The sequence below is a fragment of the Arthrobacter sp. UYCo732 genome, from assembly GCF_040547265.1.
GTDB lineage: Bacteria > Actinomycetota > Actinomycetes > Actinomycetales > Micrococcaceae > Arthrobacter.
Genome location: NZ_JBEPPJ010000007.1, coordinates 111,677 through 167,109 on the forward strand (window position 1 = coordinate 111,677; position 55,433 = coordinate 167,109).

54 protein-coding genes and 3 pseudogenes (2 of these 57 running past the window's edge) are annotated in these 55,433 nt (G+C 64.9%); 35 read left to right on the top strand and 22 right to left on the bottom strand.

Features of this window, described 5'->3' with window-relative positions:
• On the bottom strand, nt 1-368 hold the beginning of the coding sequence (locus ABIB45_RS11825) for a flavin-containing monooxygenase (protein WP_354216049.1). 895 nt of this gene lie to the left of the window's left edge; 368 of the gene's 1,263 nt are visible here — the first part of the coding sequence; it begins with the start codon at nt 366-368; the stop codon falls past the left edge of the window.
• 2 nt (nt 369-370) lie between these two features.
• Nucleotides 371-781, bottom strand: coding sequence for a TfoX/Sxy family protein (locus ABIB45_RS11830; RefSeq protein ID WP_354216050.1), 411 nt, complete (start codon nt 779-781; stop codon nt 371-373).
• Nucleotides 782-1,098: 317 nt separating this feature from the next.
• Between ABIB45_RS11830 and ABIB45_RS11835 the strand changes: the two are divergent.
• A pseudogene (locus tag ABIB45_RS11835) lies at nt 1,099-1,477 on the top strand (DUF808 family protein); the annotation flags it as partial.
• Here ABIB45_RS11835 and ABIB45_RS11840 read toward each other — a convergent pair.
• On the bottom strand, nt 1,439-1,594 hold the full coding sequence (locus ABIB45_RS11840; RefSeq protein WP_354216107.1) for a hypothetical protein: 156 nt from the start codon (nt 1,592-1,594) through the stop codon (nt 1,439-1,441). The pseudogene ABIB45_RS11835 and the gene ABIB45_RS11840 overlap by 39 nt on opposite strands.
• 185 nt (nt 1,595-1,779) lie before the next feature.
• Here ABIB45_RS11840 and ABIB45_RS11845 point away from each other — a divergent pair, with 185 nt between their 5' ends.
• Nucleotides 1,780-2,073 (top strand): hypothetical protein, encoded by a 294-nt coding sequence (locus ABIB45_RS11845; protein WP_354216051.1) that lies wholly within the window; start codon nt 1,780-1,782, stop codon nt 2,071-2,073.
• Here ABIB45_RS11845 and ABIB45_RS11850 read toward each other — a convergent pair.
• Nucleotides 2,040-2,177, bottom strand: a pseudogene (locus ABIB45_RS11850) (AraC family transcriptional regulator); the annotation flags it as partial. The gene ABIB45_RS11845 and the pseudogene ABIB45_RS11850 overlap by 34 nt on opposite strands.
• A 186-nt stretch (nt 2,178-2,363) precedes the next feature.
• On the opposite strand from ABIB45_RS11850, the gene ABIB45_RS11855 reads away from it, so the two are divergent.
• Nucleotides 2,364-3,827, top strand: coding sequence for a protein adenylyltransferase SelO (locus ABIB45_RS11855; RefSeq protein ID WP_354216052.1), 1,464 nt, complete (start codon nt 2,364-2,366; stop codon nt 3,825-3,827).
• A gap of 4 nt (nt 3,828-3,831) precedes the next feature.
• On the opposite strand, the gene ABIB45_RS11860 is transcribed toward ABIB45_RS11855, so the two are convergent.
• Nucleotides 3,832-4,158, bottom strand: a complete 327-nt coding sequence (locus ABIB45_RS11860) for a hypothetical protein (protein WP_354216053.1) — start codon at nt 4,156-4,158, stop codon at nt 3,832-3,834.
• Nucleotides 4,155-5,021, bottom strand: a complete 867-nt coding sequence (locus tag ABIB45_RS11865; protein WP_354216054.1) for a ribokinase — start codon at nt 5,019-5,021, stop codon at nt 4,155-4,157. The genes ABIB45_RS11860 and ABIB45_RS11865 overlap by 4 nt, the downstream gene beginning before the upstream one ends.
• 147 nt (nt 5,022-5,168) lie before the next feature.
• Between ABIB45_RS11865 and ABIB45_RS11870 the strand changes: the two genes are divergently transcribed.
• Nucleotides 5,169-6,611 (top strand): MFS transporter, encoded by a 1,443-nt coding sequence (locus tag ABIB45_RS11870; RefSeq protein WP_354216055.1) that lies wholly within the window; start codon nt 5,169-5,171, stop codon nt 6,609-6,611.
• Between the two features lie 44 nt (nt 6,612-6,655).
• The gene (locus ABIB45_RS11875) at nt 6,656-7,672 is read left to right on the top strand and encodes a nucleoside hydrolase (RefSeq protein WP_354216056.1); all 1,017 of its coding nucleotides are present in this window, start codon (nt 6,656-6,658) and stop codon (nt 7,670-7,672) included.
• Nucleotides 7,673-7,676: 4 nt separating this feature from the next.
• Here the strand turns inward: ABIB45_RS11875 and ABIB45_RS11880 are convergent, their stop codons facing one another.
• The 4 genes from ABIB45_RS11880 to ABIB45_RS11895 all read right to left on the bottom strand — a co-directional run bounded on the left by ABIB45_RS11880 (nt 7,677) and on the right by ABIB45_RS11895 (nt 10,229).
• Nucleotides 7,677-8,456, bottom strand: coding sequence for a GntR family transcriptional regulator (locus ABIB45_RS11880; RefSeq protein WP_354216057.1), 780 nt, complete (start codon nt 8,454-8,456; stop codon nt 7,677-7,679).
• 150 nt (nt 8,457-8,606) lie between these two features.
• On the bottom strand, nt 8,607-8,939 hold the full coding sequence (locus ABIB45_RS11885; RefSeq protein ID WP_354216058.1) for a CBU_0592 family membrane protein: 333 nt from the start codon (nt 8,937-8,939) through the stop codon (nt 8,607-8,609).
• Between the two features lie 40 nt (nt 8,940-8,979).
• Nucleotides 8,980-9,510, bottom strand: a complete 531-nt coding sequence (locus tag ABIB45_RS11890; RefSeq protein ID WP_354216059.1) for an NUDIX hydrolase — start codon at nt 9,508-9,510, stop codon at nt 8,980-8,982.
• 101 nt (nt 9,511-9,611) lie between these two features.
• On the bottom strand, nt 9,612-10,229 hold the full coding sequence (locus tag ABIB45_RS11895; protein ID WP_354216060.1) for a TetR/AcrR family transcriptional regulator: 618 nt from the start codon (nt 10,227-10,229) through the stop codon (nt 9,612-9,614).
• A 331-nt stretch (nt 10,230-10,560) separates the two neighbouring features.
• Here ABIB45_RS11895 and ABIB45_RS11900 point away from each other — a divergent pair, with 331 nt between their 5' ends.
• From ABIB45_RS11900 to ABIB45_RS11955, 12 genes are all read left to right on the top strand, one after another.
• A complete protein-coding gene (locus ABIB45_RS11900; RefSeq protein ID WP_354216061.1) occupies nt 10,561-12,093 on the top strand; it encodes an ABC transporter substrate-binding protein in 1,533 nt (510 codons plus the stop codon).
• On the top strand, nt 12,090-13,064 hold the full coding sequence (locus ABIB45_RS11905) for an ABC transporter permease (protein ID WP_354216062.1): 975 nt from the start codon (nt 12,090-12,092) through the stop codon (nt 13,062-13,064). The genes ABIB45_RS11900 and ABIB45_RS11905 overlap by 4 nt, the downstream gene beginning before the upstream one ends.
• A complete protein-coding gene (locus ABIB45_RS11910; protein ID WP_354216063.1) occupies nt 13,061-13,960 on the top strand; it encodes an ABC transporter permease in 900 nt (299 codons plus the stop codon). Before ABIB45_RS11905 ends, ABIB45_RS11910 begins: the two co-directional genes overlap by 4 nt.
• Nucleotides 13,957-15,741, top strand: coding sequence for an ABC transporter ATP-binding protein (locus ABIB45_RS11915; protein WP_354216064.1), 1,785 nt, complete (start codon nt 13,957-13,959; stop codon nt 15,739-15,741). Before ABIB45_RS11910 ends, ABIB45_RS11915 begins: the two co-directional genes overlap by 4 nt.
• Nucleotides 15,738-16,556, top strand: a complete 819-nt coding sequence (locus tag ABIB45_RS11920; RefSeq protein WP_354216065.1) for an SDR family NAD(P)-dependent oxidoreductase — start codon at nt 15,738-15,740, stop codon at nt 16,554-16,556. Before ABIB45_RS11915 ends, ABIB45_RS11920 begins: the two co-directional genes overlap by 4 nt.
• Nucleotides 16,553-18,634 (top strand): acetate--CoA ligase family protein, encoded by a 2,082-nt coding sequence (locus tag ABIB45_RS11925; protein WP_354216066.1) that lies wholly within the window; start codon nt 16,553-16,555, stop codon nt 18,632-18,634. The genes ABIB45_RS11920 and ABIB45_RS11925 overlap by 4 nt, the downstream gene beginning before the upstream one ends.
• 66 nt (nt 18,635-18,700) lie before the next feature.
• Entirely contained in the window at nt 18,701-19,861 is a 1,161-nt protein-coding gene (locus ABIB45_RS11930; RefSeq protein ID WP_354216067.1) for an acyl-CoA dehydrogenase family protein, read from the top strand.
• A complete protein-coding gene (locus tag ABIB45_RS11935; protein WP_354216068.1) occupies nt 19,858-20,652 on the top strand; it encodes an enoyl-CoA hydratase/isomerase family protein in 795 nt (264 codons plus the stop codon). The genes ABIB45_RS11930 and ABIB45_RS11935 overlap by 4 nt, the downstream gene beginning before the upstream one ends.
• Nucleotides 20,649-21,512 (top strand): 3-hydroxybutyryl-CoA dehydrogenase, encoded by an 864-nt coding sequence (locus ABIB45_RS11940; RefSeq protein ID WP_354216069.1) that lies wholly within the window; start codon nt 20,649-20,651, stop codon nt 21,510-21,512. Before ABIB45_RS11935 ends, ABIB45_RS11940 begins: the two co-directional genes overlap by 4 nt.
• 13 nt (nt 21,513-21,525) lie before the next feature.
• Complete coding sequence (locus tag ABIB45_RS11945; protein ID WP_354216070.1) at nt 21,526-22,551, top strand: alpha/beta fold hydrolase; 1,026 nt, start codon at nt 21,526-21,528, stop codon at nt 22,549-22,551.
• Nucleotides 22,552-22,884: 333 nt separating this feature from the next.
• Entirely contained in the window at nt 22,885-23,622 is a 738-nt protein-coding gene (locus ABIB45_RS11950) for a hypothetical protein (RefSeq protein ID WP_354216071.1), read from the top strand.
• Nucleotides 23,623-23,680: 58 nt separating this feature from the next.
• A complete protein-coding gene (locus ABIB45_RS11955) occupies nt 23,681-23,986 on the top strand; it encodes a hypothetical protein (RefSeq protein ID WP_354216109.1) in 306 nt (101 codons plus the stop codon).
• Between the two features lie 247 nt (nt 23,987-24,233).
• Here the strand turns inward: ABIB45_RS11955 and ABIB45_RS11960 are convergent.
• From ABIB45_RS11960 to ABIB45_RS11970, 3 genes and pseudogenes are all read right to left on the bottom strand, one after another.
• Nucleotides 24,234-24,443: pseudogene (locus tag ABIB45_RS11960) on the bottom strand (alkaline phosphatase D family protein); the annotation flags it as partial.
• 134 nt (nt 24,444-24,577) lie between these two features.
• Complete coding sequence (locus ABIB45_RS11965; protein ID WP_354216072.1) at nt 24,578-26,254, bottom strand: APC family permease; 1,677 nt, start codon at nt 26,252-26,254, stop codon at nt 24,578-24,580.
• Nucleotides 26,255-26,563: 309 nt separating this feature from the next.
• Complete coding sequence (locus ABIB45_RS11970) at nt 26,564-26,971, bottom strand: cupin domain-containing protein (RefSeq protein WP_354216073.1); 408 nt, start codon at nt 26,969-26,971, stop codon at nt 26,564-26,566.
• A 479-nt stretch (nt 26,972-27,450) separates the two neighbouring features.
• Between ABIB45_RS11970 and ABIB45_RS11975 the strand changes: the two genes are divergently transcribed.
• The 4 genes from ABIB45_RS11975 to ABIB45_RS11990 all read left to right on the top strand — a co-directional run bounded on the left by ABIB45_RS11975 (nt 27,451) and on the right by ABIB45_RS11990 (nt 30,856).
• Nucleotides 27,451-27,831 (top strand): cupin domain-containing protein, encoded by a 381-nt coding sequence (locus tag ABIB45_RS11975; RefSeq protein WP_354216074.1) that lies wholly within the window; start codon nt 27,451-27,453, stop codon nt 27,829-27,831.
• 72 nt (nt 27,832-27,903) lie between these two features.
• Nucleotides 27,904-29,304, top strand: coding sequence for a trimethylamine monooxygenase (locus ABIB45_RS11980; protein ID WP_354216075.1), 1,401 nt, complete (start codon nt 27,904-27,906; stop codon nt 29,302-29,304).
• A 251-nt stretch (nt 29,305-29,555) separates the two neighbouring features.
• The gene (locus ABIB45_RS11985; RefSeq protein ID WP_354216076.1) at nt 29,556-30,143 is read left to right on the top strand and encodes a TetR/AcrR family transcriptional regulator; all 588 of its coding nucleotides are present in this window, start codon (nt 29,556-29,558) and stop codon (nt 30,141-30,143) included.
• A gap of 350 nt (nt 30,144-30,493) precedes the next feature.
• Nucleotides 30,494-30,856, top strand: a complete 363-nt coding sequence (locus tag ABIB45_RS11990) for a cupin domain-containing protein (RefSeq protein ID WP_354216077.1) — start codon at nt 30,494-30,496, stop codon at nt 30,854-30,856.
• A 168-nt stretch (nt 30,857-31,024) separates the two neighbouring features.
• On the opposite strand, the gene ABIB45_RS11995 is transcribed toward ABIB45_RS11990, so the two are convergent.
• Nucleotides 31,025-31,630: a TetR/AcrR family transcriptional regulator gene (locus tag ABIB45_RS11995; RefSeq protein ID WP_354216078.1), complete on the bottom strand. Its 606-nt coding sequence runs from the start codon at nt 31,628-31,630 to the stop codon at nt 31,025-31,027.
• Nucleotides 31,631-31,750: 120 nt separating this feature from the next.
• Between ABIB45_RS11995 and ABIB45_RS12000 the strand changes: the two genes are divergently transcribed.
• The 11 genes from ABIB45_RS12000 (at nt 31,751) to mgtA (ending at nt 42,244) form a co-directional block, all read left to right on the top strand.
• Nucleotides 31,751-32,266, top strand: coding sequence for a cupin domain-containing protein (locus ABIB45_RS12000; protein ID WP_354216079.1), 516 nt, complete (start codon nt 31,751-31,753; stop codon nt 32,264-32,266).
• A 201-nt stretch (nt 32,267-32,467) separates the two neighbouring features.
• Nucleotides 32,468-32,770 (top strand): urease subunit gamma, encoded by a 303-nt coding sequence (locus ABIB45_RS12005; RefSeq protein WP_354216080.1) that lies wholly within the window; start codon nt 32,468-32,470, stop codon nt 32,768-32,770.
• Nucleotides 32,771-32,780: 10 nt separating this feature from the next.
• Nucleotides 32,781-33,110, top strand: a complete 330-nt coding sequence (locus tag ABIB45_RS12010) for an urease subunit beta (protein WP_354216081.1) — start codon at nt 32,781-32,783, stop codon at nt 33,108-33,110.
• Nucleotides 33,107-34,852: an urease subunit alpha gene (gene ureC, locus ABIB45_RS12015; protein ID WP_354216082.1), complete on the top strand. Its 1,746-nt coding sequence runs from the start codon at nt 33,107-33,109 to the stop codon at nt 34,850-34,852. The genes ABIB45_RS12010 and ureC overlap by 4 nt, the downstream gene beginning before the upstream one ends.
• Before the next feature lie 9 nt (nt 34,853-34,861).
• Nucleotides 34,862-35,344 carry an urease accessory protein UreE gene (gene ureE / locus ABIB45_RS12020; RefSeq protein ID WP_354216083.1) on the top strand — a complete coding sequence of 161 codons (483 nt, stop codon included), beginning with the start codon at nt 34,862-34,864 and terminating at the stop codon, nt 35,342-35,344.
• The gene (locus ABIB45_RS12025; RefSeq protein ID WP_354216084.1) at nt 35,325-36,005 is read left to right on the top strand and encodes an urease accessory protein UreF; all 681 of its coding nucleotides are present in this window, start codon (nt 35,325-35,327) and stop codon (nt 36,003-36,005) included. The genes ureE and ABIB45_RS12025 overlap by 20 nt, the downstream gene beginning before the upstream one ends.
• A 12-nt stretch (nt 36,006-36,017) precedes the next feature.
• Nucleotides 36,018-36,635: an urease accessory protein UreG gene (gene ureG / locus ABIB45_RS12030; RefSeq protein ID WP_354216085.1), complete on the top strand. Its 618-nt coding sequence runs from the start codon at nt 36,018-36,020 to the stop codon at nt 36,633-36,635.
• Nucleotides 36,632-37,546, top strand: coding sequence for an urease accessory protein UreD (locus ABIB45_RS12035; RefSeq protein ID WP_354216086.1), 915 nt, complete (start codon nt 36,632-36,634; stop codon nt 37,544-37,546). Before ureG ends, ABIB45_RS12035 begins: the two co-directional genes overlap by 4 nt.
• On the top strand, nt 37,546-38,592 hold the full coding sequence (locus ABIB45_RS12040) for a HoxN/HupN/NixA family nickel/cobalt transporter (RefSeq protein WP_354216087.1): 1,047 nt from the start codon (nt 37,546-37,548) through the stop codon (nt 38,590-38,592). The genes ABIB45_RS12035 and ABIB45_RS12040 overlap by 1 nt, the downstream gene beginning before the upstream one ends.
• Entirely contained in the window at nt 38,589-39,518 is a 930-nt protein-coding gene (locus ABIB45_RS12045; protein WP_354216088.1) for an urea transporter, read from the top strand. Before ABIB45_RS12040 ends, ABIB45_RS12045 begins: the two co-directional genes overlap by 4 nt.
• Before the next feature lie 59 nt (nt 39,519-39,577).
• Nucleotides 39,578-42,244, top strand: coding sequence for a magnesium-translocating P-type ATPase (mgtA, locus tag ABIB45_RS12050; RefSeq protein ID WP_354216089.1), 2,667 nt, complete (start codon nt 39,578-39,580; stop codon nt 42,242-42,244).
• A gap of 335 nt (nt 42,245-42,579) precedes the next feature.
• Here the strand turns inward: mgtA and ABIB45_RS12055 are convergent, their stop codons facing one another.
• Nucleotides 42,580-43,287 carry a hypothetical protein gene (locus ABIB45_RS12055; RefSeq protein ID WP_354216090.1) on the bottom strand — a complete coding sequence of 236 codons (708 nt, stop codon included), beginning with the start codon at nt 43,285-43,287 and terminating at the stop codon, nt 42,580-42,582.
• Between the two features lie 510 nt (nt 43,288-43,797).
• On the opposite strand from ABIB45_RS12055, the gene ABIB45_RS12060 reads away from it, so the two are divergent.
• Nucleotides 43,798-44,472, top strand: a complete 675-nt coding sequence (locus ABIB45_RS12060; protein WP_354216091.1) for a haloacid dehalogenase type II — start codon at nt 43,798-43,800, stop codon at nt 44,470-44,472.
• 116 nt (nt 44,473-44,588) lie between these two features.
• Here the strand turns inward: ABIB45_RS12060 and ABIB45_RS12065 are convergent, their stop codons facing one another.
• Both ABIB45_RS12065 and ABIB45_RS12070 read right to left on the bottom strand, forming a co-directional pair.
• Nucleotides 44,589-45,038, bottom strand: coding sequence for a DUF4383 domain-containing protein (locus tag ABIB45_RS12065; RefSeq protein WP_354216092.1), 450 nt, complete (start codon nt 45,036-45,038; stop codon nt 44,589-44,591).
• A gap of 117 nt (nt 45,039-45,155) precedes the next feature.
• Nucleotides 45,156-45,833, bottom strand: coding sequence for a TetR/AcrR family transcriptional regulator (locus ABIB45_RS12070; RefSeq protein WP_354216093.1), 678 nt, complete (start codon nt 45,831-45,833; stop codon nt 45,156-45,158).
• Nucleotides 45,834-45,934: 101 nt separating this feature from the next.
• Between ABIB45_RS12070 and ABIB45_RS12075 the strand changes: the two genes are divergently transcribed.
• Complete coding sequence (locus ABIB45_RS12075) at nt 45,935-46,387, top strand: nuclear transport factor 2 family protein (protein WP_354216094.1); 453 nt, start codon at nt 45,935-45,937, stop codon at nt 46,385-46,387.
• Nucleotides 46,384-47,271 carry an NAD(P)H-binding protein gene (locus ABIB45_RS12080; protein ID WP_354216095.1) on the top strand — a complete coding sequence of 296 codons (888 nt, stop codon included), beginning with the start codon at nt 46,384-46,386 and terminating at the stop codon, nt 47,269-47,271. Before ABIB45_RS12075 ends, ABIB45_RS12080 begins: the two co-directional genes overlap by 4 nt.
• A 219-nt stretch (nt 47,272-47,490) precedes the next feature.
• Here the strand turns inward: ABIB45_RS12080 and ABIB45_RS12085 are convergent, their stop codons facing one another.
• From ABIB45_RS12085 to ABIB45_RS12105, 5 genes are all read right to left on the bottom strand, one after another.
• Nucleotides 47,491-48,756 carry a Wadjet anti-phage system protein JetD domain-containing protein gene (locus ABIB45_RS12085; RefSeq protein ID WP_354216096.1) on the bottom strand — a complete coding sequence of 422 codons (1,266 nt, stop codon included), beginning with the start codon at nt 48,754-48,756 and terminating at the stop codon, nt 47,491-47,493.
• Nucleotides 48,746-52,153, bottom strand: a complete 3,408-nt coding sequence (locus ABIB45_RS12090) for an ATP-binding protein (RefSeq protein ID WP_354216097.1) — start codon at nt 52,151-52,153, stop codon at nt 48,746-48,748. Before ABIB45_RS12090 ends, ABIB45_RS12085 begins: the two co-directional genes overlap by 11 nt.
• Nucleotides 52,150-52,806: a DUF4194 domain-containing protein gene (locus ABIB45_RS12095; protein WP_354216098.1), complete on the bottom strand. Its 657-nt coding sequence runs from the start codon at nt 52,804-52,806 to the stop codon at nt 52,150-52,152. Before ABIB45_RS12095 ends, ABIB45_RS12090 begins: the two co-directional genes overlap by 4 nt.
• Entirely contained in the window at nt 52,803-54,245 is a 1,443-nt protein-coding gene (locus tag ABIB45_RS12100; RefSeq protein ID WP_354216099.1) for a DUF3375 domain-containing protein, read from the bottom strand. The genes ABIB45_RS12095 and ABIB45_RS12100 overlap by 4 nt, the downstream gene beginning before the upstream one ends.
• Nucleotides 54,246-54,333: 88 nt before the next feature.
• A protein-coding gene (locus ABIB45_RS12105; protein ID WP_354216100.1) for a flavin-containing monooxygenase crosses the window boundary here: on the bottom strand, nt 54,334-55,433 show its 3' portion. It continues 163 nt past the right edge of the window; 1,100 of the gene's 1,263 nt are visible here — the last part of the coding sequence; the start codon falls outside the window, past its right edge; the stop codon is at nt 54,334-54,336.

The window sequence follows — 55,433 nt, forward strand, 5'->3', positions numbered from 1 at the left end:
TCGCTGGTGTCCACGGCGAACCCGCCGTTGGCCGCGCTGACCCGCGTCACGTCCGTGCCGAGCCGGACCGGGGCGGCGATCCTGGCGGCGTAGTCCCGGAGGAGCCCGATCACCGTGTCGCGGGGGAGGAAGGCGTCCGGTTCGGGCCCGTCATACGGCATGCCCGGCATCACGCAGGAGAAGTTCGGGGTGTTCAGGTAAAACGAATCCCAGCGGTCCTGCCAGGCGCCGCCGAGCGTGTCCCGACGCTCCAGCAGCTGGTGCTCGACGCCGTACCGGGTCAGCCAATAGCTCGTCGCCAGGCCGGCCTGCCCCGCGCCGATCACCAGGGTGTCGACGTGGTCCGGGAGTTCGGCGGAGGAGGGCATGGCTATTGCTTCGCGGCTCTGGCCTTGGGAGTCTTCGGCGCCTTGGGGGCCTTCGGCGCCAGCCCGGCGACATGCTCGAACGCTTTCTCCACCCAAACCCTGGCGCGGGCGTCGGGCTCGGCGCCGTTGGCGTCGCCGTCGTCTGCGTTCCAGGCCTCCGGCAGCCCGGTGTAGCCGCCCATCGGGCGCTCGGCCGGGCCGAACGGCACGGTCCGTTCGGTGCTTTCGAGCAGTACCTTGTCCGCCCCGGCCAGCTTCACGCCGATGGTGGGACCGAACAGGCCGGCGAACATGTTGCCGTTCACGAACGCCCCGAGATTGCCGAACATCGGCTTGATGACCACCTCGTGAAGGTCCGGCAGCACCGAGCGGAAGTGTTCCTTGTCGGCGTCGGACGCTTTCGGCATTTCCATGGGTTTTCTCCGGAGGCTGATGCTGCAGGGACGGGTCTTCCTGCAGGATATGCCCGCGGCTGCGCACGGTACAGGCGGCCCCGGTAAGAAGCCCGTGCCGCTCCCGTAACTTCCGCTACCCGGACCTCCAGCCCCTGCGTCGCCGGTCTTCTAAAGCCGACACTCCAGGGCTTCTGAGATGTGCACTAGCAATCGCCTAACTACCGGATTGTGTCAGATAATCAATCAGATTGTTGAGGGTTTTTATACACTCTGTGCATGACCACCCTTGATTACCTTGATCGTCGACCCTTGATTACCTTGAGCGGCGAAGGTGGCCGTTCATCCTCATGCTGGGCGGCACCTACCTTTGCTACGAGGGTGCCGAGAAGGTCTAGCACAAGCTCCGCGGTGACCGCTCGGACGAAAAGGCGCCCGCGGTCCAGCGGGGTCCGGCCTACCGCCTTCATCCTGTCCTGCGAGATCATAGTCATCTTCATAAACGAGGTGGCCAATAAGTCCATCTGGGTGCGTGCGTTCATCCTGGCCATCCTGGCCATCGTGGCTCTGGTGATCACAGTCCTCGTGTACGGCGCCGTCGCGCTTATCGTCAAGATGGACGACGGCGGCCTGCAGCTGACAACCAAGGACTCCGCGGGGTCCCAACAGTTCGGCGAGCTACTCGTCAGGGGGATGTTCGCCGTGCTGCCGGAAATTTGCTCTGGTTCCCAAACCCGTTCTGGAGGCAACCGCCTGCACCGTCAGGTCGGTGGATTCCAGGATCCGGCATGCTTCGGCCATGCGCTGATCGTTCAGCCAGTTCAGGGGTGTCATTCCTGCTTCGGCGCTGAACTTCCGTGCGAAGCTTGCCTGACGCAGCGCCTCGCAGACCTCGGTGGCCGGATCGTTGAGCGGCGCGTAGCCGGGCACCACCAGCCAGAGCGAGCACCGCGATCGCCGGGTAGGCCAGGAAGCGGCCGGCCCGGCTGCGTAGCTGCCTTCCTGGGAGACCACCCCGCATGGGTTGCCAGTTCCTCCACGGTGAGCTGTTCAGCGAGGTTCTGCCTGGCCCAGGCGCAGGTGTCGGCGAAGAGGACCAGGGGTGCGGCCACCGCACGTTCCATGAACTGGACCTGGCCCCCTTCCCGGTGTGGCGCCACCACCATCCGCCGCGCAATGCTGTTGGCCGCCTCGGTTCCATAGTCCTTGCGGACCAGGTGCACAGGTCGATGCCTGCCGCGACCCCGGCGCTGGTGCTGACGCTGCCTTCGTCTATGTACCGGACACCGGCGTCGACGGCGACGGCCGGGTAAAGGGTTTGGAGGCGTTCAGCGTTTCTCCAGAGGGTGGTTGCCCGCTTACCGTCCAAGAGACCCGCGGCAGCGAGCGCGAAGGCGCCTGTGCACACCGACACCACACGGACTCCGTTCGCTGCTTACGGTCCCGCCCGATGCTTGAGGTCAGCATCCTTCCACGAGCACTTGCTCGCTAGGCCGAGGAGTCAAAAAAGCCGGGGGCAGTTGGGACCGCGAGCGGACAACGGCGTCACAGTTCCGGACACGCTGGAAAACGATGTTATGAGTGGCGCCGGTATCCTTGAGGGATGAGTGACATCGCGCTTTCACCCGTCACCTTCGATGATCATTTCGCCCGGGAGTTCCAGGAGATGGCCATACCCTGGCAGGCGGACGAAGCTCCTGATCCGCGCCTTCTCGTACTCAATGAGGATCTTGCCGCCGAGTTGGGTTTTGATCCGGGTTTTCTCAGGAGCCCACGGGGGCTCCGTCTGCTGGTCGGCAACGCAGTCCCCGCCCAGTCGACGCCGGTGGCGCAGGCATACGCCGGCCATCAGTTCGGCTGGTATGCACCCCGCCTGGGGGATGGGCGGGCACTCCTGCTCGGCGAGATCGCGCACGCTGACGGGCAACTCCGCGACATCCACCTCAAGGGGTCAGGGCGGACACCGTTCGCACGAAACGGTGACGGCCAGGCAGTGGTCGGCCCCATGCTGCGCGAATACATCCTGAGCGAGTCGATGCACGCGCTGCACATTCCCACCACGAGATCCCTTGCGGTCGTCGCGACGGGGCGCCAGGTCCAGCGTGAGATTCTCCTGCCGGGCGCCGTCCTTACCCGGGTGGCGAGCAGTCACCTGCGCGTGGGCAGCTTCCAGTACGCACGGTCCACCGGCGATATCGGTCTGCTTCGCCGTCTTGCTGATCACGCCATCACCCGTCACCATCGGTCCGCGGCGGGGGAGGACAGCCGTTACCTGGCCCTGCTCCAGGCGGTTCTCTCCGCCCAGGCGACGCTCGTGGCGCACTGGATGCTCGTAGGGTTCGTTCATGGGGTAATGAACACCGACAACATGACGATCTCGGGTGAAACCATTGACTACGGGCCGTGCGCCTTCATGGAGGGCTTCGATCCTGTAGCCGTCTACAGCTCGATCGATGAGACCGGACGCTACGCGTACCGCAACCAGCCACTGGTGGCCGAGTGGAACCTTGCCCGGCTCGCTGAAACGCTCCTGCCCCTCTTCCACGAGGACCAGGAACAGGCGGTGGCCCTTGCGGTGGAAGCACTCGAAGGGTTCCGCCCGAAGTATAGTGCCGCCTGGTCTGTGGGTATGAACGCCAAGCTTGGATTCCGTGATGGGTTGGACGACGGCGTGACCTCACCGCTCGTGGACGAGCTGGTCGCTCTTCTTCAGGAGTCACGCCCGGACTACACCTCGTTTTTCCGGCACCTAGGCAAAGCCGCCCGTGGCCACGCTGAGCCTGCCCGCCGCATGATGCTGGACCTGGAAGCGTTTGATACCTGGCTGGCTCGCTGGCGCGCCCTGATGCCGGACCCTGACGCCATGGACCGGGTCAACCCCATCTATATTCCCCGCAACCACCTGGTGGAGGAGGTCCTGGCGGCCGCTACGGGCGGGAACACTGGGCCGCTGGAGCGGTTGATGGAAGCAGTAGCCTCCCCGTACGAGGAGCGTCCCGGTCTCGAGCGTTACGCGGCGCCCGCCCCGGAAAGCTTCGGGCCGTACCGTACCTTCTGCGGAACCTGACCCATTAAGAGTGAAGCTGTCGACGAGTCAGAGCATCGCGGCGCTCCACGGAGTTCTGCACCACCCGTACCATCACGTGCATGACCAGGCTGATGCGAGAGCCGCGTCCTGAGGTAAGTCCGGCGCGACCGCCCACGAACGTCGGCGGCACACCTCTCCGGAAGCGCAGAAGCAGGGGGCCGAGCAGATGCTGGCGAAGTGCGGGCGTCTCATGCTTCAGGCTGCTCTTGGCGGCGGCCGCGAAGTGCCCTGCCCGCAGGTACGCGTCGCGGGTGATGCGGCGGACCTCGGGAAAGTCCTGCGGTGCCGCCCGCCGCAGTTCCACGCTCACCGTGCGTCGGTGGCAGGGGCGGTCCGCTCCACATAGTGGGCCAGCCGTGCTAACTCCGGCTGGGATGACGGATCGCCCACCGCGTCGGCCCCCACCGCGTTGGCCACGGCCAGCGCCCGGGTGTAGTCCAGCCCGCTCCGCAGCGCCAAGACCAGAGCCGCGCAAAACGCGTCGCCGGCACCGACAGTGTTCGCCACCGTCACCGCCGACGCCGGAGCCGCCGCCACCTTCTTGCCGTTCTCGAACATCGCCGAGCCGTCCTTGCCGTACGTCACGGCCACCAGTTTGGCCTCGGCGAGGGCCGGGATCAGCGCAAACTCGCTCTCGTTGACGATCACCAAGTCACAGCGCTCCAGCAGCTCCGCCGGCAGGTCCATGGCCGGCGCAGCGTTCAGCACAAAGTAACCGGCGGACTTCCTGGCTGCTTCGAGCACCACCGGCAGGCCCACCTCCAGCTGGCACAGGACCGTCTCGTCAGGGCCGAACTCGACGGCGTCGAGGGAGAGGCTGGAGTTGGCACCCGGGCACACCACAATCTGGTTCTCGCCATCGCGGTCCACCACGATCAGCGCCGTTCCGGTCGCCCCGGGAAGGGCGGCGACGTCCGCGGTGTCGACGCCGGCACTCTTCAGTGCGTCCAGCATCCGCTGCCCCTGCGCGTCGTTGCCCACGGCGCCCACCATGCGGGCACTGCCGCCGAGACGTGCCGCTGCTGCGGCCTGGTTGGCGCCCTTGCCGCCGGGCTGCTCGGACAGGACGGCGTCGCCGATGGTCTCACCCGCAGTGGGAAGCCTCTCGGCGGTGGCGATCAGGTCCAGGTTGATGCTGCCGACGACGGTGACGGCAGGAAGTCGATTGCTCATGAGAAGTCTCTCTGGAGGGGATGCCGGAAGCGGCTGGATTAGGAAATAGTGTACGCCATGGTTGTACTCGCTCGTCATACGTGGTTGTATAACAACTCGACTCGCCCTCCCAGGCGACCCACCCCTGCTCGAACAAAGGAGTTTGATGTGAACGCCCCAACCCCTGCGGCAGCCGCGCCTCCCGCGGCAGCCGATGCCGCCGTCGTACTTCCCGACGACCCAGCCAAGTTCACCGGCCGCCGCGCCGCCCTGCTGATCTCCGCGCTGATGCTCGGCGTGCTGTCCTTCCAGCTCAACGCCAGCATGGTCACCCCGGCCCTGCCGCAGATCGCCGCGAGCTTCGGACTGAGTGCCGACAGCGCCGCGCCCGTCCAGTCCATGTTCTTCCTGGCCGGTGGCATCGCCGGTCCCGTGATCGGCCGGTGGAGCGATTTCCTCGGCCGCCGCACCGCCCTGCTGCTGGTCCTCAGCATCATGGGCGCCGGCACCATCCTCTGCATCGCCGCACCCACGCTGCCCCTGCTCATCGCCGGCCGGTTCCTGCAGGGCTTCTCCAGCGCCGTCTTTGTGCTCGCCTACATCGTGCTCAGCGAGAACCTGCCAGCCAAGGTCTTCGGGACGTCCGTGGGCATCATCGCCGCCATCAACGGCGGTGTCGGCGGGGTGGACGGCTACGTGGGCGGCCTCATGGCCGAGACCCTCGGCTTCCGGTCCATCTTCGTGGTGGTGCTCGTCCTGACCGCCGTCGCCGCAGCCTGCATCATCAGGGTGGTCCCCAAGGGCAGGCCGGCGGGCATCCACGGAGCCATGGACTGGTGGGGCGCGGCATCGCTCTCCTTGTTCCTGGTGTTCATCACCTACTTTGTCTCCGGCGGATCGGCCGCGGGCTGGACCGCGCCGGGCACCCTGGCCCTCCTGGCAGGCACCATCGCCTCCTTCACCGCGTTCTGGATGATCGAAAAACGGCGCCGCAACCCGCTCATCGCCGTGCACCACCTGCGCTCGCGGCAGGTCTGGCCGGTCATCGCCACCACCGTCCTCATGCTGGCCGGCATCTTCGCCGTGATCAACTTCACCGTGGTCCTGCTGAGCCAGGACACCGGCGCCGGCTTCGGGCTGTCCGCCTCCGTGTCGGCTTTGCTGTTCCTTACCCCGGCCGCTCTCATTGGCGTCTTCGCGGCCCCGCTGGCCGGCTGGCTGGCCGACCGCCGCGGCTGGATCAAGATCCTCCGCGCCGGCACCGGACTGAGCCTGGCCTGCGCCATCGCTGCCGCCATGTTCCCGGACAACCAGGTGGCCGTGCTGGTCGCCATCGCAGCCCTGGGCATCTTCTACAACGGCTTGTTCTTCACCGCCATCAACGGTCTCTCCGTCCTCCTCTCACCCGAGGAGGCTCCGGCTGCCCTGCCCGGCGTCAACGGTGCCGCCTTCGGCATCGGGGCGAGCCTCGGCGTCGTCCTCGTAGCGCCCTTCGCCGCCCAGGCCACGGCCGCCGGCTACGCCACCGCCCTCTGGATCTCGGTGGGCATCACGGCCGCCGGGTTCATTGTCAGCCTCTTCGTCGCCGCCCCCAAGGGCGAGACCGCCTAATCGCCGCACCCCGCGTCCGCACCACGGAAAAGAGAACCACCGCCATGACCACGCCCACACCCCACCCGTTCTACCTGGACTGCGACACCGGGATTGACGACGCCCTCGCCCTGGCCTACCTGCTGGCCGCCCCCACCGCCGAGGTGGTGGGGGTCGGAACCGTCAGCGGTAACGTCAGCGCCGCCCTCGGCGCCCGCAACACCCTGGACCTGCTCCAGCTCGCCGGGCACGCGCACATCCCCGTGGCGCTCGGCGCCCACGATCCCCAGGCCGGCTCGTTCGGCGGCGGCGCCCCGTGGGTGCATGGGGACAACGGCATCGGCGGCGTCTCGCTGGACACCGCCGCTGCCAAGTTGGCCACCGAAACCGCGGCCGAGATGCTGGTCCGGCTCGCCCACGAACACCCCGGCACGCTGCGGGTGCTCGCGATCGGCCCGCTGACCAACATCGCCGAAGCCCTCCGGCTGGAACCCGCACTTCCTACGCTGGTGCACGAGATCACCATCATGGGCGGCGCCGCCCTGGCCCCCGGCAACATCACGGCGCTGGCCGAGGCCAACATCTATAACGACCCCGAAGCCGCCGCCGAGGTGTTCGCCGCCGACTGGGATCTCACCCTGGTTCCGTTGGACGTGACCATGACCAACGTGCTGGAGGAATCCCACCGGCGGGAGCTGCTCGCCTCGGCCGCTCCGGTGCCGCGTGCGCTCGGGGAGATGCTGGGCTTCTACTTCCGGTTCTACGAAGACATCTTCGGCCGGCACTGCTCCGCCATGCATGATCCCCTGGCGGCGGCGCTCGCCGTGGGCGGCATCCGGGCGTCCCTCGCGCCGGTGGTGCGTGCCGCCGTCGATACGTCCTTCGGGCCGGGCCGCGGGCAGACCGTCTGCGACATGCGCGGGCGCTACATGGGCTACCCGGAGCAGTCCGGCGCGCGGTGCCGTGTGGTCCTGGAGCTTGACGGCGAGTTCCCGCCGCACCTGGTGGAGACGCTGCTCTCGTTCTCGGCCAGGGTGGAAAGTACGACGCCGGCACTCGCCTCCGCCGGATCGGCTGCCTGAGGCGTTACTGGTACTGCTGCATGACCGAGAGGTGCCCGGCCCGGGGCGAGACCAGGCACTTGGCCAGGTAGAAGGGCCGGGTGCCCTGCCGGACGTACTGGGTGAGGACCAGTACGGGGTCCGAGGGCCGCAGGTCCAACAGCTTCGCGCGGCTGGGTCCTACCTGGCTGAGGCTGATCTGGCACTCGCCCGGACCGGGTAGCCGGCCCAATGCCCTGGTGAGGGCGGCAAGCATGGTGGCGCCGCCGTCGTCCGGGATCTCTAGGGGCGCGGCGGCGCTGTTACCGCTACGGAAAGGCCCGGCGGAGACGTTTTCCTGCAGGTGGGCGATGGCCTCGCCGTCGCGGATCAGCACGGATTCCCAGAACCAGCAATCGCTGCCGGGCTCCACCCCGATGCCCGGCGCGGCGAATTCGGAGGCCGCCTCCCGGCCCACTCGGATGCGTTTGACCTTGATCGGCTGGCCGGCGCTGCCGAGGACGTCCTCGAAGGGCCGGATCCGCTCTATGCCGATGCGGGGGAGGGTATCCGAGACGAAGCGTCCCACGCCGCGCCGCGCCCGGATGAGGCCGTCCTCCTCAAGCAGCATCAGGGCCTCGCGGACCACGGTGCGGCTGACTTCCATGTCGGCGCCGAGCTCGGTTTCCGTGGGGATCATGGAGCCGGGCCTGAGGAGGTCGTTGCGGATGGCTTCGGCGATCCGGGAGTACACCGCCACCCGCAGTGGTGAGCCGGGCTGGGCGGCCACCGGCCGGGCCAGGAACCGGGCAGCGTCCTGGTGCACGTCATGCCTCGCTTTGCTGGGTCTGGGGAACTTTCAGCCTACTGGAAGTCTGACAAGTTTGTTGGACAAGACACTGACCACACGATGTCGTCATCCCCTGGCTCCGCCGCCGGGTATTGCCCCTCCGCGTATTGCCCCTCCGGATCCATGTCAGCGCCCGATTTCCTCCATCGGCGCCGGCCCTGGCGGGGGCAGCAGCTCGGCCCCGCCCAGGTCTGCGGCTTCCGGCGGCATGGGCGCGGAATGGCGTATGCGTTGCAGGCGGATCAGGGCAGTGATTGCGATGGCGCACCAGGCGATGTTGGTGACCACCGAGGGCCAGGCGCCATGATAGGCGCCGTTGACGAGCAGGGCCACGGCGCCGACCAGGTTGGCGCTTTGGAAGGTCCTGCCGTTCGGGATCCGGCCCACGGAAAAGAGCAGGTACCCGGCGAGCACGGCCAGCGCACCGAACCAGCCGGAAGCTTCGGCGAGAAATTCCATCGGGCTAGTCTCCTTTTTGGGCGGTCTGGTGGCAATCTGCTTAGCGGGCGGTGAAGGCCGGTTCGGCAAGCTCCGCCACTCGCAGCTCGTGTCCCCTCAGCACCACGTCAGCAAACTGCCACAAGATGGCGCCTGTTGGGGCGTGGATAACCATGCCACGACGCAGCGGCATCTGGAGGATCTGGCCGCCGTCCGGCTGTGGTTGCCAGCGCGGGACTCCGTCCGCAGTCAGGGCCTCGAGTGCCAGCGGGTGCAGTGAGGCCACTTCGGCCGGATGCCGGCGGGGCCGTTGCGGCTCATCCAGCAGGACGACGACGGGGGTGATGACGATGCCGCAGCTGGCCGGGAAATCGTCCAGCATGCCAACGACATCGTCGTGCGATGCCAGGATCCCCGTCTCCTCTCGTAACTCGCGCAGCGCGGTGTCCACGAGGTCTTCGCCCGGATCCATGCGGCCGCCCGGGAGCGCCCACTGCCCGGCGTTGGAGCCCCTGGCCGCACGCTTGATGATCAGAAAGTGGAGGGAGCCGGACCTTGGATAGGCGGTGACGGCGACAGCGGCACGGCGCACTCCGGGGTCCTCTTGGCCGGCAACATGGCGGGTCCGGTGCTCCAAGCGGGAACGCCACAGAGAACGAACTTCACTGTGCGTCCCGGCGATGTGCTCCACTGTCAGGCCACGCTTGGGGACAGGGTGAGCTCCCTGTCAACGATGGATACCAGCATGGTCCGCATGCCATCAATGGTCATGTCAGGGGCGCCGGTGAGGATCTTGATGGCCGCTCCGTCAGTGGCCGAGGTCAGCAGGCGCGCGAATCCCACGGGATCGAGGTCGGGGAAGATTTCCTGGCGCTGGCCGCGGCGGACGATGCTGACGACTGCGTCCATCCAGCGGGCGTAGAAGTCGTTGTGGATAGGCCGGAGCGAAGGGTTGAGGCACGTTTCGGACCAGAACTGGAGCCAGATGGACCACTCGTTGCGTACTTGCGTGCCAATAGGCAGCTGGAGTTCAATCAGCGCCAACAGTCGCTTGTGCGCGTTGTCAATCTGGCTCAGCACGGCACCCTGGCGTTCGAAGGCCTGGTCCACGCAGTAGCGCAGTGCTTCGCGGAGGACATCGTCCTTGCCCGGGAAATAATAGTGGATAGTGCCGGTACTTGTGCCGCAGATCCTGGCTATGTCCTGCACCCGGACATGATGGTAACCACGCTCCGCTATCAGCTGCGACGCGGCTTCGAGAATGGTGTTCCTGCGTTCCTGGGATCCCTTGGCATCGCCCGAATCACTCATGGCAGTTCCTTCCGAGGACTGGCACATCATTTGTACCGATGACTCTAGCTTAGGCAAAAAACTGACGCGTCAGTCAATTTATGCGCATGAATTTTGGGTTCTTGCCAACCCGTTCTGCCCATCCTCCGGAATGTGACTACGGGTTGGAACCCTGGATGTAGGCGCTTTTTGGTCTGGCGGACAAGGGCGTCTTGACAGTTTGTGATCCAAGACACGAAGCTTGGGTCAATGACCGACGCGTCAGTCAATGCGTCAAGGTCTCCGATTCTTCCTTCATCGCCGCAGGAGGCACACCATGACCGCCCACCGACGTCCTAAGAGTTTTCACCTCATGACCGCTTTGGCAATGGGTTCGCTCATTGCTCTGTCCGCGTGCTCTTCCGGAGCGTCAGCGGTCCAGGCAGGGGCAGAAGCCGTGTCGGACCCCAAGCCCGGCGGTAATCTGCGCGTGGGCATCGTGGGTGGGTCGGCCAAAGATACCTTGGACGCCCACGCCCCGGTGACCCATCCGGACCAGGCACGTGTCATCCAGCTCTATGACACGCTTGCCAGCTACGACAACGAGCACAAAATTCAAATGGCGCTGGCCGACTCCATCACGCCGTCTGCGGATGCCACCACCTGGACCGTCCGTCTCCGGGATGGGCTGAAGTTCAGCGACGGCAGGCCCCTGACGGCTGAAGACGTCATCTTTACCTTTCGCCGCGTTACGGACCCTGAGTCCCCGAAGAGCGGAGCCTCAGCATTGGCTACGCTCAACCGCGATGCCCTGACGGCCCCGGACCCGCGGACCATCGTCTTCACCTTCAACGCTCCCAACTCGACATTTCCGGACACCGCGGCCCAGTACGCGCTGGGCATTGTGCCGGCCGATTACGATCCCAAGAAGCCGATCGGTGCGGGGCCGTTCATGACGGAAACTTTCACGGCGGGCCAGCAAAGCGTGTTTGTGAAGAACCCGCACTACTGGCGGACCGGCCAGCCGCACGTGGACAAGGTCACCATCATCGACTTCCCGGACGACACCGCCCGCGTCAACGCACTCCTGGGCGGCCAGGTGGACGCGATCGACCAGCTGCCGCTCGGCCAGGTCAACGTGATCAAAGCCAATCCGGCCATGAAAGTCCTGGAATCGGCCACCGGTTCATGGCTGCCGTTCACCATGCGCGTGGATCAGGAGCCGTTCAACGAACCCAAAGTCCGCCAGGCCTTCCGCCTGATCGTGGACCGCCAGCAGATGGTGGATCAGGTCCTTGGTGGCCACGGCACCGTTGGCAACGACATGTACTCACCGCTGGACTCATGCTATCCGTCGGACACGCCCCAGCGTGCCCAGGACATCGAGAAAGCCAAGCAGCTTTTGGCGGAGGCCGGTAAGAGCGACCTCAGCGTCGACCTGGTCACATCGCCAGTGGCCGCCGGACTCGTGGAGGCAGCACAGGTTTTCGCGCAGCAAGCGAAAGCGGCCGGCGTCACCGTCAACGTCAAGAAGGTGGATCCGGGGGAGTTCTACGGCAACCAGTACCTGAAGTGGACGTTCGCCCAGGATTTCTGGTTCACCCGCGACTACATCTCGCAGGCGTCGAACTCGGGCTTCGCCACGTCGCCTTACAACGAAACGCATTGGGACGATCAGGAATGGTCATCGCTGGTCACCAAGGCACGAGCCACCACGGACACCGAAACCCGTTGCGGACTGATCAAGCAGGCGCAGCAGATCGAATTTGAGCGCGGCGGCAACATCATCTGGGGTTTTCCGAACAGCGTGGACGCCTACAGTGCCACGGTCCAGGGACTGACACCGGACAAGAGCGGCATACCGCTGACATCATTCGGGTTCCGCAACGCCTGGCTCAATAAGTGACGGCTGCACAGGGAGGGGGCATGCGCCGGCTGCTGTTCAGGCGCACCCTGTTCGGGCTCTTTACCCTCTGGGTGGTGTCGCTGGTGGTCTTCCTCGCCACACAAGCGCTGCCGGGCGATGCGGCCCAAGCCATCCTGGGGCGCGAAGCAACCCCGGAGCGGCTGGCTGCCCTCCGCGAGCAGCTTAACCTTGGCGGCTCGCTCCCGGAACAGTACTTCGGATGGCTGGGCAATCTCCTCAGTTTTGATCTGGGAACCTCCCTGGCCGGCGGGATCCCGGTGGCCTCGGCTGTTGGACCCATGCTCCTGAACTCGAGCGTGTTGATGCTGTGCGCGGCCGTAATCGCTATCCCGCTGGCCATCGGCATCGGCACCTGGACCGCCCTGCGGAAGGACTCCGCCGTGGATCACGTCACCGGCATCATCACCCTGGTGTTGGCCTCGCTGCCGGAATTCGTGGTGGGTGTGCTGCTGGTCCTGTTTCTGGCCACCGGGGTTTTCCATATCTTCCCGGCGGTATTTGTCCTCATTCCCGGCCAACAGGTATGGAGCAACCCGGCCCAGCTGGTGCTGCCCGTGCTGACCCTGGTGCTGGCCGTGTCCCCGTACATCATCCGGATCATGCGGGCCACCATGCTCGAGGTCCTGGACAGCCAGTACGTCCAGCAGGCCCGGCTCAAGGGTCTGCCGGAGCGCACGGTCATCCTGCGCCATGCCTTGCCGAACGCCATTGGCCCGGTAGCGCAGGTGATTGCCCTGCAGCTCGCCTGGCTGATCGGCGGCGTAGTGATCGTTGAGTTCCTGTTCCGCTTCCCGGGCGTCGGCTTCCAGCTGATTGACGCCGTCACCAACAGGGACCTGCCGGTGGTGCAGGCACTGGTCATCGTCATCGCCATCTTCTACGTGGCGGTGAACCTTCTTGCCGATGTGGTCACCCTGGCCGCCAACCCGAAAGTAAGGACGGCATCATGAGCATCAGCATGAGTACCCGGCCGGCCGGTGGCTCCGCCCATACAGCCCGTGCCACCCGGAAGCAGGGGCTCTTCCGGCGGGCTCTTCAGTCCAAGCGCACCGTGGTGGGCCTGGTGCTGAGCCTGGCCGTTCTGGCTGTGGCATTCCTTGGCCCTTACCTGGCGCCGCATTCCGCCACCGAATTCGTGGCCGCACCTTTCTCGCCGGCGGGTATCGGCGGGCCGTTCGGCACCGACAACCTCGGACGGGACGTGCTTTCCCGCTTCCTTGCCGGCGGGCAGACCCTGATGATCCTTGCGATCGTTGCCACCGCCCTCGGGGTGGGCCTGGGCGCGCTGGTGGGAGTGCTGGCCGCCTACCGGCGGGGCTGGCTGGATGAATTGCTGATGCGCGCCGGCGATGTGGCCCTTGCATTTCCCCAGATTGTGCTGGCACTCCTGTTCCTGTCCATCATCGGTCCGGAGCTGTGGCTGCTGGTACTGATGGTGGGATTCGGCCACCTTCCCCGGGTTGCCCGCGTGGTCCGCGGCGCCGCTCTGTCGGTGGTGGAGCGGGACTTCGTCAAGGCCGCCGAATCTGTCGGCATTCCCCGCTGGCGCATCATGATCGGCGAAATAGTTCCCAACATCAGCAGCACGCTGGCGGTGGAGTTTGGCCTGCGCCTGACGTACTCGATCGGGCTGGTTGCCGGTCTGAGCTTTCTGGGACTCGGCATGCAGCCGCCCGCGGCGGACTGGGGGCTGATGATCAACGAAAACCGGATTGCCCTGACAATATCCCCCTGGTCGGTGGCATTACCCGTTATCGCGATCGCCCTGCTGACGGTCGGCACCAACCTGGTGACCGATGGTCTGGCTAAAGCATCCATCGGCAGCGACAAAGGAGTCACGGTATGAGCACGGCCGCGCCCACCCTGGAGGTGGAGGACCTGAAAATCATCGGCATTCCGTCGATGGCTGCCATCGTAGAGGAACTCTCCCTTGAAGTCCGTCCCGGCGAAATACTCGGCGTCGTCGGAGAATCGGGATCCGGGAAGACCACGCTGGGGCTGGCACTGCTGAATTACTGCAAGGAAGGCACCCGGCTGGGCGGCGGCAGGGTCAGCGTTGCCGGCCAGCAGCTGGCCGGTTTGCACTGGCGGCAGGTCCGTCAACTCCGCGGGCGCACGGTTGCCTACATCCCGCAGTCGCCCGCGTCGGCGCTGAACCCGGCCCTTCGCATCAGCACCCAACTGAAGGAATGCCTTGCGGGACCCTCAGCCCAGGTGCTTGATCGGGTCCGGGAGGTGTTGCGGGAGGTGGCATTACCCGACGACGACGCTTTCCTGGCGCGCTACCCGCACCAGCTTTCCGGCGGCCAGCAGCAGCGGGTAGCCATCGCCATGGCGTTCACCGCGCGGCCGGCGTTGATCGTGATGGACGAACCCACGACGGGCCTGGACGTCAGCACCCAGGCCCATGTTCTGGCCACCGTGCGCTCCATGTGCAGGACCTACGATTGCGCCGCCGTCTACATCAGCCACGATATGGCCGTTGTTGCTGAACTTGCTGACCGGATAGCCGTGATGTATTCGGGCCGGATCGTGGAAATCGGCAGCACCGCCGAAGTATTGTCCAATTCACGCCACCCCTACACCGGGCGCCTGCTGCTGGCGGTACCGGATCTTCACGCCAAGCGTCCCATGATCGGCATTCCCGGCCACGCCCCATCACCGTTGGCCCGGCCGCAGGGCTGCGCCTTCGCACCACGCTGCCCTCTCGCGGACGCCGGCTGCGAAACGGACGCCCCCGCAGCCACCGAGGTTGGTCCCCGGCACACGGTGCGGTGCTTCAAAGCCGAGGAGCCGCTTCCGCCGGTCCAGGTCCGGGTCCCGTCCATCCGTTCCGCCCCGGCCCCGGGACGGAAGCCGGTGATCAACATCGACGGGCTGACCGCCGGCTACGGCAGCAACACTGTCCTGGAAGGCATCAACCTTGAGGTGTACGCCGGGGATTGTGTGGCCCTGCTGGGCGAATCCGGGTCCGGGAAGACCACCTTGAGCCGGTGCATCGCAGGGCTCCATCATGACTACACCGGCTCCGTCTTCCTGGATGGAAGCGCCCTGGCACCAAGCAGCTTTAAGCGCACCAAGGATCAGCGGCGCCGTGTCCAGTACATCTTCCAGAACCCCTACGAGTCACTGAACCCGCGGCGGACGGTGGAGGAACTGATCCTGCAGCCCGTCACCGCCGTACGCGGCAAGGTCAGCAACGCCCGCGAGATCGTGGCCACGGCACTGGAACGTGCATCGCTGCGGCCGGACCACGCCACCCGCTATCCGGACCAGCTCAGCGGCGGCGAACGCCAGCGCGTGGCGATCGCCCGTTCGCTGGCCACCGAACCCGAGATCCTCATCTGCGACGAGATCACGTCGGCACTGGATGTCTCGGTGCAGTCCACCCTGGTGGATCTGCTGCGCGGGCTGCAGGCGGAAATGGGGCTCACCCTGGTCTTCATTACCCACAACATCGCCCTGGTGCGCAATATCGCGCAGCAGGTGGCCGTCCTGGAGCGCGGCCGGATCGTCGAATTCGGAGAGGTGGAGGGCATGTTCGCAGACCCCCAACATCACTACACCCAATCACTGCTCACAGCGACGCCCAACTTCCAGCTTCCCGACCGTCTGAGCACCCCATGAACGGCGCACAGGTACCCGCACGCAGCTTCCACGCTGAAGCGCTGGCGGGAAAGGTTGTCCTGGTCACCGGCGGCGGCACCGGCATCGGCCGTGCCACAGCCCTCGCCATGGCCGGGTGCGGCGCGAAACTCGTGCTCGCCGGCAGGCGCGAGGTCCTCCTGAAGGAAACCGCCGAACTGGTCCGCCGGGCCGGCGGGGAGGCCATCGCCGTCGCAGGGGATATCCGCGAGCCGGAGCAGGCCACCGAACTTGTGGACGCCGCACTCGCCGCCTTCGGCCGGATCGACGTCCTGGTCAACAACGCAGGCGGCCAGTTCCAGTCCCCGGCGGAGGACATCTCGCTCAACGGCTGGCGTGCCGTGCACCGGCTCTCGGTGGACTCTGTCTGGAACCTCACCCGCGAGGTGGCCACGCGGACCATGATTCCCAACCGTTCGGGCCTGCTGGTTTTTATGGCTTTCTCGCCACGGCGGGGCATCCCGGGCATGGTCCATGCCACGGCCGCGCGTGCCGCCGTCGAAAATCTCGCCTCCGGGCTGGCCCTGGAGTGGAGCCGCTTCGGGATCCGCTCCGTGGCCGTCGCCCCGGGCAGCATCATGAGCGAAGGCCTGGAGCAGTACACGGCCGAGGCGCGCTCCGAATGGGAACAAGGGGTCCCGCTCGGACGTCTCGGCCAGCCGGAGGACGTGGCAGACGTTATTACCTTTCTGGCCACCGACGCCGCGCGCTACATCACCGGAACCACCATCACCATCGACGGCGGGGCCGACGCCTGGGGCTCAGGCCGTCCCGTCCCCGCAAAGGAGCTCTCATGACGTCAATCACGGACCGGCCGGTCCTGCCCGCCACGGAGGCCTGTGACCTGGCCGCGCTGTTCGCCCCCAACGCGGTGGCCATCGTCGGTGCCAGCGACGATACCCGCAAATACGGGAACTGGATCGCCGTTCAGGCGCTCCAAGGCGGCATCCCGGTCCATTTGGTGAACCGGAGCAGGTCCACAGTGCTGGGCCGCCCCGCCGTTCCCAGTGTCGCCTCGATTGGCAGCCCCGTCGAGCTGGCGGTCATCGCGGTCCCGGCAGCCGGATTCGAGGATGCCGTGGACGACGCCCTGGCCGGCGGCGCCAAGGCCATTGTGGGGATCAGTTCGGGCCTGGGCGAAGCCGGGGGAGAAGGACTCCTGCTGCAGGAACGCATCACTGCCAAAATCCGTGCCGCAGGCGCCCGGCTCCTGGGCCCCAACTGTCTGGGCGTGCTGGATCACAGCAGCTCGCTGATGCTCGCCTCCAACGAGTTCCCGGTCGGCAACATCGGCGTCATCTCCCAGAGCGGAAACCTCGCCCTGGAGCTGGCCACGCTCCTGGTGGACCATGGGCTGGGCGTCTCCCGCTTTGCCTCGCTGGGCAACCAGGCGGACCTCGATGCCGCGGATCTGATCGACGCGTTCGTGAAGCATGACGGCACTGCAGCCATCGCCGTGTACTGCGAGGACTTCCGCGACGGCCGACGCTTCGCCAGAGCCGCCCAGCGCGCCGCTGAAGCCGGCAAGCCTGTTGTGCTGCTGACCGTCGGAGCCACGGACGCCTCGGTCCGCAACGCGAAGTCGCACACCGGCGCCATGGTGTCCTCCGGGATCGTCGTGGAGGCTGCCTGCCGCGCCGCCGGGATCGAACAGGTCTCCTCGCCCGCCCAGATGGCGCATCTGCTGCAAGCCCTCGTCCGTAGCCGGGTACCGGCCGGCGCCCGCACCGCCGTATTTGCCGACGGCGGCGGGCAGGCATCCGTGGCCAGCGACAATGCCGCCGACCAGGGCCTCGACGTCGTCGAGTTCGGCGCCGCGCTGCAGTCGGCTATTGCAGCGGAACTGCCGCCGACTGCGGCGGTCAGTAATCCGGTGGACGTCGCCGGCGGCGGTGAGCAGGACATCATGTGCTTCCAGCGGGTCCTGGGCCACCTGGTGGCGAGCGACGACGTCGACGCCACCCTCATGAGCGGCTATTTCGGCGGATACGGAAGCTACGGGCCCGAACTCGCGGCACGGGAAGTGGAGGCCGCCCAACGGATGGCCGCGGAAACGGCCGCGAGCGGCGGCACAGTCCTCGTCCAGACGATGAACTGGCAGTCAGCGGCCGCCGCCGCCCTCCGCGATGGAGGTATCCCCGTCTACCGCGGCATTGAGGAAGCCGCATGGGCGCTCGGCCGGCTCGCCCGCCGCCGCACCGAACCGGCCACCGGAATTCCTGCCCTGCCATCGCCGGCACAGCCTGTTGAAGATACGGGCTACTACGCCTCACGCCAGCTGCTGGCCGGCGCCGGCATCCCGTTCGTCGGGGCGGCCGAGGTTTCCAGCGAGGACCAACTCCTGGAGGCTGCGGCCACACTGCGCTACCCGCTTGTCCTCAAGGCCCTCGGGGACGAACACAAATCCGACCGCGGGGGTGTCATCCTCAACATTGCCGACGAGGCAGCGCTGCTCGCGGCCTGGCGGGACGTCGACGCCAGGCTCGCGCCGCCGTCGTGCTCCATCGAGGAAATGGCGGACCTCGCCGGAGCGGTGGAACTGCTGGTGGGGGTCCGGCGCGATCCGCGCTTCGGCCCGCTGGTGCTGGTGGGCCTGGGCGGGGTCTTTGCCGAAATCCTCCGTGACGTGCGCTGCGCACTCGGTCCGGTGACCGCCGCCCAGGCCAGGGACATGCTGTTGTCCCTGCGCGGGGCGGCGCTCCTGACCGGGGCCCGCGGCCGGACGCCGGTGGATATCGACGCAGCGGCGGACATCGTCGCCCGGCTTTCAGCGGTGGCCGCCGCCCACCCGGAGATCGCCGAAATCGAATGCAACCCGGTGGCCGCAATGCCCGCCGGCGCCATCGCGCTGGATGCCCGGATCGTACTCGACTGAACCGTTCCGCCAAACAAGACCAAGCAGCACCAACATACTCAAGAAAGAGGAACCGTGGACTTTCGCATGACTTCCCGCCAGATCGAAATCAAGCAGCGTGCTATTGCCTGGACAAATGAGATGTACCAGTACGAGCTCGACTGTGAAATGAATAACGGGCTCACGGATGATCAGCACGCCAAGGTCAAGCAGCTGGTCATCAACCACGGGCTCGCCGCCATCAACATGCCGGCCGAGTGGGGCGGCGCAGGACTCAGCGTGCTGGAACACGCGATCGTCTCCGAGGAAGTGGGAAAGCTGACCGGCGCCCTGTGGGACACGCTGTGGCGTCCGGCCAACGCGCTGAAGGCCTGCACCCCGGCCCAGCGCGAGGAATACCTGATCCCCGAAATCCGCGGCGAGCGCCGCGACGCCGTCGCCATCACCGAACCGGAGGCCGGATCGGACCCGCAGAACATCCAGACCACCGCGGTCAAGGACGGCGACCACTACATCATCAATGGTGAGAAGCTCTTCGTCACCGTCGGGGATGCAGCGGACTTCATCCTTGTGCTCGCCAGCGTGGAGGGTGCCCCCACCATGTTCCTGGTGGACAAGGACCTCCCGGGTGTCTCCGTCACCCGCACCCCGCGCTACACCCACACCTTCGTCTACGAGCACCCCGAGTTCCTTTTCGAGGACGTGCGCGTGGGGGCGGACAAAATCCTGGGCGAGATCGGCCAGGGCTACGAACTGACGCGGGACTGGTTCGTGGAGGAGCGCCTCATGATCGCCGCCCGCACCATCGGCGCCGCCGAACGGGCCACCCTGCTCGCAGCCGAGTTCGCCAAATCCCGTGTGCAGTTCGGCAAGCCCATCCTGGAATTCCAGCTCATCCAGAACATGCTCGCCAAAAACACCGTGGACATCATGACCAATCGCGCCCTGACGTACCAGGTGGCCTGGGAAGCGGACCAGGGTATGGACCGGAAGCTCCTCAACGCCAAAGCCGCCGTCATCAAGCTGGGCGCTTCCGAGGCCTCCAACCGCTGCGTCGACAATGCCCTGCAGATCTTCGGGGGCCGCGGCTACATGCGGGAAAACCCGGTGGAACGCCTGTGGCGCGAACTCCGCGTGGACCGCATCTGGGAAGGCACCTCGGAGATCCAGACGGTCATCATCGGCAACGAAATCAACAAGCGGGGCGCCGAGGGCCTGCTGGGTTACGCCGGCGCGGTGGCCAAGTGACGTCACAGGCACAAACTGCAGAACCGCACTCCGCGGTGACCAGCCCGGCAGCCCAGGATCCTCATCCCGAATGCCTCGTCAAGGTCCGGCGTCAGGGCAAGGTGGCGGTGGTGCAGCTCAACCGTCCCGGCAAACTCAATGCCCTGTCCACCGCCCTGGAGCAGGCGCTGCTGGACGCCCTGCACTCGCCGGAGGTGACGGGTGCTTCGGCCATCGTCTTCGCGGGATCGGAGCGGGCCTTCTCGGCCGGTGCGGACACCTCCGAACTGCCGGATATGACGCCGCAGAGGATCGCGGCCTACTACCGGGGGAGCGGTTCGCTGTATGAGGTTGTGTCGCGGTTGCCGCAGCCCACCGTAGCTGCGGTGTCGGGGTATTGTCTGGGCGCCGGCTTCGAGCTTGCACTGGCGTGTGACATCCGGATCGCGGACCAGACCGCCAGCTTCGGCCTTCCGGAGGTAGGGCTCGGTATCCTGCCCAGCTCCGGCGGGCTGACCCGGCTGGTCCGTGCCGCCGGCCCTGCCATTGCCCGGGAGATCATCCTGTTCGGCGAGCGGTTCCCGGCGGCCGAGGCCCACCGCCTGGGCCTGGTCCGTGAAGTGGTACCGGCGGGAGAGGCGCTGACCGTTGCCCTGGCGCGGGCGGAATTCCTGGCCGGGCAGCCGGCGATGGCGGTGGCCTGGACCAAAGCGGCAATCGACGCCGCAGCGGAGTCTTCGGCCTCGGCGTCGATGCTCATCGAACAGCTCGCTTACGCCGCCCTCAACCGCCCCGCGGGGGATCCCGAATGAGCGTGGGCGAATTTGAGCGGGTAGGCGTGCTCGGGTGCGGACTCATGGGTTCCGGCATCGCGGAAGTCTGTGCCCGGGCCGGTGCCGGCGTTGTGGTTGTTGAAGCCAACGACGCCGCGGTGGCCGCAGGCCGCAAACGGCTCACGGCGTCGATGGACAAGGCGGTTGCTTCCGGCCGACTGAATGCCGCGGACAGGGACGAAGCCCTTGCCCGGATCAGCTTTGGCACCGACATCGAGGCCTTCGCTGACAGGCGCCTGGTGATCGAGGCCGTCCCGGAAATCATGGACCTCAAACTCGACGCGTTCCGGCGCATCGACGCCGTACTGCAGGACCCCGAGACCATTCTGGCCTCCAACACCTCATCCATGCCCATCGGCCGCATCGCCGCAGCCACGCGACGGCCGGAAAACGTCCTGGGGGTGCACTTTTTCAATCCGGCACCGGTCCAACCTCTCGTGGAGCTGGTCACCGGCCTGCAAACAAGCAGCGAGACCTTGGCACGGGCCAGCGTTTTCGCGGCGGGTCTCGGCAAGGAAGTCATTGTGGCCAAGGACCGTGCGGGATTCGTGGTCAATGCCCTCCTGATCCCCTACCTGCTGTCCGCCATCCGCATGGTGGAGGCAGGTCACGCCACCGCGGCCGACATCGATACCGGCATGGTGGCCGGCTGTGCACATCCGATGGGTCCCTTGCGACTGACGGACCTGGTGGGCCTGGACACGGCGCTGCATGTGGCCGCCGCACTGTATGAGGAATTCAAGGAACCGCACTACGCCCCGCCGCCGCTGCTCCTGCGCATGGTGGAGGCAGGCATGCTGGGCCGCAAGAGCGGACGCGGTTTTTATGACTACAGGTGAGAGGACAACATCCATGGAGGCCCTCACGGACGCCGTCGAAGCGATCCAGGTCCGGAATTCCGGCTTCGATCCGCTGGGCCCGGTGGTGTGCTCCGCCGTCGTGGGGTCCGGCCGCACGGTGAACTATATCGACGACGGCGCCGCCGGGGCGGTTCCGCTGCTTTTCCTCGGCGGCGCCGGAACGACCGTCAGGGCCTTCAGGCTCTTGGAGTTCGCCCGGTCCTTCCGGCAGGAAATGGGGATCCGTGTGGTGTCCGTGGAGCGCAACGGCCTGGGGCAGACCGTGTTCGATCCCGCCGTCGGACCGGACGAGTACGCCGCGGACGTCTGGTCCCTCCTGGACACCCTGAACATTGGGCAAGTCTCCGTCCTTGCGATTTCCGGCGGCGGACCCTACGCCGCCGCGATTATCGCGGCGCGCCCGGGGCAGGTCCGGTCCCTGCATCTGGCTTGCGCCTTCGCCGAGATGCTCGAGGGCGCGGATGCGCCCATGGAGCCGGAAAGTGTGGCTGCGGATCCGGTGGCCTGGTGGCGGTTCCCTGCCGAAAGCTCCGTCCACTCAATTCCCGGCTTCGTTGACTCGGTGATCGAGGAAGCCACGCGGGGGCTCTTTGCGAAGGGACGCGACGTGCCCCCCGACGGCCTGCGCCAGGCCTTTGGCCTGTACGCCTCCGAGCCGCTTAGGGACCTGTCCGCGGTCCAGGCACCGGTGTTCCTGTACTGGGGGAGTGCAGACGAACTGGTCCCGCTGGAACAGATGAGGCGCTGGACAGCTGCACTGGCCGGGCGCGAAACGGTGGAACGGGTCTACCCGGGCGAGGGCCACGATGTGCAGTACCGGCACTGGGACCAGATCCTGGCTGATGTGAAGTTCCTCGGTCGGCGCATCGTTGCCAGCTGTGGCGGACGGACCCACCTCATAGTGCCTGAGGAGGAAACAGACTTCCTCGCAGCCGGTGGCATTCTCGGCCTCGCCGCCTGGCAAAAGCCTGCGAACGCAGCACTCCAGGCCTTCCCGGGCCCGAAATTTCAGTCGTAGCGTGCAGGTGGACCTGGTGGACCTGGTGGGCCGGTGCGGTCACTCACGTTTGCGACGTTAGGGGGTAGGAGTCGTCTTCCGGTGGAAGCGCGGGCTACTACCTTGCGCATGCCCTCGTCCTCGGCCACTTCGCATTGTCGTCCGCCGTTGAAACGGCGACGGCGGCACCCGGGAGGGCGGCGACGAGCCCAAGGAATCCGTGCCATCCGGCGAAGGGTATCGTTGGCGAAGGGGGGCCGTACCGGTCAAGTCCTACACCGGTGTTTGGGTTGACCGGCTTGGCCGAGCAGCAGCACGTTTCCGGTGTCGTCATCTGACTGAGGAGCGTGACTGGTGAGCAACGCCGGTGAATGGGCTGTCAGGCTCAAAGAATTCCACGAGAAACAACTGGATCGTCCCCGCCGCGTGTACCGGCTCGGCCGCACCAAGATCATAGTTACTCGTGGCCATGCAGTGTGCACGGTGGGTGCGGCTGTTGGGGCAGTGTCTGTGGATTCTCCTGACTGGTTGTTCTGGGTGGCAGTCGCCGCCGGGTTTGCCGGCGGAAAGTATTTCTACCCGATTCCCCGCAGCAGCGTAGCGAGCCGATATGGCTCCAGAGAGGTAGCCAGGAAATCTCCCAGCGACCTGGACCACATGACGCCGGCGGAGATACGGGCCTACCAGTTCAATGTCGAGTTCACCCAGAAGGGTGTTTCCCCTCTGGCTCTGGGGACCGAGGAAGCCCTTGGTCGCCAGTCTGAGGCAGTCAGCACAGTGTCCCTGGCTTCAGGCGCGGACGCCGGGTTGTTAGCGCACCTTTCCGTGGCGGATGTCAAGGAATACGGGAGGACCGCCGACCGGCACGATCTGCTGAAGCGGCGATGGCTCACCTACGAAATGGATCCGCGGTTGCAGTTCGATTTCCCCGCCATGTCCGATGTCTTTTCCCCACCGACCGCTGCCATGATCAAGGCCATGGGCGCCGCAGACCAGCAGAGAACCGCAGGTAACCCGGCGGGCTACAAGCTGGCTGTGGACACTTTTTCGCAGACCCTGGCAGCGGCGGAATCGGCGGCCGGCGTTCCCTAGCAGAAGCCGCTGCTCCACGGACCGGGCCGCTCGGGCGGTAAGGCTGGAGGACGTCCCTGTGCGGGTGCGGGAACCCATCGGCGGCAAGGGTGCCGACGTCGCCTTCGCGTGCGCGAACGCCGTGCACAGCAGACGGGATACGGACTCCTCGCTCGCCCATCACCTTCAGCTGGTGAGGAACGCCGGGACCACCAGGCGGGGGTACTTCCTGTTTGTGACCGTTTGGAGGTCATTCGAGGCCTTCCTCGACGTGGCCCGCGTCCTCGGCCTCGGAGATCAGCACAACGTCGCCTTTGACCCCCATGAGACCGACTTCGGGCGGGCGCGGGCAGGCCAGGAACTGGCTCAGAGGGTGCGCCGATGAGTGCATCCATCGAAGTCGATCTCGAAATGGAATCAGGCACCGTGCATTTGGGCCGGGCCTTCATTGCGGCGAAACGGGGGGTGACTACCTCGATCTTCTCGCCGCCGTCCGCAAGGCGTTGGGCACTTGGCGGGAGGCCGCGGATGCCTGCCGGATACCGCGATCGGACGTGGAGCTGTTTAGCCCGCTCTTCAACAACCCGATGCGGGGTCTGGAAGCTTAGGCCCCGCATCCGGTTGGAGGGTTTCGACAGGCTCAACCGTTCCGAGCCGACCACGGCGGAGGCCGGGTCCCGGTAGTCCACCTTGACGTCGTTGGCCCAGTTCCGGTGGACGTCACCGGTGAGGACCACGGCGTTGCGGTCGCGTTCGGCGAAGAAGTCCTGCTGGCCCAGGATGTCCCAGCGCTGGGGTTCGTCGGTGGTTGAGCCTCTGGGTTTCCCCGGACTCAACCACCGCGGGAGGCGACGGGTCCCCTCGGTGGAGTGCCGCCGTCGTAGTTCAGTACGACGACGACGAACCCGTCGCCTCCGATCCTAGAGCCATGTAGAACTGCCGTCCGCGCTTGGTCCAGAATCCTGCACCGTCGACTTCACCTGGATGTTGGAACTGTTTCCAGGTCTTCGGCATCGTTATCCGAATCATTGTCCAAAGAGCTCACAACAGCATCTACTTCGTCATTCCTGCGCCTCGATTCGTGCTGCGAATACAACCAAATGGGAATGTACAGCGACAATACGAGGAAGCCGAGCCAGGTTGAGGTCCAGCCGATTTCCTGGCTGTTCAGGTAGACCACGCCGATCAGGCAGAGGGGCAGATTGAACAGGCCAAAGATCATGGCGACATGTTTCCAGCCCTTGGGTGCTTTGAAAGGCCGTTCCAGGTTGGCGAAGGCCGGGTGCTTTTTGGCCTTGACGTAGGCGAACAGGCTGATGCCGTTGGCGCAGGTGTAGCCAATGGCGGCGGCCGCAAGAATTGCAGCAAGGGATCCCATGGAAATCAGGACCATGTTGAACGCCGCGGTGACGAGCAAGGCAATAAAGGGGGTTCCGTGGCGATTGGTTTTGCCGAAGACCCTGGGAAGATTGCCTTCCGTGGTCATGGAGTGCATGGCGCGGGAGGAGCCCAGGTAAGCCGTCTGGATGATGAGGATCATGGCGGCGATCAGCATGATGATGGTAATGATTGAGCCGGCTTCCCCGAAGACCGCCTTGGCCACCGGAATGAGAGGCGATACAGGCTCCGCCATCACACCTTCAACACCAAGCACGCCGATGACTGCTGCCTGCACCAGAACATACGAGAGAAAGCAGATAGCGCCGCAGGCGAACAATGCTTTCGGGACATCTTTGGACGGGTTTTTGTATTCGGGGGCGTAGATGGCTGCCGTTTCCCAACCGCAGGCACTCCACTGAGCAATCGCAAAGATGCCAAAGAGAATCAGGACGTGGTGCATGTCCCACACCCAGTCAGCAGGCCACCAGTTGCCGGTGATATTGGCCAGGTCAACGTGTCCGGTAGCAAAAGGCGCCACAGTAAGGATAATCAGCGGTATTAGGGAAACAGCAGCCAGGATGTAACCCAGGATGGCGCCGTCCTTGAGGCCGAACCAGTTGACGATGAACAACCCGGTAAAGATCACCGCACCGGAGATCAATGAGAGCTGAAACTCGGTGAATGTCTCGGCCAAAGCCGGAAACAGTCCATGCAGGTAGCCGCCGACCAGGATGGCGAAGATCGCCAGGACGGGGTTCCATGCAAACCAGTAACTCCAAGCGGAGAAGCCGCCGATCAGCTTTCCCTTGTCGTACTTGCCCTTGTAGTTTTCGGTGCGAAATACATGCTGGGCAAAACCTGGCAGGCCGCTGGCCTTGGGAAAAGTGGTAGCCATCTCAGCATAGGCAGCGTTCTGTATGAAGCCCTGGATGACCGACAACCCCCAGACCAGGATTGCTGCGGCGGCCATATACATCGGCAGGTAGCCAAGGGAGGGCAGAATCAACAAGGGGACGCCCAGTGCTATGGCCAAACCCTGCTTCCAGTTGATCGACCTTTCCAGGTGGTCAACACCTTCCGAAATATTTTTACTCATAACTGTCTCCTTAGACGACAAGTCGTCTGGTCTGTGAGGCTGGATAGAGAAGCTCTTGAATATTTTGGCGGCCGTGGAAATATTCCGGCGCCCGCCGTTATGGGACAGCTCGCAGTGCCAGACCGGATTAATCCGCCTCAATAAAGATTCATGCCATCCTTGATGGTTTACTGCCATGTAAAGGTGGAAATCTCAACGCATTTGCGCGCTTAGGGCGGCAGGCCAAGATTGATATATCTTTATGTCTTTTACGGCTCGACAAACCATGCGACTGCGATTGCAGTTGCATGTATTACCGCGGCGAGGGTTTGAATTATGTCGCGTGCATCTTCGCGCACTGGCCTCAGGGCGGAGAGGATTCGCAGAAATGCAGAAGCACTTGTTGGGCGAACGGGTGTGGCGATCGTGGCCGAAGGCGGCGTGCAGGCATCCTGGTGAGGGTCCCGCGGGCGCCGCGTGTGGAGCGGCTGTGGAAGTGTCTAAGGCTCAAATTTCGTAGTACCGGAAGGAGTGGGACTTCGCGCCATCGGGGTTGGGTCCGTAAATAGTAACCATCCGGGCGTAGACGGGTGCCCAGTACCGGCCAAGTTGACCGGGATTGACGCGTGCTGAGTCACCGGGCCTGAGGACGACAGTCTTGCCCTCGGACTCTATGTAGAGCTCGCCTTCCACGACGAAGTTCGTTTCGCTGTGAGGGTGGAAGTCCTCCCAGCCGCAGGCTTCCATTTCCCATTCCGAGAGGCGGAAGTCATCCCATGGGCCGTCGGGATTCGCGTTGATAAACCTGCAGCGCAGTCGCGGCCACTCGTCCTTCATGACCTGCATGGTCTTCGCTGACCAGAAGTCGATAGTTTCCCCCGTCGTCAGTGACGGGGGCTGGGTTGTTGTGGTCATAGTCTTTCACCGTTCTTCAGTTGGAACCTGCTTGCGGAACGTATCGGTGAATCTAAAATCAAGTGCATCAACGTGATATGGATCACGGATTTGAATACTCTGACATTGACAAGCGTCCCAGTCAAGGGTCCATGAGAAGGAATGTGGACGTTTGTGGGCGGGGGGATCTGAGGATCAGTTTTGCAAAAGACTCCCTGCAACAAGTTTTCCTGAACGATTGACTTGCACGGCCGTTCATGTAAAAGTCAGTGGAGCGAGCAGACGTGATTCACTTCATACCGCACGGTTCAAAGAGGAACTCAGCCGGTCCGTTGCGAATCAATAATGTCGCATTTGCAGCTATTCCTCCCGGAGCCATAACCCGGTTTCAGAGGCCACTTCAATGCATTCCTCATGCGCCAAAAGTGCAATTCCCTATGGACATTTATGCCCTCATGAACAGTTCTGAAGATTGTTCCACCCAATTCACAGGAGAAACCATGGAAACCACCCTCGTAGGAACACTGAGCAAGGCCGGCTCCATCCACAAAGTAGAAAACGGCTTCACCGCCCTGCCGTCGATGAACGAGCCAGGGACGGACGCCGCGATCGGCGACTCCCTCCACAACCCCGAGGGGTCGGTCATGTGCGCCGGCTTCTTCGAGCTGAAGGCTTCCGAGCCGCTGGTGTACACCTACACCTACGACGAGATGAAGGTCGTCATCAAGGGCGAGTTCATCCTCACGGACCAGACCACCGGCGAAGTCACGCACGCCAAGGAACGCGACGTGCTGTTCTTCCCCAAGGGCACCACCGTCAAGTTCGAGACCCCCGAGTACGGCCTGGGGTTCTTCGCCGGCGACCGCACCTTCAACCCGTAAGGACCATCAGCGCAACCCAACTCACTACGCCGCATACCGGCGGCCCATGAAAATTTGGAAGAGGAGAGCAGCATGACACTTCGAGTCGGAATCATCGGTGCAGGACCCAGCGGCATGGCACAACTGCGGGCATTCGAATCAGCACGCCAGAAGGGGGCAGAAATCCCCGAAATCATGTGCTTCGAGAAGCAGGACGAGTGGGGCGGCCAGTGGAACAACAGCTGGCGAATTGGCCTGGATGCCCACGGCGAGCCGGTTCACTCCAGCATGTACCGCCACCTATGGTCCAACGGCCCCAAGGAATGCCTGGAGTTCTCGGACTACTCCTTTGACGAGCATTTCGGCCGTCCTATATCGTCCTTCCCGCCACGCGAGGTTCTCTTCGACTACATCAAGGGCCGCGTGGAGAAGTCCGATGTCCGCAAGTACGTCCGGTTCAACAGCGTCGCACGGCACACCAGCTACAACGAGGCCACGCAGGAATTCACGCTGACGGTGGAGGACCTCAAAACCAACATCACTGAGACGCACGTGTTCGACAAGCTGGTGGTCGCGACTGGACACTTCTCCGTCCCCTCGGTCCCTGAGTTCAGGGGCGTCAAGACATTCCCGGGTGAAGTCCTGCACGCCCATGATTTCCGCGGAGCCGAGCGGTTTTATGGTAAGAACCTGCTTATGATCGGCAGCAGCTACTCTGCTGAGGACATTGGCATGCAGTCCCACAAGATGGGCGCTGCGTCCATTACCCTGAGCTACCGCACTACCCCGATGGCCTATGACTGGCCGGAGAACACGGTGGAGCGCCCGCTCGTCACCCGCTTCGAAGGCCGCACCGCACACTTTAGCGACGGCACCCAAGGCGACTTTGACGCCGTCGTGCTTTGCACCGGATACCAGCACAAGTACCCGTACCTTCCCAGTGAGCTGTCGTTGAAGTCGCCAAACGTGCTGTACCCGGGCAACCTCTACAAGGGCGTTGTGTGGCAGCAGAACACCAACCTGTTCTACCTGGGTGCGCAGGACCAGTACTACACCTTCAACATGTTCGACGCGCAGGCCTGGTTTGCCCGCGACGTTATGACCGGAGTGATTGACATTCCGTCCCTCGCCGAGCGCGAGGCGGACATCCAGCTTTGGCTTGAGCGCCAGGACGCGCTGCCGAATCACGATGCCGAGGCCGATTTCCAGACGGACTACCTGCGGGAGCTCATCGAGGCCACGGATTACCCGCCCTTCGACCTCGACGCTGTTTGCCAGTTGTTCAAGGACTGGATGCACCACAAGGAGACGGACATTCTGGGGTACCGCGACATGCTCCACCGGTCCGTGGTCACCGGCACCATGGCGACCAAGCACCACACCCGCTGGCTCAACGCGATGGACGACTCCATGCAGCGGTACTTGGACGGCCCGTCCCAGGATGTGGACGCCGGCTCGCCTGCCGCTGTGGACGACATCCTGGCCGCGCGGTAACTGGAGGCATACCCGTTGGCCAATCTAGAAAGGTTCTAGGTTCCGGCAGGCTGCCCTGACTATTTGGAGGGCTTCCGCGCTCCGGACCGTGTCCTGGCTGGTGCATGGGCAGCCGGGATACGGTCTTCGGTGGTAACGACATCAAACCGCAAGGCCAGGCAAGATGAAGATTCATCGCGGTTGACCGAGCGGTAGTCTTTGGTTGGTTACCGCCCGCTGTGGCGGTAACCGTGGAGAGTGGGGAATGGGCCATGCGGGTAGCCGCTTCGGAACGAAAAGAGCAGCTGATCTCAGCAACGGTTGAACTTATGCGCCGTGAGGGTGTTCAGTCGGTGACAATGCGGGCCATTGCCAAGGAAGCTAACGCTCCCTTGGCGGCGGCTCATTATTGCTTTAGCGATAAAGACGAACTCATGGACAAGGCCGCCGAGGCTTGGTTAAAGAACCTGAGCCGTTTTTCCAGCGGCGTCCCGGTCCACTTGGGTCTGCGTACGGCTGTGGAAAAGGTGGCCGAAGGCTACTGGCGTGCATTGGAGGAAGAGCCGGCAAGCATCCTTGCTGAGATCGAACTCATTCTCTGGGCAACGCGAAATGCCGCCGTCAGCCCGCTGGCCGCGAAGACTTATCCGGCCTATGAAGTGGAACTGGGAGACATCTTTTCTTCCGCCGCCGAAAACAGCGGGGATCAGTGCCTCATAGGCTTTGCCACCCTGGTGAGGCTCTTTCTCACGATTTACGACGGCGCAGCCATCCAATACATGACCGACGCGAAGGCGACCGATCACCGCGCCCAGTTCTTCATGATGGTCGATGCGCTCCTGATCAAAGCCGGCGTCTGACCTCGATTTTTTCATGACAGTGGATGATGGTCGTTTAATGGACACATCCGGGACGTTTGCCGGAGCTCTTGCGGGCATCATCGGCCAGGCGGAGAATGTGCTTACTGCGGGCTCCATATCTCCACCGTTGTGGATATCGGGGCTTGCCAGCAGCCGTTTTTCAGGAGAAATCCGTGAACATTAACGCACCTTCGCTGCCAGCGCCGCCACTGCGTTGGCCGTGCATTGCGCAGGGTGTCTCCCCATCAGCCGCGGTTGCCGGCTCCCGACTGTCCTTCGGGACGTCGTGAGCCCCTGAGCAATTCCGGGACCCACCCCAAACAAGAGCTTTACCCCCTGTAGGAGTTGAAATGCCAAGTTTAGTTCGCAAGAGCCTGGATTCGCCCGAGGAGACCCGTCCCTTCGAAGGGGGTACCGGCCAGCTTCAACTCGTCAACCTCGATACGGGAGCCGTTGGCCGCGCTACCTTCCTGCCCGGGTGGCGCTGGTCCGAACACGTCAAGCCGATCGCGAAAACGGAGAGCTGCCAGGCATCCCACATGGGGTACTTCGTTTCCGGGCGGATGAAGGTAGTCATGGACGACGGCGAAGAGATGGAGTATGGGCCAGGCGACTTCGGCACCATGGCGCCAGGCCATGACGCCTGGACAGTGGGAGACGAACCCTGCGTGGTAATCGACTGGCAGGGATTCGCCGACTACGCCAAGCCCTGAGCACCCCCGCCCGAAACGACGAACGCCCCGTCCCAGCCCGCAGCAGCCTGATCACAGGTACATCCTTCTTTACCCCAGAACGCCCCGGCAGCCTTAAATCTGCCGGGGCGTTCTATGTCCTGCCGAGGCCTGAAGCATGTAGCTGTAATAGCGCGGCCGGGGCAGATGCTACCGCTGCAGCATCCTCTGGAGGTTCGTTCTTCTTCGGGTTGTTGCGCGCGACGCTGCTATCAGGTCCATCATGGCTTCCACGGCCTCCCGGTTGGAAAGCCCGTTGTCGTGGCAGAGGGACCGCCACGTCCAGAAGGAAACCGCATGCGCGACGACGGCGCGCAGCCGGCCGCTGCTGTCTGTCGCCGGAAACGGCTGAAGGAGCGTGTCGCGGAAAAACGCATCGCGCTCTTCGAGCTGTCGGTTGTGCCGCTCCGGAATGACCTCCCGATCGCCATAGATGCGCGTGAGCATCGGCTCGCCGCCGCGATAGAACCGGTAAAGATCCGTCAGGCCGGCCTGCAGGCGTTCCGCGGGGTCCGCGAGCTCGGACCAGGCACTCGGGTCCGGTAGCTGCTGCTGTGAGAGCCAATGCGAGGAGCAGGCAGCGAACAGTGCCTCGTCATCGGCAAAATGCCGGTAGACCGTCAGGCGCGTCACGCCGGCCTGCTTGGCGACGCCCGCAATGGTGGTCCGGGTTGGGCCTATTGAACCGTGCAGGGCAACCGCAGCGTCCACGATGCGCTGACGCGTAGTCTCCACCTGCTCGGCACGCTTGTTCATCTGATAAGTGCGGATTTTGGTTGATCGGTTCTGTTCATTCAAAGCATTGACGCCGGTTCCTGTGCGGTCGGATAATTCGCTATACACCATTGTATATCGAATGAGGAAAGGTGGCCTGTCATGGGCGCTGAGGAGGCTCCGCGGCTCACTGTCGTGGAGCCAGGGGAAGGACGCCAGGGCAGCCTCGGAAGTATTGGGGTTGTCTTCAAACTGTTCGGTGAACACACCAATGAGCAGATCTCCATCGTGGAGCACCCGTTCCCCGTCGGGGCATTGGTGCCGCCGCACCTGCATACCCGCGAGGACGAGTATTCCATCGTCCTTGCAGGCGAGATCGGATTCCGATCCGGTGAGCGCGAGGCGGTGTTAGGCGCCGGGGGCTACATCACGAAGCCGCGCGGCGAACTGCACACCATGTGGAACGCGGGCAAAGTTCCCGCGAGGATGATCGAAATCATCAGCCCCGCCGGATTCGAGCACTTCTTCTGGGGGCTGGCCGATCAGCTCGAACCCGGGGGACCACCCGATCCTGAGGCCATCGGCAAACTCGCAGCCGAATACGGTCTGCAGTTCGGCGAAGCACCATGGCTCCCTGACATCATCGCCCGGTACGGGCTGACTCCTCCGATGGGCTGACTCTTCCGCTGGGCTGACTCTTCCGCTGGGCTGACGGGCGCGTCGAGTGACAGCCGGGAAGCAAGCGGCATTTCTGAATTGCATGGCCTCGGCTTTAAGGCATATAACGGTATAGCTGCCCCGCACGTCCCCGGCTGTTCCAAGCCTTGGGTGATCAGACGTCCGGCTTCCGCGGCTCCGACCTTTCATAAAGGAGAAGTTATGCATCTTTTGCCACGTGAGCAGGAAAAACTCATGATCGTTATTGCCGCCGACCTTGCCCGGCGGCGGCAGGGCAGGGGGCTAAAACTGAACTTCCCCGAGGCCGTGGCCCTCATCAGTTACGAACTCATTGAGGGGGCACGCGACGGCCGGACCGTGGCGGACCTGATGAGCTACGGGACCACGCTGCTCACCCGGGACGACGTCATGGAAGGGGTGCCTGAGATGATTCACGATGTCCAGATCGAGGCCACCTTCCCCGACGGCACAAAGCTCGTCACCGTTCACGATCCCATCCGATAGGAGTAGGTCCATGATTCCCGGAGAATACGCCCTCAGGTCCGAACCCGTGACGCTGAATGCAGGACGTGACGCTACCGACGTCGTCGTCACCAACACCGGCGACCGGCCCATCCAAGTGGGCTCGCACTTTCACTTTGCCGAGGCCAACGCCGCCCTTGATTTTGACCGCACCGCTGCCTACGGCCGCCGGCTGGACATCCCTGCAGGCACCGCCGCCCGGTTCGAGCCCGGCGACAGCAGGCCTGTCCGGCTGATCGAACTGGCAGGCGACCGCGAGGTCTACGGCTTGAGTAACGCCGTCAACGGGCCGCTCACGAACGCTGAAGGAGCAAACAAATGAGCCTTGAAATTCCCCGCAAGCAGTACGCGGACCTGTACGGCCCCACCACCGGAGATGCCATCCGCCTGGCGGACACCGACCTGTTCCTCGAAATCGAAAAGGACCTCACCGTGTACGGCGAGGAAGTGGTTTTCGGCGGTGGCAAGGTGATCCGTGACGGCATGGGCCAGAACGGCCAGCTGACCAGGGATGAGGACGTCCCGGACACCGTGATCACCAACGCCGTCATCCTGGACTACACCGGCATCTACAAGGCCGACATCGCCCTCAAGGACGGCCATATCTTCAAGATCGGCAAGGCCGGCAACCCACAGATCTCTGACGGCGTGGACATCGTGATCGGCGCCAGCACCGAAATCATCGCCGGGGAGCGGAAGATCCTCACCGCCGGCGGCATCGACACCCACATCCACTTCATCTCCCCGGACCAGGTCCCCACCGCCCTCTGCAGCGGGATCACCACCATGGTGGGCGGCGGCACCGGCCCGGCCGAAGGCACCAAGGCCACCACCGTCACGCCGGGCAAATGGCACATCCAGCGGATGCTGCAGGCCGTTGAGGGGCTTCCCATGAACATCGGGCTGTTCGGCAAAGGCCACGCGTCCGCCGTCGAGCCGCTGGCCGAGCAGATCCGGGCAGGCGCCGTGGGGCTGAAGGTCCACGAGGACTGGGGCGCCACCACCTCCTCGATCGACACCTCCTTGAAGGTGGCCGACGAGTATGACGTCCAGGTGGCCATCCACACCGACACCCTGAACGAGTGCGGCTTTGTGGAGGACACCATCCGGGCCATCGACGGCCGGGTCATCCACACGTTCCACACCGAAGGCGCCGGCGGCGGCCATGCCCCGGACATCATCAAGATCGCCGGGCTCCCCAACGTCCTGCCGGCCTCGACCAACCCGACGCTTCCTTACACCCGCAACACCATCGAAGAGCACCTGGACATGCTCATGGTGTGCCACCACCTCAGCCCGGCCATCCCCGAGGACGTGGCGTTCGCCGATTCCCGCATCCGCGCCGAGACCATTGCTGCGGAGGACGTCCTGCAGGACCTGGGGATCTTCGCCATTACGTCCTCCGATTCACAGGCGATGGGCCGCGTGGGCGAGGTGGTCACGCGCACCTGGCAGGTGGCGGACAAGATGAAGAGGCAACGCGGCGTGCTGAAGGATCCCGACGGCGGGACGCACGGTGCGGCGAACGGTTCCGGCGAAGAGAGCGACAACTTCCGCCTCAAGCGCTATGTGGCGAAGTACACCATCAACCCGGCTATCGCGCAGGGCATGGCGGACTCCATCGGCTCGGTGGAGGAAGGGAAGTTTGCGGACTTGGTGCTCTGGGACCCGGCGTTCTTTGGCGTCAAGCCGGAACTGGTGCTCAAGGGCGGCCAGATCGCGTACGCGCTGATGGGCGACTCCAACGGCTCCATCCCCACGCCGCAGCCACGCACCATGCGTCCCATGTTCGCCACCTTCGGGAAGGCGCTGCAAAAGTCGTCCATCACGTTCCTGTCCAAGGCAGCGATCGAGGCCGGCGTGCCGGCGGAGCTGGGACTTGAGAAGGTCATCCGGCCGGTCTCCGGCATCCGCTCCCTGACCAAGGCAGACCTCAAACACAACGGGGCTACTCCTAACATCGAGGTTGACCCGGAAACGTACAAGGTGACTGTCGACGGCGAGGACGTCACCTGTGAGCCCTCCGACGTGCTGCCTATGGCCCAGCGCTACTTCCTCTTCTAGGAGCGGTTTGTGATTATCGAAAAGGTTTTAGGTAACCTGCACGAGCTGCCACCGGATTCGCGGGAGTATGCAGGCCTGCACCGGGAGAAGGTGATCCTGCCCAGCGCCGAGCTGGTTAAGCGGATCCAGCGGGTCACCACTGACCACGGCAAGGTGATCGGCATCCGCCTGCCCGCAGGTTCGGCGGACCTGCGGGACGGTGACATCCTGGATGTGGCCGAAACCAACATGATCGTGGTGTCGGTGCTGGCCACCGACGTCCTGGTCATCGCGCCCCGGTCCATCCAGGAGATGGGGATCGTGGCGCATTCCCTCGGCAACCGTCACCTGCAGGCCCAGTTCTTCGATGCAGGGTCCGAGTTTGGCTCCGAAGTCATGGTCTGTGCCTACGATCACACCGTGGAGGACTACCTCAAGCACGTCGGTGTTCCCTACGACCGGCAGGAACGCGTCATGCCCGTTCCTTTCCGCCATGCCGAACACTCGCACTAGCTACCAGCTCGCGCTCCAGCAGCTGACGGACTCAGCGCTCCCTACCGGGGCGTTTGCGCACTCGCTGGGGTTCGAGACGTACATTGAGCGCGGGCTGATCTCCGATGCGGACTCGTTTGGGCGCTGGCTCTCGGCGTTTATCGGCCAGCAGCTCACCTACTCCGACGGGATGGCCATTCGGCTGCTCTATGAGGGAAGTCCCGTCGCCGAGCTGGATCCTGTGCTCACGGCGCAGCTCCTTCCGCGGCAGGTGCGCGAAGCCGGCATCACGATGGGCGGCAGGCTGCTGGAGATCGGCGGCCAGGTTTTCCCGTCGCCTGAGCTGGCGGAGTACCGCGACCTGGTGGCCACAGGCCGCGCCGCAGGCCACCAGCCGCTGGCGTTCGCCGTCGTCGCCCGTTCCCTGGGCGTGCCGCTGGCGGAGGCACTCGGCGCGTACCTGTTCGCCACCGTCACGTCGCTGACCCAGAATGCGGTGCGCGCCATTCCGCTTGGCCAGAACGCCGGACAGCGGCTTCTTGGGCGAGCGGCCGGCGACGTCGCGGCCGCCGTCGAGCGGATCGGGCATCTGGCACCGGACGACTTCGGGGCCATGAGCCCCGGATTGGAAATTTCGCAGATGCGGCACGAGCGGCAACGTGCGCGCATGTTCATGAGTTAACAGGAGGACAGAATGACTGAACCCATCATTATCGGTATCGGCGGTCCGGTGGGGGCCGGTAAAACCCAGCTGGTGGAGCGGCTCACCCGTCACATGAGCGGTGACATTTCCATGGCCGCCATCACCAACGACATCTACACCATCGAGGACGCCAAAATTCTGGCGGCAAACGGTATCCTGCCTGAGGACAGGATCATCGGCGTCGAAACCGGCGGCTGCCCGCACACCGCCATCCGTGAAGACACCTCCATGAACACGGCGGCCATTAAGGAACTGAAGAGGCGCCACCCGGACCTCAAGGTCATCTTCGTTGAGTCCGGGGGCGACAACCTGTCCGCCACGTTCAGTCCCGAACTTGTCGACTTCTCCGTCTACATCATCGATGTGGCCCAGGGGGAGAAGATCCCCCGTAAAGCAGGCCAGGGCATGATCAAATCCGATCTCTTCATCATCAACAAGACCGACCTCGCCCCCCACGTCGGCGCCGATCTGTCCGTCATGGAGAAGGACTCCAAGGAATTCCGCGGGGACAAGCCGTTCTGTTTCACCAACCTGAAAACCGACGAAGGGCTCGACAAGGTCATCGAGTGGATCCGGCACGACGTCCTGATGCTCGATTTGGCCAAATGAGTACGACGGCATCCGGGCTTGCACCGGTGGTGGAGCTCATCGAGACCCAGGGATTTCGACAGGCTCAAGCACCGGGGGCCAGGGGTGTGCTTGAGCTCGTCATTTCCGAGCGCGGCGGCAAATCCATCGCCTCGCACCAGTATCATCAAGGCGCTCTTCGGGTGTTGCGGCCGCATTACCTTGATGACTCCGGGCAGGTTTGCTATGTCACGGTGAACCCGGGCGGCGCTTATCTCGGAGCTGACCTTTTTACGGTGGACGTTGAGGTGCAGGCGGGGGCCTCGTTGCTTTTGACGACGCAGTCGGCCACCAAGATCTACCGGACTCCTGACTCCTTTGCCGAGCAGCGGACGACCCTGCGACTCGGGGAAAACGCACAGCTGGAACTGGCGCCGGACCAGCTGATCGCCTACCGCGAGGCAACCTACCGGCAGAACACGCACATCACCGTGCGCCCGACATCGAGCCTGATCATGGCTGAGGTTGTCACTCCCGGCTGGTCTCCTGATGGCTCCTCGTTCAAGTATGAAGAACTGCGGCTGCGGAATGAGATCCACGTCTCCGGCCCTAACGGCATGCAGTTGCTGGCCCTGGACAACCTGCTCATCAGGCCGCCACTGGGTGATGTCACCGGGATGGGCTTCATGGAAGGCTTCAGTCACCTGGGCTCGCTGATTGTCGTAGACCGGCGGGTGGATCAAGCCCTCGCGGATGAACTTCACGCACTGACCGTCGGCTACGACGCCCACACCGGCGTGTCTTTGACCGCACGAAATGCGGGGACCACGGGTCTTGTCCTGCGGTCCCTGTCCAACAGCACCGGGGAACTCAACCACATCCTGGGAGCCTGCACAGGGCTGCTGCGCGAACGCTGGTACGGGCAATCACCTATGGACCTGAGGAAGTACTGATGGCCGCACTGACCCAGTTCGCCGTCATGTACCGCGAGCGGGAGACCCTGCCGCTCCGGACGCGCCTGTTCTTCACCTTCGGCGCGGTGGCCGCGCTGCATGCGGCCGCCGTCGTACTCCTGCTCGCGGGAACGTCATTCGCGGGCACAACCGGGCACCCGCTGGCGCTGGGACTGATCTTGACCGCCTACCTGACCGGCGTTAAGCACAGCTACGACTGGGACCATGTCGCGGCGATTGACAACTCCACCCGCAGGTTCGTTGCCCAGCACAAGAACCCTGTCAGTGTGGGCTTTGCGTTCAGCCTGGGCCACAGCTCCGTCGTTGTTTTGGCAGGGGTGCTGGTGGTGTCGGGTGCCTCTCTGGTGGGACAACTGATGGAAGGGGGCACCACCGGAAACCTGGTGCTGGGGCTGATCGGCAGTGCAGTATCCGGACTCTTCCTGCTGTTCATGGGTATCGTCAACGGCGCGGCCTTCCTCAGCGCCGCACAGTCCTACCGGAAGATGGCCAGGGGAGGTGACGTGGGGGAGCAGGACCTCGAAGCCAGGGGGTTTATGGCGAGGCTTCTAGCCAAGCCTTTGGCCAAGGTGGAGCGGCCGCGCAACATCTACGTGATCGGTTTCCTGTTCGGCCTGGGGTTCGATACCGCCACAACCGTCGGACTGTTGGTGATGACCACCGCAGCGACCGTGGCCGGCGTTTCTCCAATCGCACTGATGGCCATTCCGCTGGCCTTCACGGCGGCCATGACCCTGTGTGATTCCGTCAATGGGGTCGCCATGATGCGCCTGTACAAGTCAGCCATCGGGAACCCGCAGCGCAGGCTCGGGTTCAACACCGTCATCACTGGATTGTCGGCGCTCTCTGCTCTTTTTGTTTCGGTCATCACCCTGGGAGGTTTTGTCAACGGTGCATTAGGCGTGGACGGTGCGGCCGGATGGCTGGCTGGGATCGACCTCGGGAACGCCGGGCTTGCCCTGGTTGCTACGTTCGCCGCGGTGTGGATTCTTGCCGTTCTGCTGGGGCGGCGGCACGCCAAATGACCTCCTACTACATGCGTCCCGAAGTCGTCCGCAGCCTCAATTGGACCGCCGCTACCGCCCGGGGTTTAGGCCAGATCTACTTCCAGGCAAATGTCTGGACGGGGCTGACCGTGCTGGCCGGGTTCGCCATCGCCAACTGGCGGATGGCTGTCCTTGCGGTTGTGGGGCTGCTGTTTTCCACTTTAAGCGGAGTGCTGTGCCAGCGGAGCCGCGGCGAACTGGGCAACGGCTTGCACGGCTATTGCGGGGCCCTGGTGGGCGCCGCACAGTTCTCCGCTCTGGGCTTTACCTGGCCGGCCGCCGCGTTCGCCGTCGCCGGCGGCCTGGCCTGCGGCCCGGTCACCGTCGCGCTTGCGTGGCTGTTTTACCACCCTGCCATCCGAAAGTACTCGCTGCCCGTAACCACCGCGCCGTTCTGTATCGTCGCCGGGGTGCTTTTTGCCGTGCACGCCCCACTGCACGGCCCGCACACCGATCTGGGCGAGGTGCCTGAAAACATACTTGCCGACATGGGCCAGGCCATCCTGACCAATATTTCCGAAGTGGTGCTGGTCGACTCAGCCATCGCGGGCGCCGTTATCCTCCTTGGGTTATTCATCGCCCACTGGAAGGTGGCCGCCGCCGCACTCCTGGGCAGCGTCTTGGAGGCCGTCATGGACCTTGTCACAGGTTCCGATGTGCAGGCCGTGACCCACGGGCTCCTCGGCTATTCCGGGGTCCTGACGGCCATTGCGTTGGCGGCAGTCTTTTTGCGGGGCACGTGGCAACCTTGGGTTGCCGCCATTGTGGGCGTTGTCGTTTCTTCGGTGCTTGCCTGGGTGATGGGCCTGACGGCGCTGCCGGTTTACACATGGCCGTTCATCCTTGCTACGTGGTTCATGTTGGTTGTGCTCCACCACATTCCGGGGTTCAGTCCCCGGCAGTAGCGCCGTACGCTTAGCCGTACATCGACTTTCCGATGTTCGACGCGTCCGAACGGATCCGCATGGCAGAGCTCAACGTCCAGGAGCGGAGCTCCCTCCAGCTGCCCATCACCGACGCCGCGAGCCTTCCCGGGGAACAGGTCCTGGACCGCCTGGGCTCATGCCTCGAGGGGCTTACCGGCGGAGAAGCCGCGTCCCGCCTGGCCGCCCTGGGCCCCAACGCCGTCCGCACCCACCGGGCCGACGGCTGGGCGGTGCTGGGGCGGCAGTTCGCGAGCCCCATCCTGATCCTGCTGATCGTCACTGCCGGCCTGTCCCTCTTCTTGGGTGACGCCACCAATTCGATCGTGATCGGCGTGATCCTGCTGGTCAGTGTGGGGCTAGGCTTCACCAACGAGTTCCGTGCGGAGCGCGCCTCCGAGGCTTTGCACTCCCGCGTCACCCACCGCGCCGTGGTGCTCCGCGGCGGAACCACCCAAGACGTGGATGTCACCGCCCTGGTGCCAGGCGACGTCGTCCATCTCTCCCTGGGCGCCATCATCCCCGCCGACATTCGGCTCCTGAGCACCAAAAACCTCCTCTGCGACGAAAGCATCCTCACGGGGGAGTCCCTGCCCGCCGCCAAGGATCCGGCGCCCGTGGCCGCCGGAGCGTCCCTGGGGGACCTCACCTCCTGCGCCTTCATGGGCACCATCATCCAGTCCGGCGGCTGCACCGGCGTGGTGGTGGCCACCGGCGGCCGCGCCGAATTCGGCCGGATCGCCCTGGGCCTGGGCGAACGGCAGCCGCAGACCGAATTCCAGCTCGGACTCAAACGCTTCAGCTTCCTGCTCCTGCAGGTGGCTGTGGTGCTCACCTCGCTGATCTTCATCGCCAACCTGCTGCTGCAGCGCCCGCTCATCGAATCCCTCCTGTTCTCCCTGGCCATCGCCGTGGGCATCACGCCGCAGCTGCTCCCCGCCGTCGTCAGCACTTCCCTGGCCACCGGCACCCGCCAGCTGGCGAAACGGAAAGTCCTGGTCAAACGGCTGGTCTGCATCGAGGACCTGGGGGACATGGACATCCTGGTCACAGACAAAACCGGCACCCTCACCGAAGGAAAGATCAGCTTCACCGGCGCGCTCCCGGTCACCCCGGAGATGTCCGACGGCGGCCTGCTCACCCTGGGGCTGCTGGCCACCGAGACTGACTACACGGAGGCGAAACTCTCCTCCGCGGGGCAGAACCCGCTGGACGCGGCCCTCTGGGACAGTCCGGACGCGACTGGCTTTGATCCGGCGCGCTTCGAGCGACTGGACCTGATCGACTTCGATCACCAGCGCCGCCGCACCACCGTGCTGGTCCGGGAGGCCGGCGGCCCCGCGCGCCTGGTCACCAAGGGCGCCCCGGAGGACGTCCTCGCCTTGTGCGGGCCCACCCCGCCGGCCGTGCAGGCGATGCTGGATGATCAGTTCGACGCCGGCTCCCGGGTGGTGGCGGTGGCCACCCGCTCCGCGGCGGGGCTGGCCAGCATCACCCCGGCCGACGAGCACGGCCTGGTGCTGGCCGGGTTCCTCATCTTCCTGGACCGGCCCAAAACCAACGCCAAGGAATCCCTGGACCAGCTGGCGGCGCTGGGAATCTCGGTGAAGATCGCCACCGGGGACAACGCCAAGGTGGCCGAAAAAGTCTGCGCGGACCTCGGCGTGCTGTCCGGTGGAACACTGACCGGCGCGGAGATCGAGAAGCTGTCCGACGCCGACCTGGCCGCCGCCGCCCGGACCGCCACCATCTTCGCCCGCGTTTCGCCCGAACAGAAGGCCCGCATCATCGCCCTGCTACGCCAAAGCGGCGGGTCGGTGGGGTTCATGGGCGACGGCGTGAACGATGCCCTGGCACTGCACAAGGCGGACATCGGCATCTCCGTGGACAGCGCCACCGACGTCGCCAAGGACGCCGCCGACGTCGTACTGATGGATAAGGACCTCGGCGTCCTGGCCGAAGGAGTGATGGAAGGCCGGCGGATCTTCGCCAACACCATCAAGTACGTGCTGATGGGCACATCCAGCAACTTCGGCAACATGTTCAGCGCTGCCACCGCCTCCGTGGTGCTCAGCTTCCTGCCCATGCTGCCGGGCCAGATCCTCCTCAACAACCTGCTCTACGACTCCGGCCAGCTGGCCATCCCGGGTGACCGCGTGGACAAGGAACAGCTCCGGGCCCCCTCGCACTGGAACATCGCGTTCATCCGGCGGTTCATGTTCCTGTTCGGGCCCATCAGCTCACTCTTCGACTTCGCCACGTTCGCCCTGATGCTGTTCGTGTTCAACGCCGCGCCGGGGGAGTTCCGTGCCGGCTGGTTCATCGAATCCATTGCTACGCAGACCCTCATCATCTTCGCCATCCGCACCCGGCGGGTACCGTTCCTGCGCAGCCGGCCGTCCGCCGGGCTGATCGGCGCCTCCCTGGGCGTGGTGGTCCTGGGTATCAGCTTGCCGCTCTCGCCCTTGGCGGCAGTGCTGGGCTTCGATCCGTTGCCGGTCCCGTTCTTCCTGGCCCTGCTGGGCATGATCGTGGTGTACATGTTCCTGGTGGAATTCGCGAAGGCCTGGTTCTTCGCCCGCGACGCCCAGCAGCTGCCCGCCGGACCCGTCCTGGTCCGCCGCCGCCACGAAACCCACCACATCGCCCGCCGTGCGGCCCGGTTTAGCGCCCCGCGTCGTAGGCCCACAGGACAGCATCTCACCTAGACAAGAAGGAGGCTTATTCAGACTCTGTCTATATCAATCGCTTGGTCTGCAGTTCCAATTTCCAAGGCCACCGCCAGGACCGAAACGGATCCAGCTCCCGCCAGGCCGGGCGCAGTAGAGCCCGTTCGATGGTTCCCCTGCCAGCCGCACCCATGGGGTGGATGGGCCGGTCCGGCCTCGGGACCTTGAGGGCTTTGAAGGTGGCGGTCCCAAGGCGCACGGCACGACAAGCGGGGCCGGCCACCTTCCGGTGACCGGCCCGTGGCACTGTCGTCGTACGCAAGCGGTACTTAAGGGGTGTGCTTTGCGAAGATTCCACGCCCTCGGAGGACGACCTAGTGGCGCTCCAGAACGCCGCAGGCTGCGGGGTCGGTGGCCTCGGCCGGGAGCTTGGGATCGAGTTCGCTGGCGCCGATCGTGCCGAAGTCGTACTTGCCGTTGTCGTTGTAGTCGATGCCGTGGATCACCACAACACCTTCGCCGTCGCGGATGGCCTGGGCAATGTCCTTGGCCGTTCCAATGCCGCCGTCGTCTCCGGTCCCGGCGACGTCGGTGAACTTGATGTTCTTGCGCTTGTAGTCATAGCTGCCGTCCTTGGCAACCGGGAAGCGGTCCACCGCCAGCAGGCTGGCCGGGGTGGTGTCGCCGGTGGTGGTCAGGGACACGACCACCGGACCGTAGGCGGGGATGCCCTCCACCGTGTTGAGCCGTCCATCGTGGTTGGTGTCGAAGGCCAGGGTGGGGCACTCATTCAGGGCCTGCTGGCCGTAGTGGATGTGCTGGGCGTGCGGTGCATCGGGGGTCAGTCCGTCGGCATGGACCTCGATGCGCTTGATCATTTTGTTGCCGACGACGGCCGTGGCAGTGCCGGAGGCTCCGGAACCGTTGAGCTCGGTGAGCGTGGCGGTCAGGGTGACGTTCTTGTCGTTGTCTCTGCTGTCGCTTTGGTCATTGTGCGCCTGCGCCGGAATTGCTGCCAGGGAGGCCGCGGCAACTAGGGCAACGACTGAGCCCCCAAGGGCTATCACTGATTTACGATTCACAATTCGCTCCTCGGTCTTGGCCAGTGAGGCGATCCCTCTGGTCCTGAGTGATTCGGAACACATTTCCCGGCGGATGGGTCGAGGTTCGTAAAACTCTCTTGCGGGCGCCATCGCGCAAGCGGAGAATGTCCTCACTGGCGGGGTTCCATATCCTTCTCCGCCGTGGGATATCGGGGCTTCGCAGTAGCCCACTTCCAGGAGATATCCATGAAATCGACGCACCTCCGCCGGCGCACGTCAAGCCGATCGCGAAAACGGAGGGCTGCCAGGCATCCCACATGGGGTACTTCGTTTCCGGGCGGATGAAGGTAGTCATGGACGACGGCGAGGAAATGGAGTAGGGGCTAGGCGACTTTGCCACCATGGCTCCGGGACATGACGCCTGGAGAAACGCTTGGACTATCCAGCCGTTCCTTGGTGGGTGATTGCGATGATAGCTGCACCACGGATTTTTCGCGGCTCTCCTGCTGCGCCTCGTAGTCCACCGACCGTGAAGATGAAGGAGAACCCATGAACAGCGCAACGCCAGTCATCGTTTTCGACGTCAACGAAACGCTCTCGGACATGTCGCCGATGGGGGAGCGGTTCGCTGAAATTGGCGCCCCGGCCCAGCTGGCGAAATTTTGGTTCGCTACGCTGCTGCGCGACGGCTTCGCCCTCACCGCTGCCGGCGGCAACGGGACGTTCGCGGAGATCGGCGCCGAGGTCCTGCGCGGGCTGCTGGCCGGTTCGGGTATCGATGCCAACCTGGACCGGGCTGTGGAGCATGTCATGGGAGGAATGGCTGCACTCGGGCTGCATCCTGATGTGCCGGAAGGCGTCCGGGCGTTGCGGGCAGCAGGGTACCGGCTGGTCACCCTGACCAACGGCTCGGCTCAGGTAGCGGAAAAACTCTTCACGCCGGCCGGGATCCGGGACCAGTTCGAGCGGCTGCTTTCCGTGGAGGACGCCCCCGGGTGGAAGCCGGCGCAGGCTGCCTACCATTACGCGGCGTCGGCCTGTTCGGTGGAGCCGGGGCAGATGCTTCTTGTGGCAGTGCACCCCTGGGATATCCACGGTGCGGCCGAGGCGGGCCTGGGCACGGCATGGATCAACCGGACCGGCGCCAAGTACCCGGACTATTTTGCCGCCCCCGATTACACTGTCACCACCCTGACGGAACTTCCAGAAGCCCTGAGGGGGTAGAGAGGCCGGTGAAACGGTGCGGGCGCTCGGCAAACGTCCCAAACACGACTGCGGCGGGCCCACCGAAAGGTGAGTCCCGCCGTCGGGCGTTTCCCGGTGTCACCGCAGGGGACTGTTTACACGCGTGCCTTGTGGCCCTTGGCCAGGATCAGGGCCAGGGCGATCATCCCGACGCCGAGCAGCAGGTGGAGTCCGTTGTCGAAGACGTTCAGCGGCACAAAGTCCGCGGCCGAATCCTCGGGTACAACCAGCCCGTAGACGAACAGCACCAGATAGACGACTCCCCCGTAGAGGAGGAAGGAACGGGCGCCGAGGGCGGTCCTGGCCAGCATGAGGCCGGCTGCGCCGAAGAGGAGGTGAACGATGTTGTGCAGGGCCGAGACCTGGAAGAGGCCCAGCAGCATGGCCTCGGAGTGGTGGCCGGCGAACTGCAGCTCGCTGTAGTTGCTGGTGAAACCCGGGACGAAGCCCAGGACGCCCACCAGCAGGAATACGGCGCCCACCAGCATGGACGCTTTCTGGACGTTGGTGCGGGTTGCTGTGCGGGAGTTGTGCAGGGTTGTCATATGGTCTCCTGGATGCGATATGGGTTTTCGGATCAGGGGGTGATCTCGCTGATCCAACGGGTTACGCATGCAGTTCGGCGCAACGTGGCAGTCCGGATGGCCCGGTGCGCAGGTTGATTAGGATGGAGGGTCCGGCAGGAGATTGGCCGCCAGTGTTCTGGCCATGAACCCGCCGTAGCGCTCGGCGCTCCAGCCGCGCTTGAGGATAAGGTTCTCGTAGAGTTCAGCTGAGGTGCATGTGAACATGACATCGGCTACCTCTTCCTCCGTCAGATCCGTCCTCAAGAATCCTCTGCTGCGCACCTGCCGCGCGTTGTGCAGCATCCGGCGGTACCGCGCGTCGTCCACGTCGCGCAGGAGCGAGGCCATGTCCGGGTCCCCGCTCGCGGCGGCATCCCGAATGAGAAGGAAGACAGGCGATCCGATCGGACTGACCTCGGTGATGAACCGGCCGAACTGCTCCATGAGCTCATGCGGATCCGTGACTGTGCTTTGCGCGCGGTCCGACCGCTCTTCCGCCGGGGAGCCGCCGGCTCCGAGGATGCTCTGCTCATAGATCGCCCGGACGAGCCCCGGCTTCCCGCCGAAGCCCTTGTACACGGACTCCTTCGAGACGCCGGCGGCCCGGGCGATCGCAGCTATGGTGGTCCGGCCATATCCCTCCGCCAGGAACAGTTCGCGCGACTTCGCAAGCACCTCCTTCCTCGCCTCCTCGGCCGATTCCTGGCGGCGTTGGGCGTTGTAGGTGCGGGGACGCGCAGCCCGACGATGCGGTTCGTTGACCACGGATCCCATCGGGAATAGACTCCTGAGAGCAGTTAATTACAGCTGACTGTATCAAATTCAGCGTACCAGCCTCTCCGCCTCCAGCGACGGTCAGATCGAAGGAGCAGATCATGGACGCATCAGGAATAGGCATCCTTCCGGAAGGTCCCGTACGGCGCATGGTGGCCGCGGCAAACCGCCACGATCTTGAGGGGATGGTGTCCGAGTTCGACGAGGACTACGAGAACACCACGCCCGTGCACCCGGCACGCAGCTTTAAGGGCTCAGCCCAGGTGCGGAAGAACTGGGCCGCACTCTTCGCCGGCCTGCCGGACCTGAGCCTCACAGTGCACGACGCAGCGACCGGCCCGGGCAACAAGGTCTGGATGGAATGGAGCAACCGCGGCACCCGGCCGGATGGCTCGGTCACCAGGTCGGCGGGGGTCGCCGTCCTCACCGTTCGCGAGGACAGGATCGCCGCGGCGCACTTCTACCTTGAACCGGTGGACCACGACTCCGGGGACGTGGATGAAGCCATCGGCGTGGCGATCCGCGGGGCAGCCGGAGGCGGTGACCGGTCATGATCCTGGTGGTCGGCGGCACGGGCCGTCTTGGCCGCGCCCTGGTCCCGATGCTGGCAGGCGCCGGCCACCAAGTCCGCATCATGGCGCGCGGCGATTCCCAGCCCTTCCCGGACACGGCGAGCGACGGCGTCGAGCCCCTACGCGGGGACCTCGTCTCCGAAGCGGACTGCCGGAAGGCGGTGGCCGGATGCACGGCGGCCGTGTTCGCGGCTTCGGGATTCGGCATCAAGGGCTCTGACCCGCGCGCCGTGGACCGCGATGGCGCCATCAGGTTGGTCCGTGCTGCGGCGGAGGCCGGAGTGGAACAAGTGATTATGATGTCCATGCATGGCGCCGCCCCCGACGGACCCATCGACTTCCTGTGCTGTAAGGCCGCGGCCGAGGAGTCCGTCGGCACCTCCGGCATGGCATGGACCGTGATCAGGATAGGCCCGCTCCTCGAGCAGCGCCTTGAACTGATGACCGCGCCGCTCGAACCCAAGGGCAAGGTGCTCGTGTTCGGATCGGGGACCGCCTCTGTCACTTACACGTCGGTCCGGGACGCGGCCGCACTCGCCCTTCGTGCGATCACGGACCCGGCGCTGCGGAACCGTGTCATCGAATGGGGCTCGCAGACTCTGACGGCTAACGAAGTGGCTCAGGCTGTGCTGGCGCGGGTAGGCCACGGGGCCGTCCAACGGATCCCGCCCGCTGCCGAGCGCCTCCTGTCCGTCGTAGCCAGGCCGTTCTCACCGTTCCTCGCCCGCGTATCACAGGCCGGGATCTGGGAGGAATCGGGAGCCGTCGCCTTTGAGTGGGCTCCGGCCCGCGCGGAGTTCCCCGACATTCCCGTCACGGGCCTGAGTCAGGCCCTGGGAACATTGGTACCAAAGGAATCCGGCTGACCGCCCTGGCAGCCAGGTGCGCTGACAAACTGCATGCATGACCAGAGGCACTTGGCAGTCAGGGTGAAAATTCCGCGCCGATCGCGTTGGCTATTACGACGTAGGTTTGCCTTCGGCGCATGTCACCTATTCCGGACGCTCCAGCCATTGGTCCACGCCCCTGTTGCGGTGGAGCAATCTCTCGCCGTCTTTCTCGGCATCGCACGCTGACCATCGGCCTTAGCGCAGTCGTTTCAGCGCCCAGTCCCAAGTAACCAGCTCCTGCTCCAGGCGCAACTTCTTTCCGTAGCTGTCGTTGCAGAGGGCTTCGTAGACCTCTTTTTCCCCGGCTGTCAGCTTGGTCAGCTGAGCTTTCGACGGCGTTGGTTCCGATCCCCACCCGTCCCGGTGTGCCAGCAGGGTTTCCGCATCCATCAGCACACTCTCAACATGCGGGTGCACGGCCCTGAGCTGGTCCAGGATCCGGAAGCCGTGGGTGTCGATGTCGCCCCAATAAAGGACTCGGCAGCCGCGCAGCCATGCAGTGTGCCGCAACGAGGTGAACCCGTAGCCGCCCCCGTACAGAGCCAGGCACCCGGGCTGCTCCGGCAGGGCAAGGAAATTCACCTGGTTCTCCGTTGCGATCACGGTTTCCACCGGCAACCGCAACGAACTGAAGGCCTCGGCAGTGACGGTGATGTCACGGGCACCGCCGAACAGGTCCAGGTCCGGATCCAGGAGCCGGAACCGCACCAGCTCCGGCGGATGCAGGAAGCCGTGCCGCCGCGCAAAACGTGCCGCCGGCGTGCGGCCTGCCCCCTCCTCCAAGGCAGCGTCCGTCGCGGCGAACCCGCCCGGAGGATCCTCGACGCTGACGTCGTCCACGTCCGCGTCCTGAATGGCGGAAACCGGCCCGACGGCGGCCTGCAGCTGATCAATAACCTGCCGGTGCTGCTCGATGAACTTGGTGTGAACGCCGGGAAGGCTCAACTGCCGGACGTAGATGCCGGGTTCGGGATTGTCCCGCAGCCACAATGCCACCCGCGCCGCCGTCAGCGCATCAGCTCCCAGCTCCAGGAGTTTCAGCGGCCGCCTCGCAGCCCAGCCAAGGAGCAGCGGTTCCAGCCCGCCCAGGTCCGCGGCGAGCCGGCCAAATTGGGCAGCTTCCCTGCCCTTTCCGACGAATCCGATCTCGTCCTCCACGGTCGGAAACACAGCGGCCGCAGGTATCCGGTTGGACCCCACCGTCCGGCGCCCCACCTCCACCGTCTCCAGCCCGTACGCACCAGCCGCGGCGGAAAGCTCCGCCGCCCACGCACGGACAGCACCGTAATCACTCAACAATTCGGCCGCCGTCGGGCGTTTCAGCGGCCGGCGCCGCGGATATACACCGGACGGCTCCAGTAGCTCCCGCAGCAGCCCCCCTCTGTTCCAGGCCTTTAGTGATTGCGCCCGCAGCCCCGCCAGCGTGGTCCAGCCGTGAGCATGGCCCGCGTCACCGGCCACGCCGGTCCTTTTCCTCGCGGTACTCCTGGATGGTCATGTTGCGCAGCTGGGAGTCGTCGCCGTTGGTGTTCGCCACAAACCCCACGTGCGAGACGAACGGCTCGATCACGTGGATCTTCTGCAGCGGAGTGACGATCAGCAGCTGCAGCTTCATCCGCTGGAAAAGCTCCAGCCCGTACCGTGCCGACTCGTCCGAGCCACGGCCGAACGCCTCGTCAATGACCACAAACCGGAAACTCCGGCCGCTGCCCGCGTTCCGGCCCGCGCCTTTGCCGGACCCGAGCCCGAACTGGAACGCCAGCGCCGCAGCCAGGATGGTGTACGCCAGCTTCTCCTTCTGCCCGCCGGACTTGCCGCCGGAATCCGTGAAGTGCTCGTACTCCTCGCCGGTCTCCGTCCACTTCTCCGACGCCGAGAACGCGAACCAGTTCCGCACATCCGTCACCTTCGCAGTCCACCGCTCGTCCAGCGTGGTCAGCCCGTCGCGGCCCCGGAACCGCTCGATCAGCCGCTCCACCTGGAGATACTTCTGCTCCGAGTACTGGTCCTCGTCACCGATGGTCCCCTCCGAGCACGCCCGCAGATCACTGCCGAACTCGCGCACGTCCTGGTCCGACGTGCTCTGGTGCTCCAGCTGGATGTGCCGGCCCGTGTTGTACGGAATCCCCGCCAGCGACTGGTTGATTTCGCCGATCCTGTTCACAATGTCCTGCCGCCGGCTGTCCAGGAACGCGTTGAACGCCACCACCTCGTGGATGGTGTTCTGGTTCAGCGACTCCTTGAACCGGGCCTCGAACCGGGGAAGGTCGTTGCCCTCCAGCTGCTCCAGCAGCCGGTTAAAGTCCGCCGCGGCCTCCAGTGACGCGTCGATGTCCGTGGTTTCGTTCGGGTAATTGTTGCGGAAGTCCGCCATCTGCCTGACCGTGCTCTCGGCCGCCCTCGCGATCCGCTTGGACAGGGCGTCGATCCGCTCCGTCAATCCGCTCCGCACCGTGCTTTCCACGGTGCCCGTGTTCCGGTAGGTGAGCGGCTTGTCGCCGAGCGCCTCCGCAGTGAGGCGTCCGACGGCGGCCAGCACCACGCCGTCGTCCGTTACCGGCGTCCCGGCCAGGACGGCGCGGCACTCATCGATGGCCTCGGCGATGTCGCGGGCGTCCTTCTCATTGGCGCCGAGCCGCTGCTGCAGCTTCCCGCCCTTGTCCTCCAGACGGCCCAGATCGTCCGTCACCTGGGCCTGCTTGGCCATCAGCTGCTGCAGGACGTCGCTGGTTGACTCCAGCTCCCGCTTCTCCGCCTTGAGGTCCTCGATCCGGCGGGCCGTGAGCTGCCAGCTGATCTCGCCGAAGTCCTGCACCGAGCCGATGATGCCCAGCTGCCGGTTCTGCCGGCCCAGCGATCCCAGCTGGTCATTGACCTTGCCGAGCTCCGTGGCCACCACCTTGAGCCGGCCCTGGACCTCATCCTGCTCGGCGCGGAAGCGGGCCATTTTGTCGTGGTTGTCCCAGCCCAGGACGTAGTTGCGCCGGTCCGCGAGGTCCTTCCGGTCGTCCTTCTCGTGTCTGCCGCGGCCGCCCTTGAGCTGGCCGTTGGCCGTCAGCGCCTTGGGGTAGCGGCGGAAGTCTGCGAGGTTCTCGCAGCAGAAGTAGTCGAACCGGCTGCTGAGTTCGTCCTGCAGGAAGTCGCGGAACGGTGTGCCCTGCTTGATGGCGATCTTGGCCGCGAGTGTCCCAAGCTCCGCCGGTTTGGGCGCGTACGAATCGCCGATTTTTAGGTAGACGAGCCGGCCTCTCAGGTTATTTGAATCAACCCAGGTGCTGACGGCGGCGTAGTGCTCTGCCGGCACCAGGAGCGAGAGCGCAAACCCGTGCAGCGTGCGTTCGGCAGCACCTTCCCAGGCGGACTCGCCGTCGCGGATTTTGAGGAGCTCGCCCACGTAGGGCAGGTCGGTGTCCTTGATCCCGGTGCCCTCGCAAAGCCGACGCCGAATGTCCAGCTGGGGGAGGGGGATCAGGTTGCGCCGGGCCTGCAGGCTGGTGAGCTCGGCGGCGATGTCCGCGGCCTGGCCGGTCAGCACGGTCCGGGTCATGGTCAGCTCGGTGCGCCGGTCCTGCAGCTCGTCCGACGCCTTGCCGAGCTCGGCCTCGACTTCGGCGAGCCGGGCCCGGTTGGCATCGAACAGTACCCGGTCCTCCGGGGCCTGCAGCCCCAGGTCAGCTGCGGCGGCGGTGTACGTCTCGAACCGTTGCCGCTGGGCCGCGGACTCGGCGCCGAGCCGGGACAGGTCGGCGTCGATGGCTGCCAGCCGGCCGCCGCCGTTGGTGCGGATGTCCTCTTCCACGCCGGCGAGGTCGCGGCGCAGCTGGGTGGTTTCGCCCTTGAGCCGGGCGGCATCCTCCTGCAGCCGCACGCCGGTCTGTTCCAGCTCGGCCTGGTGCTCCAGGCTCAGCTGCAGCTTCCGGTCCGTGAACCAGGGATGCAGCTGGTCGCGCTGTTTCCGTGCCAGGTCGTCGTCTGCGCTGAGATTAGCGTGCTGGGCGGCGCCTTCCTTGATGGGCGTCAGCAGGGCGATCTGGTCCTTGGCGCGGAGGACGGCGTCGTGGGCTTTCTTCAGGTCATCGAAGTGGTGGATCAGGTTGGTGATCCGGGTGGCAACATCGTCCTCCTCGAGCATGTTGCTGCGCACAAACGAGGTGATGTTTTCCACCTGCTTCATGGACACGGTGCGGTGGAACAGCTCCATGGCCTGGTTGCCGCTGATTCCGAACTGCCGCTTGAACGCAGCCGAGTACGGCTCGAACGAGTCGTGAACCGAAGCCCCGGCGGCGCGGAGCTTCTTCTTGAGCTTCAGCGGGTCCTGGCCGAAGTTGCTGAAGTCCGCCGCGATGGACTGCTCTGCCTCCGCGAGCGAGTAGAAACGGTTGGGCTGCCCGGCCTCCTGCGTGGCCCAGAGTGTGATGCCCAGCGTGATCGATTTGCCCAGCACGGCGTTATGGAAGATGCCAAGCACCACGGTCAGCTGGCCTGTTCCGCGCAGGGCCACCGGCTTCGAGTACTCGCCGCCGGTGCTCCGGGCGCTCTTGTGGAAGCCCCGGACGTACGACATCAGGGAGCGTTCCTTCTTCTGCGCACCGGCCGCCTTGTTGTACTCGATCTTGTGCGCCGGCAACAGCAGTGTGGTGATCGCATCCACCACGGTGGACTTGCCGGAGCCGATGTCGCCGGTGAGCAGGCTGTTCGCCCCTTCCAGCCGGAACGTGCGCACGCCCTGGTGGAACGTGCCCCAGTTGAGCAGCTCCAAACGATGCAGCCGGAAGCCGGGGGGAGTGCCGGCGTCGTCCGCTGTTTCATCCAGGCTGAACAGGCTCTCCTGCAGGTCCGTGCCGAGCTGCGCCGTCACTTGCCCTCCTCCGTTTCAGCCGCTCCGGCGGCAGGGGCCCCGGCGGGTGGCTCGCCGGCGAGGGTCGCGCGGTAGTCAGCCAGCCGCGCATCGAACTCCTCCAGCCACTGCGCATCCACGTACGCCTTCAGGATCCGGGCCACCTCGTACGTGTCCGACTGCCCCTTGAGTTTGCGCAGGAAGCCGAGCTCCACCACCTTCTTGATGTCCGTGCCCAGCCGGTCCAGGATCTTGGCCTCATTACTGGATTCGGGCAGGAAAACGGAGACCATGTCCGCGATGTCCTGCGCGGTCATGATGAGCCGGAGCTCGCTGCTGTTGGTGTCGAACTCAAGCATCCGGCCGCGCAGCAGCGCCAGCAGCAGGCTGACGTTGAACGTGAGCGTCCGGCGGGCGATGAGCCGGGGGAGCGTGCCGTCCGGATCCTCGCGCGACCGCAGGAACGCGTACCCCTCGGATTCGTCCAGGATCAGGTCCAGGCCCAGCACGGAGACGTAATCGCGGACATGGGAGGTCAGGCCGAGCAGCGACTGCCAGACCTTCTCGTCGTTTTCCGCGTAGAGCACGCCTTTGAAGAGCCTGGTGACGACGCCGGGGAGCTCCTCCGGCGTCCTTGCTTCGGTCTGGTCGGTGCTGGGATTCGCCGGGCTCATGCTGGCCTTCCGAAGATGATCTGTTCGAGGGTGGCTTCGCGGATGCTGCCGTCCGGGAGTTGCCAGGACAGTTGCTGGGACTGCTCTGGGTTGATGGTGGCCCAGTCCGACTCGGTGGCCAGCTGGTAGTACGCCACCACCTCCGCCAGGCCCTGGGAGAGCGGATACGCGGCGGTGACCTCCGCTAGGGTGGCCTGCCCGGCGTCGGAAAGGACGGCGTCGATGTTGCCCCGCAGCCGTTCCTTGTCCACATGGAACTGGCTGAACAGGGCACCCGCGTCCACGTCCGTGTCATCGGCGGTGAGGACGGCGTCGTCCACCATCACCTTCCGGCTGGGCTCATACAGGGGCCGCTCAAACGGCAGCACCACGTCCACGGACGGCGCGTCGATCTCCATGAATACGCCCGACGGCGGTGACTCCCGGGTGCCCAGCGCGCCGGATTCGACGCTGCGGATCAGCTGCATGATGCGCTTGTTCTCGAGGAAGACTTTGTCGTCAAGGAGCCGGCGCATCTGCTGGGAAAGCTGGCGGACGGTGGCCTGGGTCTGCTCGACGGCGGGCAGCCAGTCCTGGTGCAGGTTGGCCACGGTATGCAGCCCATCGGTTTTGGCGAGGGCCTCGATCTGGGTGGCGCGCTGGAGGAGGTCCTGCAGTTCGGTGCGCAGCTGCGGGGACATGAGGTAGTCCCAGAAGCCCTGGAACGTGCGGCCCTGGAGGGAGCTGCTGATGTCCTGCTGGTTGGCGAAGATGGATGCCAGCAGCTCGCCCTGGGTCCCGTACCAGGTGGCGATCTGTTCCCGCACCTGCCGGTCCAGTTTGCGGAAGTTCTGCTCCACCTCGCGGAAATCGGACAGCAGGTCCTTGGCCAGTGCGGTGAGCTGCTGGAGGTGGTCCAGCGATTCGGGTCCGGTCATGACCCGGATGTTGCCGTCGCGGATCCGCTGCATCTCGGCGTCGATCCCGTCCTTTTGGCGCTGCAGTTCGGCGAGCCTGACTTCTGGGTCCGTTTCCGACTGCTGCACCAGCTGCTTGAGGACCGCGAAGATGCTGGTCAGCCGTGACTGGGTGGCCACGAAGTCGCGGCCGCGCAGGTTTTCCACCCAGCGGACCACGTCCTCGGCCGCGGCTGTCAGGTCGTAGTGCGGCTCGTCCTCGCCGGGCACATAGTATTTCCGCAGCCAGGCCCTTTCCGGGCCGGCCCAGTCATCGAGGTATTCGCCTGCCGCACGAGGAAACTTGTCCTCACCCTCCCGGTCCCGGAGGCCGAAGAGCACGTCGTCCAGCACATCGATAAGCTGCTGCCGGCCCAGGTTGCGCTGGTTGGGTCCGGTGAACGCCGCCATGAAAAATGTCAGCGCCAGGGGGGCGTTCTGGGCTCGGAGCAGCGACCAGCCTGCATGGTTTTCACGCAGGGAATTGATGGCGTAGAAGTCCATTGGGGGTCCCGGGTTTTGTGGCTCACATCGTGTGGGACCACTCTAAGGGACGGCCACGACATTGGAGTGACGGGAAGGTAACAGGGTGCTAGCGGGCCGCGAGGTGCTCCGCCATGAACTCCGCGTCCGCACCCACTACTGACAGCGTGGCCGACAGGTGTTTGGTGAGCCACGGCAGCCCCACGGCGTACAGGCCGGGGACCTCGGTGACGCCGCGGGTATGGCGCGGATAGTTCCACTGATCCAGCACCGGTATATCGAGGAAGCTGAAGTCCAGCCCGTACCCTGTGCACCAGATGACGGAGGTAATGCCCTCGGCAGCCAGGTCCAGCCGGGCGCCCGATTCGGACGGCAGCCAGTCATCCGCAGTCACAGGCTCGGCGGGAGGTGCGTCGATGCCGGCTGCTGATATATACGCATCCGCCATCAGCTTCAGCCGCTGGCCGAACCCCGCCTCCACCAGCGCGAGACGCTGGGGGAGGTCGTCCGTGAAGACGAGTCCGCCGTCGTCCGTTCCCTCGAACCGTCCGTGCAGCCGGACGCCGCGGCGTCCCAGCCCGCGCAGGCGGATGCTGTGGCCGCCACCGTTGCCTGAGAGCAGCGGGTTGCACATGAACCGCGCGGCGGGCGAGGGGAGCTGGTCCACCTGGAGGCCGTTGATGCCGTACGCGGGGCCGTGCAGGTTCACCTGCAGGATCCAGTAAAGGATGTCCTGGCCGCGGTAACGGCGCGGGGCTTCCGGGCAGGCCGAGACGGAGAGGTGCACCTCCCGGCCGGCGTCGAGCAGGTCCTCGGTGATCTGGCCGCCTGACTGTCCCGTCCCCACCACCAGAACTGCGCCGGGCGGCAGCTGCGCGGGGTTCCGGTAATCGTGGCTGTGCAGCTGCGTGACGTGCGGTGGAAGTCCGACGGCGGCGGGCGGGATCCGCGGGAGCTGGAAGGCGCCGTTGGCGAGCACCACGTTGTGGGCCAGCCAGGCGCCCCGCCCCGTTTCCACCGCGAAGCCGCCGTCTGTCTGAGCGATCCGGAGAACCTCGGCCCCCAGCCGCACCGGTGCCGCGATCCGCTGCGCGTAGTCGCGGAAGAGACCGATCACGGTGTCACGGGGGAGGAAACGCTCCGGCTCGGTCCCGCTGTATGTCAGGTCCGGCAGCAAAAACGAGAAATTCGGCGTGTTCAGGTAGAACG

What these genes read in the sequence shown, in the direction of transcription:
- ABIB45_RS12080 (WP_354216095.1), top strand. Translation starts at nt 46,384, where the DNA reads ATGATCCTGGTGGTCGGCGGCACGGGCCGTCTTGGCCGCGCCCTGGTC.
- ABIB45_RS11985 (WP_354216076.1), top strand. Translation starts at nt 29,556, where the DNA reads ATGCGGGTAGCCGCTTCGGAACGAAAAGAGCAGCTGATCTCAGCAACG.
- ABIB45_RS12095 (WP_354216098.1), bottom strand. Translation starts at nt 52,806, where the DNA reads ATGAGCCCGGCGAATCCCAGCACCGACCAGACCGAAGCAAGGACGCCG.
- ABIB45_RS11945 (WP_354216070.1), top strand. Translation starts at nt 21,526, where the DNA reads ATGGAGGCCCTCACGGACGCCGTCGAAGCGATCCAGGTCCGGAATTCC.
- ABIB45_RS11970 (WP_354216073.1), bottom strand. Translation starts at nt 26,971, where the DNA reads ATGACCACAACAACCCAGCCCCCGTCACTGACGACGGGGGAAACTATC.
- ABIB45_RS11965 (WP_354216072.1), bottom strand. Translation starts at nt 26,254, where the DNA reads ATGGCAGTAAACCATCAAGGATGGCATGAATCTTTATTGAGGCGGATT.
- ABIB45_RS12100 (WP_354216099.1), bottom strand. Translation starts at nt 54,245, where the DNA reads ATGGACTTCTACGCCATCAATTCCCTGCGTGAAAACCATGCAGGCTGG.
- ABIB45_RS12065 (WP_354216092.1), bottom strand. Translation starts at nt 45,038, where the DNA reads ATGACAACCCTGCACAACTCCCGCACAGCAACCCGCACCAACGTCCAG.
- ABIB45_RS11920 (WP_354216065.1), top strand. Translation starts at nt 15,738, where the DNA reads ATGAACGGCGCACAGGTACCCGCACGCAGCTTCCACGCTGAAGCGCTG.
- ureC (WP_354216082.1), top strand. Translation starts at nt 33,107, where the DNA reads ATGAGCCTTGAAATTCCCCGCAAGCAGTACGCGGACCTGTACGGCCCC.
- ABIB45_RS11875 (WP_354216056.1), top strand. Translation starts at nt 6,656, where the DNA reads ATGACCACGCCCACACCCCACCCGTTCTACCTGGACTGCGACACCGGG.
- mgtA (WP_354216089.1), top strand. Translation starts at nt 39,578, where the DNA reads ATGGCAGAGCTCAACGTCCAGGAGCGGAGCTCCCTCCAGCTGCCCATC.
- ABIB45_RS12070 (WP_354216093.1), bottom strand. Translation starts at nt 45,833, where the DNA reads ATGGGATCCGTGGTCAACGAACCGCATCGTCGGGCTGCGCGTCCCCGC.
- ABIB45_RS11865 (WP_354216054.1), bottom strand. Translation starts at nt 5,021, where the DNA reads ATGAGCAATCGACTTCCTGCCGTCACCGTCGTCGGCAGCATCAACCTG.
- ABIB45_RS12010 (WP_354216081.1), top strand. Translation starts at nt 32,781, where the DNA reads ATGATTCCCGGAGAATACGCCCTCAGGTCCGAACCCGTGACGCTGAAT.
- ABIB45_RS11900 (WP_354216061.1), top strand. Translation starts at nt 10,561, where the DNA reads ATGACCGCTTTGGCAATGGGTTCGCTCATTGCTCTGTCCGCGTGCTCT.
- ABIB45_RS11990 (WP_354216077.1), top strand. Translation starts at nt 30,494, where the DNA reads ATGCCAAGTTTAGTTCGCAAGAGCCTGGATTCGCCCGAGGAGACCCGT.
- ABIB45_RS12025 (WP_354216084.1), top strand. Translation starts at nt 35,325, where the DNA reads ATGCCGAACACTCGCACTAGCTACCAGCTCGCGCTCCAGCAGCTGACG.
- ABIB45_RS11840 (WP_354216107.1), bottom strand. Translation starts at nt 1,594, where the DNA reads ATGACACCCCTGAACTGGCTGAACGATCAGCGCATGGCCGAAGCATGC.
- ABIB45_RS12000 (WP_354216079.1), top strand. Translation starts at nt 31,751, where the DNA reads ATGGGCGCTGAGGAGGCTCCGCGGCTCACTGTCGTGGAGCCAGGGGAA.
- ABIB45_RS11895 (WP_354216060.1), bottom strand. Translation starts at nt 10,229, where the DNA reads ATGAGTGATTCGGGCGATGCCAAGGGATCCCAGGAACGCAGGAACACC.
- ABIB45_RS11830 (WP_354216050.1), bottom strand. Translation starts at nt 781, where the DNA reads ATGGAAATGCCGAAAGCGTCCGACGCCGACAAGGAACACTTCCGCTCG.
- ABIB45_RS12045 (WP_354216088.1), top strand. Translation starts at nt 38,589, where the DNA reads ATGACCTCCTACTACATGCGTCCCGAAGTCGTCCGCAGCCTCAATTGG.
- ABIB45_RS12005 (WP_354216080.1), top strand. Translation starts at nt 32,468, where the DNA reads ATGCATCTTTTGCCACGTGAGCAGGAAAAACTCATGATCGTTATTGCC.
- ABIB45_RS11975 (WP_354216074.1), top strand. Translation starts at nt 27,451, where the DNA reads ATGGAAACCACCCTCGTAGGAACACTGAGCAAGGCCGGCTCCATCCAC.
- ABIB45_RS11915 (WP_354216064.1), top strand. Translation starts at nt 13,957, where the DNA reads ATGAGCACGGCCGCGCCCACCCTGGAGGTGGAGGACCTGAAAATCATC.
- ABIB45_RS12060 (WP_354216091.1), top strand. Translation starts at nt 43,798, where the DNA reads ATGAACAGCGCAACGCCAGTCATCGTTTTCGACGTCAACGAAACGCTC.
- ABIB45_RS12075 (WP_354216094.1), top strand. Translation starts at nt 45,935, where the DNA reads ATGGACGCATCAGGAATAGGCATCCTTCCGGAAGGTCCCGTACGGCGC.
- ABIB45_RS11995 (WP_354216078.1), bottom strand. Translation starts at nt 31,630, where the DNA reads ATGAACAAGCGTGCCGAGCAGGTGGAGACTACGCGTCAGCGCATCGTG.
- ABIB45_RS11925 (WP_354216066.1), top strand. Translation starts at nt 16,553, where the DNA reads ATGACGTCAATCACGGACCGGCCGGTCCTGCCCGCCACGGAGGCCTGT.
- ABIB45_RS11885 (WP_354216058.1), bottom strand. Translation starts at nt 8,939, where the DNA reads ATGGAATTTCTCGCCGAAGCTTCCGGCTGGTTCGGTGCGCTGGCCGTG.
- ABIB45_RS11980 (WP_354216075.1), top strand. Translation starts at nt 27,904, where the DNA reads ATGACACTTCGAGTCGGAATCATCGGTGCAGGACCCAGCGGCATGGCA.
- ureG (WP_354216085.1), top strand. Translation starts at nt 36,018, where the DNA reads ATGACTGAACCCATCATTATCGGTATCGGCGGTCCGGTGGGGGCCGGT.
- ABIB45_RS11845 (WP_354216051.1), top strand. Translation starts at nt 1,780, where the DNA reads ATGGGTTGCCAGTTCCTCCACGGTGAGCTGTTCAGCGAGGTTCTGCCT.
- ABIB45_RS12035 (WP_354216086.1), top strand. Translation starts at nt 36,632, where the DNA reads ATGAGTACGACGGCATCCGGGCTTGCACCGGTGGTGGAGCTCATCGAG.
- ABIB45_RS11940 (WP_354216069.1), top strand. Translation starts at nt 20,649, where the DNA reads ATGAGCGTGGGCGAATTTGAGCGGGTAGGCGTGCTCGGGTGCGGACTC.
- ABIB45_RS11855 (WP_354216052.1), top strand. Translation starts at nt 2,364, where the DNA reads ATGAGTGACATCGCGCTTTCACCCGTCACCTTCGATGATCATTTCGCC.
- ABIB45_RS11910 (WP_354216063.1), top strand. Translation starts at nt 13,061, where the DNA reads ATGAGCATCAGCATGAGTACCCGGCCGGCCGGTGGCTCCGCCCATACA.
- ABIB45_RS12040 (WP_354216087.1), top strand. Translation starts at nt 37,546, where the DNA reads ATGGCCGCACTGACCCAGTTCGCCGTCATGTACCGCGAGCGGGAGACC.
- ABIB45_RS11930 (WP_354216067.1), top strand. Translation starts at nt 18,701, where the DNA reads ATGACTTCCCGCCAGATCGAAATCAAGCAGCGTGCTATTGCCTGGACA.